The sequence below is a fragment of the Paraburkholderia gardini genome (genome assembly GCF_907164575.1).
In the GTDB taxonomy this organism is placed as follows: Bacteria; Pseudomonadota; Gammaproteobacteria; order Burkholderiales; family Burkholderiaceae; genus Paraburkholderia; species Paraburkholderia gardini.
Map to the genome: position 1 here is coordinate 1 of NZ_CAJQYY010000005.1, position 57671 is coordinate 57671.

40 protein-coding genes and 1 tRNA gene (1 of these 41 running past the window's edge) are annotated in these 57671 nt (G+C 63.2%); 17 read left to right on the forward strand and 24 right to left on the reverse strand.

What is annotated here, in order from left to right:
* Window positions 1-101 precede the first annotated feature (101 nt).
* From lpdA to aceE, 3 genes are all read right to left on the reverse strand, one after another.
* Entirely contained in the window at window positions 102-1895 is a 1794-nt protein-coding gene (gene lpdA, locus LPA34_RS05415; protein WP_228975729.1) for a dihydrolipoyl dehydrogenase, read from the reverse strand.
* Window positions 1896-2089: 194 nt separating this feature from the next.
* The gene (gene aceF / locus LPA34_RS05420; protein ID WP_228975732.1) at window positions 2090-3736 is read right to left on the reverse strand and encodes a dihydrolipoyllysine-residue acetyltransferase; all 1647 of its coding nucleotides are present in this window, start codon (window positions 3734-3736) and stop codon (window positions 2090-2092) included.
* A gap of 79 nt (window positions 3737-3815) precedes the next feature.
* Window positions 3816-6512, reverse strand: a complete 2697-nt coding sequence (gene aceE, locus LPA34_RS05425; RefSeq protein WP_228975734.1) for a pyruvate dehydrogenase (acetyl-transferring), homodimeric type — start codon at window positions 6510-6512, stop codon at window positions 3816-3818.
* Between the two features lie 275 nt (window positions 6513-6787).
* Between aceE and fixL the strand changes: the two genes are divergently transcribed.
* The 6 genes from fixL (at window position 6788) to LPA34_RS05455 (ending at window position 15961) form a co-directional block, all read left to right on the forward strand.
* Window positions 6788-9301, forward strand: coding sequence for an oxygen sensor histidine kinase FixL (gene fixL, locus LPA34_RS05430; protein WP_228975735.1), 2514 nt, complete (start codon window positions 6788-6790; stop codon window positions 9299-9301).
* Entirely contained in the window at window positions 9298-9942 is a 645-nt protein-coding gene (fixJ, locus tag LPA34_RS05435) for an oxygen response regulator transcription factor FixJ (protein WP_228975737.1), read from the forward strand. The genes fixL and fixJ overlap by 4 nt, the downstream gene beginning before the upstream one ends.
* Before the next feature lie 316 nt (window positions 9943-10258).
* Window positions 10259-11617: a DUF3300 domain-containing protein gene (locus tag LPA34_RS05440; RefSeq protein WP_228975739.1), complete on the forward strand. Its 1359-nt coding sequence runs from the start codon at window positions 10259-10261 to the stop codon at window positions 11615-11617.
* Between the two features lie 20 nt (window positions 11618-11637).
* On the forward strand, window positions 11638-12579 hold the full coding sequence (locus tag LPA34_RS05445) for a DUF2950 domain-containing protein (protein WP_228975742.1): 942 nt from the start codon (window positions 11638-11640) through the stop codon (window positions 12577-12579).
* A gap of 186 nt (window positions 12580-12765) precedes the next feature.
* Window positions 12766-13629 carry a bifunctional methylenetetrahydrofolate dehydrogenase/methenyltetrahydrofolate cyclohydrolase FolD gene (folD, locus tag LPA34_RS05450; RefSeq protein ID WP_228975744.1) on the forward strand — a complete coding sequence of 288 codons (864 nt, stop codon included), beginning with the start codon at window positions 12766-12768 and terminating at the stop codon, window positions 13627-13629.
* Window positions 13630-13846: 217 nt separating this feature from the next.
* Entirely contained in the window at window positions 13847-15961 is a 2115-nt protein-coding gene (locus tag LPA34_RS05455; protein ID WP_228975747.1) for a M3 family metallopeptidase, read from the forward strand.
* Between the two features lie 198 nt (window positions 15962-16159).
* Here LPA34_RS05455 and LPA34_RS05460 read toward each other — a convergent pair whose 3' ends face one another.
* The 3 genes from LPA34_RS05460 to LPA34_RS05470 form a co-directional block, all read right to left on the reverse strand.
* Window positions 16160-17446: an amidohydrolase family protein gene (locus LPA34_RS05460; protein WP_228975749.1), complete on the reverse strand. Its 1287-nt coding sequence runs from the start codon at window positions 17444-17446 to the stop codon at window positions 16160-16162.
* Window positions 17447-17866: 420 nt separating this feature from the next.
* Window positions 17867-17943: transfer RNA gene (locus LPA34_RS05465), tRNA-Met, on the reverse strand.
* 68 nt (window positions 17944-18011) lie between these two features.
* Window positions 18012-18299 carry a hypothetical protein gene (locus LPA34_RS05470; protein ID WP_228975751.1) on the reverse strand — a complete coding sequence of 96 codons (288 nt, stop codon included), beginning with the start codon at window positions 18297-18299 and terminating at the stop codon, window positions 18012-18014.
* 195 nt (window positions 18300-18494) lie between these two features.
* Here LPA34_RS05470 and xth point away from each other — a divergent pair, with 195 nt between their 5' ends.
* Window positions 18495-19271, forward strand: a complete 777-nt coding sequence (gene xth, locus LPA34_RS05475; RefSeq protein WP_228975755.1) for an exodeoxyribonuclease III — start codon at window positions 18495-18497, stop codon at window positions 19269-19271.
* A gap of 81 nt (window positions 19272-19352) precedes the next feature.
* On the opposite strand, the gene LPA34_RS05480 is transcribed toward xth, so the two are convergent.
* From LPA34_RS05480 to glnA, 4 genes are all read right to left on the reverse strand, one after another.
* On the reverse strand, window positions 19353-21431 hold the full coding sequence (locus LPA34_RS05480) for a prolyl oligopeptidase family serine peptidase (RefSeq protein ID WP_228975757.1): 2079 nt from the start codon (window positions 21429-21431) through the stop codon (window positions 19353-19355).
* 184 nt (window positions 21432-21615) lie between these two features.
* Window positions 21616-23127 (reverse strand): nitrogen regulation protein NR(I), encoded by a 1512-nt coding sequence (gene ntrC / locus LPA34_RS05485; protein ID WP_228975759.1) that lies wholly within the window; start codon window positions 23125-23127, stop codon window positions 21616-21618.
* A gap of 81 nt (window positions 23128-23208) precedes the next feature.
* Window positions 23209-24348 (reverse strand): nitrogen regulation protein NR(II), encoded by a 1140-nt coding sequence (gene glnL / locus LPA34_RS05490; protein ID WP_228975761.1) that lies wholly within the window; start codon window positions 24346-24348, stop codon window positions 23209-23211.
* A 197-nt stretch (window positions 24349-24545) separates the two neighbouring features.
* Entirely contained in the window at window positions 24546-25961 is a 1416-nt protein-coding gene (glnA, locus tag LPA34_RS05495; protein WP_228975763.1) for a type I glutamate--ammonia ligase, read from the reverse strand.
* A 441-nt stretch (window positions 25962-26402) separates the two neighbouring features.
* Here glnA and LPA34_RS05500 point away from each other — a divergent pair, with 441 nt between their 5' ends.
* Complete coding sequence (locus tag LPA34_RS05500; protein ID WP_228975764.1) at window positions 26403-26867, forward strand: rhodanese-like domain-containing protein; 465 nt, start codon at window positions 26403-26405, stop codon at window positions 26865-26867.
* A 184-nt stretch (window positions 26868-27051) separates the two neighbouring features.
* On the opposite strand, the gene LPA34_RS05505 is transcribed toward LPA34_RS05500, so the two are convergent.
* The 4 genes from LPA34_RS05505 to LPA34_RS05520 all read right to left on the reverse strand — a co-directional run bounded on the left by LPA34_RS05505 (window position 27052) and on the right by LPA34_RS05520 (window position 31118).
* Window positions 27052-27882 carry a competence/damage-inducible protein A gene (locus tag LPA34_RS05505; protein ID WP_228975766.1) on the reverse strand — a complete coding sequence of 277 codons (831 nt, stop codon included), beginning with the start codon at window positions 27880-27882 and terminating at the stop codon, window positions 27052-27054.
* Between the two features lie 25 nt (window positions 27883-27907).
* Window positions 27908-28738 carry an EI24 domain-containing protein gene (locus LPA34_RS05510; RefSeq protein WP_228975768.1) on the reverse strand — a complete coding sequence of 277 codons (831 nt, stop codon included), beginning with the start codon at window positions 28736-28738 and terminating at the stop codon, window positions 27908-27910.
* Window positions 28739-29018: 280 nt separating this feature from the next.
* The gene (locus LPA34_RS05515; RefSeq protein ID WP_228975770.1) at window positions 29019-30017 is read right to left on the reverse strand and encodes a sterol desaturase family protein; all 999 of its coding nucleotides are present in this window, start codon (window positions 30015-30017) and stop codon (window positions 29019-29021) included.
* Window positions 30018-30104: 87 nt separating this feature from the next.
* A complete protein-coding gene (locus LPA34_RS05520; RefSeq protein ID WP_228975772.1) occupies window positions 30105-31118 on the reverse strand; it encodes a YVTN family beta-propeller repeat protein in 1014 nt (337 codons plus the stop codon).
* A 909-nt stretch (window positions 31119-32027) separates the two neighbouring features.
* Between LPA34_RS05520 and LPA34_RS05525 the strand changes: the two genes are divergently transcribed.
* Window positions 32028-33659: a YadA family autotransporter adhesin gene (locus LPA34_RS05525; RefSeq protein WP_228975775.1), complete on the forward strand. Its 1632-nt coding sequence runs from the start codon at window positions 32028-32030 to the stop codon at window positions 33657-33659.
* Between the two features lie 66 nt (window positions 33660-33725).
* Here the strand turns inward: LPA34_RS05525 and hrpA are convergent, their stop codons facing one another.
* The gene (gene hrpA / locus LPA34_RS05530; RefSeq protein WP_228975783.1) at window positions 33726-37907 is read right to left on the reverse strand and encodes an ATP-dependent RNA helicase HrpA; all 4182 of its coding nucleotides are present in this window, start codon (window positions 37905-37907) and stop codon (window positions 33726-33728) included.
* 563 nt (window positions 37908-38470) lie between these two features.
* Here hrpA and argA point away from each other — a divergent pair.
* The 3 genes from argA to proP all read left to right on the forward strand — a co-directional run bounded on the left by argA (window position 38471) and on the right by proP (window position 42345).
* Window positions 38471-39850 (forward strand): amino-acid N-acetyltransferase, encoded by a 1380-nt coding sequence (argA, locus tag LPA34_RS05535; RefSeq protein ID WP_228975786.1) that lies wholly within the window; start codon window positions 38471-38473, stop codon window positions 39848-39850.
* A gap of 52 nt (window positions 39851-39902) precedes the next feature.
* The gene (locus LPA34_RS05540; RefSeq protein ID WP_228975788.1) at window positions 39903-40178 is read left to right on the forward strand and encodes an oxidative damage protection protein; all 276 of its coding nucleotides are present in this window, start codon (window positions 39903-39905) and stop codon (window positions 40176-40178) included.
* 697 nt (window positions 40179-40875) lie between these two features.
* Window positions 40876-42345 (forward strand): glycine betaine/L-proline transporter ProP, encoded by a 1470-nt coding sequence (gene proP, locus LPA34_RS05545; RefSeq protein WP_228975790.1) that lies wholly within the window; start codon window positions 40876-40878, stop codon window positions 42343-42345.
* Between the two features lie 94 nt (window positions 42346-42439).
* On the opposite strand, the gene LPA34_RS05550 is transcribed toward proP, so the two are convergent.
* The 4 genes from LPA34_RS05550 to LPA34_RS05565 all read right to left on the reverse strand — a co-directional run bounded on the left by LPA34_RS05550 (window position 42440) and on the right by LPA34_RS05565 (window position 46162).
* Window positions 42440-42916, reverse strand: coding sequence for a metallophosphoesterase family protein (locus tag LPA34_RS05550; protein ID WP_228975792.1), 477 nt, complete (start codon window positions 42914-42916; stop codon window positions 42440-42442).
* A 6-nt stretch (window positions 42917-42922) separates the two neighbouring features.
* Window positions 42923-43831, reverse strand: coding sequence for a hypothetical protein (locus LPA34_RS05555; protein ID WP_228975795.1), 909 nt, complete (start codon window positions 43829-43831; stop codon window positions 42923-42925).
* 270 nt (window positions 43832-44101) lie between these two features.
* Window positions 44102-45043: a hypothetical protein gene (locus tag LPA34_RS05560; protein WP_407672462.1), complete on the reverse strand. Its 942-nt coding sequence runs from the start codon at window positions 45041-45043 to the stop codon at window positions 44102-44104.
* A gap of 426 nt (window positions 45044-45469) precedes the next feature.
* A complete protein-coding gene (locus LPA34_RS05565; protein WP_228975798.1) occupies window positions 45470-46162 on the reverse strand; it encodes a hypothetical protein in 693 nt (230 codons plus the stop codon).
* Between LPA34_RS05565 and LPA34_RS05570 the strand changes: the two genes are divergently transcribed.
* Both LPA34_RS05570 and LPA34_RS05575 read left to right on the forward strand, forming a co-directional pair.
* Window positions 46161-46820, forward strand: a complete 660-nt coding sequence (locus LPA34_RS05570; RefSeq protein ID WP_228975800.1) for a response regulator — start codon at window positions 46161-46163, stop codon at window positions 46818-46820. The genes LPA34_RS05565 and LPA34_RS05570 overlap by 2 nt on opposite strands.
* Complete coding sequence (locus LPA34_RS05575) at window positions 46817-48220, forward strand: ATP-binding protein (RefSeq protein ID WP_228975802.1); 1404 nt, start codon at window positions 46817-46819, stop codon at window positions 48218-48220. Before LPA34_RS05570 ends, LPA34_RS05575 begins: the two co-directional genes overlap by 4 nt.
* Here the strand turns inward: LPA34_RS05575 and LPA34_RS05580 are convergent.
* The 5 genes from LPA34_RS05580 to LPA34_RS05600 all read right to left on the reverse strand — a co-directional run bounded on the left by LPA34_RS05580 (window position 48202) and on the right by LPA34_RS05600 (window position 54124).
* Window positions 48202-49233, reverse strand: a complete 1032-nt coding sequence (locus LPA34_RS05580; RefSeq protein WP_228976091.1) for a lysylphosphatidylglycerol synthase domain-containing protein — start codon at window positions 49231-49233, stop codon at window positions 48202-48204. The two genes, LPA34_RS05575 and LPA34_RS05580, sit on opposite strands and share 19 nt — an antisense overlap.
* Window positions 49234-49267: 34 nt before the next feature.
* Entirely contained in the window at window positions 49268-50449 is a 1182-nt protein-coding gene (gene hpnI / locus LPA34_RS05585; RefSeq protein WP_228976094.1) for a bacteriohopanetetrol glucosamine biosynthesis glycosyltransferase HpnI, read from the reverse strand.
* 5 nt (window positions 50450-50454) lie between these two features.
* A complete protein-coding gene (hpnJ, locus tag LPA34_RS05590; RefSeq protein WP_228975805.1) occupies window positions 50455-51876 on the reverse strand; it encodes a hopanoid biosynthesis associated radical SAM protein HpnJ in 1422 nt (473 codons plus the stop codon).
* A gap of 254 nt (window positions 51877-52130) precedes the next feature.
* A complete protein-coding gene (locus LPA34_RS05595) occupies window positions 52131-53465 on the reverse strand; it encodes an ATP-binding protein (RefSeq protein ID WP_228975806.1) in 1335 nt (444 codons plus the stop codon).
* On the reverse strand, window positions 53462-54124 hold the full coding sequence (locus tag LPA34_RS05600) for a response regulator (protein ID WP_228975810.1): 663 nt from the start codon (window positions 54122-54124) through the stop codon (window positions 53462-53464). The genes LPA34_RS05595 and LPA34_RS05600 overlap by 4 nt, the downstream gene beginning before the upstream one ends.
* A 249-nt stretch (window positions 54125-54373) precedes the next feature.
* Here LPA34_RS05600 and LPA34_RS05605 point away from each other — a divergent pair, with 249 nt between their 5' ends.
* The 3 genes in view from LPA34_RS05605 to LPA34_RS05615 are tightly spaced (each overlapping or abutting the next) and all read left to right on the forward strand, a layout consistent with a single transcriptional unit that may run on beyond the window.
* The gene (locus LPA34_RS05605) at window positions 54374-55735 is read left to right on the forward strand and encodes a TolC family protein (RefSeq protein WP_228975812.1); all 1362 of its coding nucleotides are present in this window, start codon (window positions 54374-54376) and stop codon (window positions 55733-55735) included.
* Window positions 55725-56825, forward strand: coding sequence for an efflux RND transporter periplasmic adaptor subunit (locus LPA34_RS05610; protein WP_228975815.1), 1101 nt, complete (start codon window positions 55725-55727; stop codon window positions 56823-56825). Before LPA34_RS05605 ends, LPA34_RS05610 begins: the two co-directional genes overlap by 11 nt.
* Window positions 56822-57671, forward strand: the beginning of a protein-coding gene (locus tag LPA34_RS05615; protein WP_228975819.1) for an efflux RND transporter permease subunit. 2228 nt of this gene lie beyond the right edge of the window; the window shows 850 of its 3078 coding nt (coding positions 1-850); its start codon is at window positions 56822-56824; its stop codon lies off the right edge, out of view. Before LPA34_RS05610 ends, LPA34_RS05615 begins: the two co-directional genes overlap by 4 nt.

Genomic DNA, 57671 nt, shown 5'->3' on the forward strand with positions numbered 1-57671 from the left:
CAACTTCCCGAACCGCCCGGTGCGGACCCGCATGCCGGGTGGTGTGGCAGGGGTACGGCCTCATGGCCGTCCCCTATGCCGATTCGCCCGACCGGCGAGCGTTACTTCTTTTTCTGCGGCGGCAGATCAGTACAGACACCTTCATACAATTCAGCCGCCATGCCGATCGACTCGCCGAGCGTCGGGTGCGGATGGATTGTCTTGCCGATATCCGTCGCGTCCGCGCCCATCTCGACGGCGAGGCACACTTCGCTGATCAGGTCGCCGGCATTCAGCCCGACGATCCCGCCGCCGATCACGCGATGCGTTTCTTCGTCGAAGAGCAGCTTCGTGAAGCCTTCATCGCGGCCGTTGGCAATCGCCCGGCCTGATGCGGCCCACGGGAAGACTGCCTTGCCGTACTTGATACCTTCGGCCTTGAGCTGGTCTTCCGTCTTGCCCGCCCACGCCACTTCAGGATCGGTATAGGCCACCGACGGAATCTGCAACGCGTCGAAGTACGCCTTCTCGCCATGCGCCACTTCAGCGGCGACGTGCGCTTCGTGTACAGCCTTGTGCGCGAGCATCGGCTGACCGACGATATCGCCGATCGCGAAGATGTGCGGCACATTCGTGCGCATCTGTTTGTCGACGTCGATGAAGCCGCGATCGGTCACCGCAACGCCCGCCTTGTCCGCGCCGATCTTCTTGCCGTTGGGCGAACGGCCCACGGCGACCAGCACGAGGTCGTAGCGCTGCGCTTCGGCCGGCGCCTTCTCGCCTTCGAACGAAACGTAAATGCCGTCGTCCTTCGCTTCGGCCTTCGTCGTTTTCGTCTTCAGCATGACGTTCGCGAAACGCTTGCTGTTGTACTTCTCCCAGACCTTGACGAGATCGCGGTCGGCGCCTGCCATCAGGCCGTCGAGCATTTCGACGACGTCGATCTGCGCGCCGAGCGTGGCATACACCGTCGCCATTTCGAGACCGATGATGCCGCCGCCGACCACGAGCATGCGCTGCGGAATCTGGCGCAACTCCAGCGCGCCGGTCGAATCGACGACACGCGGATCTTCGGGAATGAACGGCAGCTTCACCGCTTCCGAGCCCGCGGCGATGATCGCCTGTTTGAACTTGACGACCTTCTTGCCACCTTCGGTCTGCACTTCCATGTGATTCGGCCCGACGAACGCGCCGGTGCCGGTCACGACCTCGACCTTGCGCATCTTCGCCATGCCGGCGAGACCGCCCGTCAGCTTCTTGACGACGCCCGACTTGAAGTCGCGCAGCTTGTCGAGATCGATCTGCGGCTTGCCGAACGTGATGCCGTGCGAGCCGAGCGCTTCGGCTTCGTCGATGACGAGCGCGGTGTGCAGCAGCGCCTTCGACGGAATACAGCCGACGTTCAGACATACGCCGCCGAGCGTCGCATAGCGCTCGACGAGCACGGTCTTCATGCCGAGATCGGCCGAACGGAACGCGGCCGAATAACCGCCGGGGCCCGAACCGAGCACGAGCATGTCGCATTCGATATCGGCGCTACCTGAGAAGCTGCCGGCCTGCGGCGCGGCGGCAGCAGGCTGTTTTGCCGCCTCCGCGGGCGCGGCGGCCCCGGGAGCCGGCGCGCCCGTTTTCTCAGGTTCTTTCGTGACCGCCTTAGGTGCATCGGCCGTGCCGGCGCCTGCCGATTCGACTATCGCGATGACCGTGCCCTGCGAGACCTTGTCACCGGCCTTGACCTTGACTTCCTTGACCGTGCCGGCGGCATCGCTCGGCACTTCGATGGACGCCTTGTCCGATTCGAGCGTCATGAGTGCCTGCTCGACCTCGATGGTGTCGCCTGGCTTGATATTGACTTCGATGACATCGACGTCCTTGAAATCGCCGATGTCCGGCACCTTCACTTCGACGAGACTCATTAGTGTCCCCTTCTCTTATTGACCGTGTGATGCGGGAAAGCGAAATCCGTCGAACGAACTGCGTGGAAGGTGTGAAAGCAAAGGTGACACACCCTTTGCTGCCCGCCAGGTGGCAATGCGGACAGACCGACGCGAAAGCCGGTTCGACGGAAGACGTGGATCACCTGTATCAGATGACCCACGCCCCGCGAATATCAAAGAATCACACGCCGGAAATCGGCAAGCACCGCAGCGAGATAAGCATTGAACCGTGCAGCTTCCGCGCCATCGATCACCCGATGGTCATACGACAGCGACAGCGGCAACGTCAGGCGGGGAACAAACTGCTTTCCATCCCACACCGGCTTCATCGCACCACGCGACAAGCCGAGAATCGCGACTTCAGGCGCATTGATGATCGGCGTGAAATGCGTGCCGCCAATGCCGCCCAGCGACGAGATCGAGAAGCAGCCACCCTGCATCTGGTCCGGCTTCAGCTTGCCTTCACGCGCGGCCTTCGACATATCGGCCATTTCCTTCGCGATTTCGACGAGACCCTTCCTGTCCGCATCGCGGATGACCGGCACGACGAGACCATTCGGCGTATCGGCGGCGAAACCCACGTTGTAATACTGCTTGAAGACGAGGTTATCGCCATCGAGGCTCGCATTGAACGTCGGGAATTTCTTCAGCGCGTAGACGACTGCCTTGATCACGAACGCGAGCATCGTGAACTTCACGCCCGCCTTTTCGTGTTCCTTGTTCAGCTGGACGCGCAACGCTTCCAGCTCAGTGATATCCGCTTCGTCGTTGTTCGTGACGTGCGGAATCATGACCCAGTTGCGATGCAGGTTCGCGCCCGAAATCTTCTTGATGCGCGACAACGGCTTCGGATCGATTGGACCAAACTTCGCGAAGTCGACCTTCGGCCACGGCAGCAGGTTCAGCTCGCCACCGCCCGCGGCGGCCGGCGCACCTGCTGGCGCAGCGCGCTGACCGCTCATGACGCCCTTCACGAACGCCGTGATGTCGTCCTGCGTAATACGGCCTTTCGGTCCCGTACCCGGCACGCGCGACACATCGACGCCGAGTTCGCGCGCGAACTTGCGTACCGACGGCGACGCATGGCTGGGGCGGACACCGCCTACACCCGCCGGAATCAGCGGGGCCTGGGCAAGCGCGGACGGCGAAGCCGGTGCCGGCGCGGGCGCCTGCGGCGCATCGGACGGGGTTTCGACTTCATGCTTCGGCGCCGCTGCAGCCGGAGCCGCCGCGGGAGCCGCGCCGCCTTCCGTCTCGAGCAGCACGATAACCGAGCCTTCCGACACGTTATCGCCGACCTTGACCTTCACTTCCTTGACGACACCGGCGGCCGGGCTCGGCACATCCATCGTCGCCTTGTCGGATTCGAGCGTGACGAGCGACTGTTCCTTCTCGACGCGATCGCCCACCTTGACCGCGACTTCGATCACAGGGATGTCCTTGTAATCGCCAATGTCCGGAACCTTCACGTCCTGCACGCCGCCGCCTGCGGCAACCGGGGCAGGCGCGGCAGCGGGGGCTGCTGCCGGTGCCGCTTCCTTCGCCGGCGCGGGGGTACCGGCGGCTTTCGCACCGCCGGCCTCGCCTTCCAGCACGACGATCAGCGAGCCTTCCGACACGTTGTCGCCGACCTTGACCTTCACTTCCTTGACGACACCGGCTGCCGAACTCGGCACGTCCATGGTCGCCTTGTCTGATTCGAGCGTCACGAGCGACTGCTCTTTCTCGACGGTGTCACCCGCCTTCACCAGCACCTCGATCACAGGAATGTCCTTGTAATCGCCGATGTCCGGCACCTTGACTTCGATCGCTTGACTCATTGTTAGTGTCTCCTGGGCCGCGCGCGCCTTCCCGTCCTTTCGGACCGGAAAGCACGCGATGGCGCTCGGGGGCGATGCCTTAGACGGTCATCGGGTTGGGTTTAGCGGGATCAAGGTTGTATTTCTTGAGCGCATCGGCCACAACCTTGCGCTCAATCGTACCCTCATCAGCCAGCGCATTCAGCGCAGCGACGGTGACCCAGTAACGGTCGACTTCGAAGAAGTGACGCAGCTTCTCACGCGTATCCGAGCGGCCGAACCCATCGGTGCCGAGCACGACGAAACGTTGCGGCACGAACGCACGGATCTGCTCGGTCAACGCGCGGATGTAGTCGGTCGAAGCAATGACCGGGCCCGGCGCACCTTTCAGCAGCTTCTCGACGTGCGAGATCTTCTTTTCTTCAGTCGGATGCAGCAGGTTCCAGCGCTGCACTTCGTGACCTTCGCGTGCCAGTTCGGTAAAGCTCGGCACGCTCCACAGGTCGGCCGCGACGCCCCAGTCGTTCTTCAGCAAGTCGGCAGCGGCAATGACTTCGTTGAAGATCGTGCCCGCGCCCATCAGCTGGACGCGCGGCGCCTTCTTGTCGGCTTCCGCTTTACGGAACGCGTACATGCCCTTGATGATGTCGGCCGCCACAGCTTCACCCTGCGGAATCGCAGGATGCTCGTAGTTTTCATTCATCACGGTGACGTAGTAGTACACGTCTTCCTGCTCCTGCACCATGCGGCGCAGGCCGTCCTGCATGATGACGGCGAGTTCGTAGCCGAACGTCGGGTCATAGCTCACGCAGTTCGGCACCGAAGCCGCCCACATCAGCGAGTGGCCGTCCTCGTGCTGCAGACCCTCGCCGTTCAGCGTCGTGCGGCCAGCCGTGCCGCCCAGCAGGAAACCGCGTGCGCGCATATCGCCCGCCGCCCATGCCAGATCGCCGATACGCTGGAAGCCGAACATCGAATAGAAGATGTAGAACGGGATCATGATCTCGCCGTGCGTCGAGTACGACGTCGCGGCTGCGATCCAGTCGCACATGCCGCCGGCTTCGTTGATCCCTTCCTGCAGGATCTGGCCGGTTTCCGATTCACGGTAGAACATCAGCTGGTCGGAATCTTCCGGCACGTACTTCTGGCCGTCCTGATTCCAGATGCCGATCTGACGGAAGAGACCTTCCATGCCGAATGTACGCGATTCATCCGGCACGATTGGCACGATACGTTTGCCAAGCGCCTTGTCCTTCAGCAGGATGTTCAGGATCCGCACGAACGCCATCGTCGTGGAGATCTCGCGGCCTTCGCCCGTACCCTTCAGGAGCGGCTCGAACACGCCCAGTTCCGGCACCGGCAGCGATTCGGCCTTCTGGCGACGCGCCGGCAGGTAGCCGCCCAGCTCCTGGCGGCGGCTGCGCATGTACTCGAGTTCCTTCGAGCCTTCTTCGAACTTCAGGTACGGCACGTTGACGAGCTGGTCGTCAGGAATCGGCAGACGGAACTGGTCGCGGAATTTCTTCAGCTGGTCCACCTGCATTTTCTTCTGCTGGTGGGTGATGTTCATCGCCTGGCCGGCTTCGCCCATCCCGTAGCCCTTGATCGTCTTCGCGAGGATCACGGTCGGATGGCCCTTCGAATTCGATGCCTGGTGGAATGCCGCGTAGATCTTGTGCGGATCGTGGCCACCACGATTCAGATTCCAGATGTCTTCATCGGACCAGTCGGCGACCAGTGCCTTCAGTTCCGGCGTATTGAAGAAATGCTCGCGAACGAACGCGCCCGACTCCGACTTGTACGTCTGGTACTCGCCGTCGACGACGTCCATCATCCGCCGCATCAGCGCGCCCGACTTGTCGCGCTGGAACAGCGCATCCCATCGGCTGCCCCAGACGACCTTGATGACATTCCAGCCAGCACCGCGGAATTCGCTTTCGAGTTCCTGGATGATCTTGCCGTTACCGCGCACCGGGCCGTCGAGACGCTGCAGGTTGCAGTTGATCACGAACACGAGGTTGTCGAGGCGTTCGCGGCCGGCCATGCCGATCGCGCCAAGCGATTCCGGTTCATCGGTTTCGCCGTCGCCGAGGAACGCCCACACCTTGCGGCCGTCGGTCTTCGCCACGCCGCGCGCCTGCAGGTACTTCATGAAACGCGCCTGATAGATCGCCATGATCGGGCCGAGACCCATCGAGACGGTCGGAAACTGCCAGAAGTCCGGCATCAGCCACGGGTGCGGATAGGACGAAATGCCCTCGCCGCCCACTTCCTGACGGAAGTTGTCGAGCTGGTTTTCGCTCAGGCGGCCGAGCAGGAACGCGCGCGAGTACACACCCGGCGACGAGTGGCCCTGCACGAACACGAGATCGCCGCCGTGCTTGTCCGACGGTGCGTGCCAGAAATGGTTGTAACCGACGTCATACAGCGTGGCCGCCGAGGCGAACGACGCGATGTGGCCGCCGACGTTGGTGTCCTTGCCCGCGCGCAGCACCATGGCGATGGCGTTCCAGCGCGTGTACGAACGGATGCGGTGTTCGAGATCCTGGTCGCCAGGAATCTGCACCTGGTTCGCGACGGGAATCGTGTTGATGTACGGAGTGTTCGCGGAGAACGCCAGATGCTCGCCGTGCACACGGGCGAATTCAATCTGCTTTTCGATCAGATAGTGAGCGCGATCCGGGCCGACCGCAGAAATCACGCCATCCAGCGCTTCCAGCCATTCGCCGGTTTCCTGGGGATCGTCGTCGTTTTCGGCGGCGACATATTTCATCACTTCGTCGGGTACAGCGGACATACTCGTCTCCTGGATATAAGGAACGCTCTTTGAACAGACGACGCGGGCGAGGTCCAACCGCGGCAGCTTTCCGGAGATTGTAATGAGGCGCCAGACCTCTTCGCAACTAAAATTTCAAATTGCGAGATCATTTCTCATAATACGGAAAATTGTTGCGGCGCACACCGAATTCACTGAGGAGTCGCGAATACGTCGGCTAGTTTGCGCCGATCAGAGCCACTTTCGAGCGTTTTTTGCGTTAATTTGCCGGGACCCGCTGCGCTACAATGCCACGCATGTTGACCGAACGCCTTTTCGCACGCTCGGCGCGACCGTCCGGCTCGCCGGCGGATACGGCGCCGTCCCGCTGGCACCATGGACCATGGTGGTCGAATTCCTATTTGCTCACGCCGCTCCTGTCGATTCTCGTGTTCCTGGTCGTCATGAGCCTGATTCTCTGGAGCCTGAACCGGCGCGAGCAGCAGACCCAGGAAGACACGCTCTACCGTAACGTCGCGTGGGCGCAGCAGCAGATCCGCCTCTCGATGACTGGTGCGCAGGAACAGGTGCAGGCGCTGTCGCGCGATCTCGTCGCGGGCCACGGCGACCCGCATTCGTTCCAGGTGTCCACCACGGACATCATGCAGGGGCATCCCGAAATCCTCTACATGAACTGGTACACGAGCCTGCAGCAGCCGCGCTGGCCCAATACCGCGCTGCCCGTGTTCGGCCAGCGTCTTGCCCGGCCAAGCGACAACCAGATGGACGAGGCCGTGAAAGCCGCGTTCGCCGAAGCGCGCGACACACGCCGCCAGGTGTATTCGCCGCTGATATACGACGACGTCGGCAACGGCTACATCACGCTGCAGACGCCCGTGTATCGCGACCGCGAGTTTCTCGGCACGATTGCGGCGGTGTTTTCGGTCGAGGGGATACTCAAGCACGACATCCCGCCCGAGCTTTCGGCGAAGTACAAAATTTCGATCATCGACGTGAACAACCGCGAGCTGGCCACGACGTCGACGCGTCCGCGCCTGCCGCGCGACGCGTTCTACGACCTGCCGCTCGATCCGCCCGGCCAGGGCGTGTCGGTGCGCGTGTACGCGTATCCGCAGATGACGAACTTCACGAACAACACGCTCGTCTGGCTCGTCGCCGGGCTGTCGTGTTTCGTGCTGTGGAGTTTGTGGAGCCTGTGGAAGCACACGCGCCAGCGCTTCGAGGCGCAGCAGGCGCTGTACGCCGAAGCGTTCTTTCGCCGCGCGATGGAAAACTCGGTGCTGATCGGCATGCGCGTGCTCGACATGCACGGCCGTATCACGCACGTGAACCCGGCGTTCTGCCGCATGACCGGCTGGGACGAAAGCGACCTGAACGGCAAGACCGCGCCCTTCCCTTACTGGCCACGCGACGCCTACCCGGAAATGCAGCGTCAGCTCGACATGACGCTGCGCGGCAAGGCGCCTTCGTCCGGCTTCGAGCTGCGCGTGCGCCGCAAGGACGGCTCGCTCTTCCATGCACGTCTTTATGTATCGCCGCTGATCGACAGCTCGGGACGCCAGACCGGCTGGATGTCGTCGATGACGGACATCACCGAGCCGAAGCGCGCCCGCGAGGAACTCGCCGCCGCGCACGAGCGCTTCACGACCGTGCTCGAAAGCCTCGACGCCGCCGTGTCCGTGCTCGCCGCCGACGAAGCCGAACTGCTGTTCGCGAACCGTTATTACCGGCACCTGTTCGGCATTCGCCCGGACGGCCATCTGGAGCTGGCCGGCGCGGGCTTCGACAGTGCGCAGGCTTCGTCCGATTCAATCGACATGGTCGACGCGTACGCCGGGCTGCCTGCCGCCGCGCTGACGGAAAGCGCCGCCGACGCCCAGGAAGTCTATGTGCAAGGCATCCAGAAATGGTTCGAGGTACGGCGCCAGTACATCCAGTGGGTGGACGGCCATCTGGCGCAGATGCAGATCGCGACCGACATCACGACACGCAAGCAGGCACAGGAACTCGCGCGCCAGCAGGACGAAAAACTGCAGTTCACGAGCCGCCTGATGACGATGGGCGAAATGGCCTCCTCGCTTGCGCATGAGCTGAACCAGCCGCTCGCCGCGATCAATAACTATTGCTCAGGAACGGTTGCACTGGTTAAATCTGGCCGGACGACTCCGGACAACCTGTTACCCGTTCTCGAAAAGACCGCGCAACAGGCGGTGCGGGCCGGCATGATCATCAAGCGGATTCGCGAATTCGTGAAGCGCAGCGAGCCGAAGCGGCAGGCCACGCGCGTATCCGATATCGTCGCGGATGCCGTGGGGCTGGCCGAAATCGAGGCTCGCAAGCGCCGTATCCGCATCATTACCGACGTGCGTTCGCGTCTGCCGGTGATCTACGTCGATCCGGTGCTGATCGAACAGGTGCTCGTGAACCTGCTGAAGAACGCCGCCGAAGCAATGCACGATGCGCGGCCGAATGCGGTCGATCCGGTGATCCGCGTGGTTGTGCGAACGGAGAACGGCTTTGTCAGCATCAACGTCGTCGACCAGGGGCCGGGCGTCGACGAAGGCACGGCCGAGCGACTCTTTGAACCGTTTTACAGTACGAAGTCCGATGGCATGGGAATGGGGCTCAACATTTGCCGTTCCATTATCGAATCCCATCGCGGCCGCCTGTGGGTGGTGAACAACGTCGAATCTGACGGCCACATCACAGGCGCCACGTTCCATTGCAGTCTGCCTATTGGAGAGCCCGACGGCCCGAGCAACGGCGGGTCAGAGGCGCCGACACCACAAACCGTTACGGGAGAGACATGAACACCCCAGTCACCACACAGGAAACCGTCTTTGTCGTCGACGATGACGAGGCCGTGCGAGATTCACTGCGCTGGCTGCTGGAGGCGAATGGTTATCGCGTGCAGTGCTTCTCCAGCGCGGAGCAGTTCATCGATGCCTACCAGCCCGCCCAGCACGCAGGCCAGATCGCGTGCCTGATTCTCGACGTGCGGATGCAGGGCATGAGCGGCCTCGAATTGCAGGAACGCCTGATCGCCGACAACGCGTCGCTGCCGATCATCTTCGTGACGGGTCATGGCGACGTGCCGATGGCCGTGTCGACGATGAAAAAAGGCGCGATGGATTTCATCGAAAAGCCGTTCGACGAAGCCGAACTGCGCAAACTGGTCGAGCGTATGCTCGACAAGGCGCGCAGCGAAAGCAGCAGCGTGCAGCAGCAACGCGCGGCGGCCGAGCGTCTCGGCAAGCTGACGGCGCGCGAACATCAGGTGCTCGAGCGGATCATCGCAGGGCGTCTGAACAAGCAGATCGCCGACGATCTCGGTATCAGCATCAAGACCGTCGAGGCGCACCGCGCCAACATCATGGAAAAGCTCAACGTCAACACCGTCGCCGATCTGCTGCGACTGGCGCTGTCGAACAAGCCGCAACAACCGCAGTAAGTCCACCATTGGCACGTGCCGGAGAACCCTTCGACGGGATATCCGGCACGCATGCCCGCCCCCTCCGCTTTGCTGCCCTTTGCCTCCCGCCGCGGGCTACGCACGCGTGAGCGTCGGTGACCTTCATTTTGTTAGTTATCCCGTTGATCTGCCATTCAGGGGTGAGTGTTTCGTTCTCGCGAAACGTCACATTTCATCATGGTGATTGACAGTGTCATGCTACCCCCTTAATTTAGTCAGACCTGACGCGCGCCGACGACGCGGCATTCGCCGCTGAAAGCCTATGCGCATGTCATCAAGCCGGGAGGACTCCATCGTGAAACTGTCCGGAGCACATCATCGACGTGTGCTGGTTCTGTGTGCCGCGCTGGCGGGCGCGCCCATGCTGACGGGGCTCGCACCCACCGCGGCGCACGCGCAGACGCAGGCGCCCCCTGCGGCGAAGCTGTCGAGCCAGCAGCTCGACTCGCTGACCGCGCCGATTGCCCTTTACCCGGATGCGCTGCTCGCGCAGGTACTGATGGCGTCCACGTATCCGCAAGACGTGAATGCCGCCGCCGCGTGGTCGAAGGCCAATTCGAAGCTGCAGGGCGATGCGGCCGTGACGGCCGTCGCCTCGCAGCCATGGGACCCGAGCGTTCAGTCGCTGGTCGCGTTTCCACAGGTGCTGGCCACGATGGCGTCCAAACCAGACTGGGTGACGCAGCTTGGCAACGCCTTTCTCGCGCAATCCAGTGACGTGATGGATTCGGTGCAACGGCTTCGCAAGCAGGCGCAGCAGGCCGGCAACCTGAAATCGAGCGAGCAGCAGAAGGTCGTGGTCGAACAGAACACGATCCAGATCCAGCCAGCCAATCCACAGGTCGTCTATGTCCCGACCTACAATCCAACCGTCGTCTATGGCGCATGGCCGTATCCGGCATATCCGCCTGTGTATGTGCCGCCGCCTCCCGGTTATGCGATTGCGACAGGGCTCGCAGCAGGGCTCGCGTTCGGCGCGGGCGTGGCGATCACGAATTCGCTGTGGGGCGGTTTCAACTGGAACAACCACGACGTCAATATCAACGTCAATCGCTACAACAACATCAACGTCAATAACCGCATCAACGCGAATTCCAGCACGGCGAACTGGAACCGCAACAACAACGTCAATCGCAATACGAACAACCTGAACCGGACGCAGAACAATCCCGGCGGCGCAAACCAGGCGCAGCGCGACCAGTTCCGCGGCCGCGACAATTCCCGCGATCAGGCAAGGCAGACCTTGCAGGCGCGCACGGGCCAGAACGTCAGCGGTCCGGCAAGCCAGCGGGTTCAGGATATCCATCAGGGTGGCAACGCAGGCGCCCGCAACGGCGCCAATGCGGGCAGCCGTCCGGGGGCGAACGGCGGCGGCGTAAGCAACAACGACCTGCGCGACCGTGCGCAGAACACGAACCGCGACAGCGCGCTACGCGGCGCGGGCGACGGCAACGGCGCACGTCAGGACGCCCAGCGCGGTCAGGCAAGCCGGGATGCACTGGCGAACCGTTCCGGCGGTGGCGGTCCCGGCGCCAATGGCGGTGGTCAGCAACGCGCCGGCGGCGGTCTCGGTGCCAACGGTGGCGGCCAGCGCGGCGGTGGTGGAATGCGAAGCGGCGGCGGTGGTGGTGGCCATATCGGCCGGCATCGTTGAACGATCAAAAGGAGTTTCTGATGATTCGCTTACCTGCACGCGAAACATGGCGCGCCTATGCAACCGCGTCCGCCCTCGCGCTCGGCACGACGTCCACGATGCTGGTGGCGCCGGCGCTGCTGCTCGGCACGACATCGGCTCATGCACAGGCCATCTACGCGACGCCCGACGCGGCGGCCAATGCCTTCGTCGACGCCCTCGCCCGCAACGATCACACGGAGATGCGACACGTTCTCGGCGACGACTACCCCCGCTTCATCCCGACCGAGTCTATCGGTCAGGATGACATCCTCGCGTTCCTGGGCGCGTGGGCAAAGGAGCATCAAATCGTCACCGAGGCCGCGCCGCAGAACGGCCACACGACGGCCCATCTGGCCGTCGGCACCGACGGCTGGACGCTGCCGATTCCGCTCGAGCAAACATCGAAAGGCTGGCGTTTCGATCCCCCTGCCGCACGGGACGAGATATTGACGCGACGCATCGGCCGCAATGAGCGTTCGGCCATGCTCACGTCGCTCGCCTACATCGATGCGCAGAACGATTACCACAACGTCACGCAGCACTACGCGCAGAAGTTCGTCAGTTCGTCGGGCAAACGCGACGGCCTGTACTGGGTCAGCGCGCCAGGTGAACCGGAAAGCCCGCTCGGACCGCTCGCCGCCACGATGCCCAACGGTATCAACCCCGACGAGGCGTATCACGGGTATCACTACCGGATCCTCACGGCGCAAGGTTCGCACGCGAAAGGCGGCGCAGAGAGCTATGTGGAAGGTGGCGAGTTAAGCAAGGGTTTCGGCCTCGTGGCGTGGCCGGCGGAATACGGCAAGACTGGAGTGATGAGCTTCATCGTCAATCAGGACGGCCAGCTTTATCAGAAGAACCTCGGGCCGCGGACACCGCGCGCCGCGGCGGCCATCAAGTCGTTCGATCCTGATTCTTCCTGGCAGGCAACCCAGCCCTGAGTGTGTCCGGTCCTGCGGGACGCGACGGTATAATGTGAGGCTTCGCAGCGGCGCAGATTCTGCGCCGCGCGCTTTTCTTCACGTCGCATCGCGTGCCGGCGGACGTCACGACGCACCTATGTGCTCATGCGCCTGTCACGCATCCATCGCGCTCCCGTATTCCGAACCGCCCATTCTCGACCGACCATGACAGCCACCCTCATCGACGGCAACGCCCTCTCCCGAACCTTGCGCGCCGACGTCGCCATACGCGCCGCTGTCCTCACCGCCCGCGGTCATCAGCCGGGTCTTGCGGTCGTACTCGTCGGCGACAATCCCGCGAGCGAAGTCTATGTCCGCAACAAGGTGAAGGCGTGCCAGGACAACGGTCTCTATTCTTCGTATGACCGGTTTCCGGCATCGTTGTCGGAAGCCGATCTGCTGGCCCGCATCGACGAACTGAACCACGATCCGAAAATTCACGGCATTCTGGTCCAGCTACCGCTGCCGTCGCATATCGACAGCCACAAGGTCATCGAAGCGATCGCGCCTGAAAAGGACGTCGACGGCTTTCACGTGGCCAACGCCGGTGCACTGATGACCGGCAAGCCGCTGTTTCGTCCGTGCACGCCGTATGGCGTGATGAAGATGTTCGAAGCGTACGGTATCAACCTGAAAGGCGCGGAAGCCGTGGTGATCGGTCGTTCGAATATCGTGGGCAAGCCGATGGCGCTCCTGCTGCTCGAAGCCGGTGCGACCGTCACGATCTGCCACAGCAAGACCCGCGATCTCGCCGCGCACACACGTAACGCCGACGTGGTCGTCGCGGCAACAGGCCTGCGCAACATCCTGACGGCTGACATGGTGAAACCGGGTGCGACGGTCATCGACGTCGGCATGAATCGCGACGACGCCGGCAAGCTGTGCGGCGATGTCGACTTCGCGGGTGTCAGGGAAGTGGCCGGCCACATCACGCCAGTGCCGGGCGGCGTGGGGCCGATGACGATCACGATGCTGCTCGTCAACACGATCGAAGCGGCCGAACGCGCAGTAGCTCTGACTGCCGCGTGAAGTCACCCGGCGCCATTCCGGCACTGGATACCGCTGCATCGTGCCGGATACAGATAACGCGCCGAACCGCACCGGGCAGATCAACTTCTGATAATTTGCTTCCTGACGGTTGGAAACGGCGTCTCCTGCCCCAATAACTTCCATGACGGGCGCGGGACGCGTTGCCACGACCGCTCGCGCGTAGCCCTTTTTTGATCCGCGACAGACAGGAAGCCTTATGTCATCTTCGTCAGCCAGTACCCGCCCGGACGCGGACAATCCGCTCCTCGATTTCACCGATCTGCCGCGATTTGGCGAGATCCGTCCTGAACACGTCACCCCCGCGCTCGATGTGCTGCTCGCCAGCGCGACCGCTGCCGTCGAGCGCGCGAGCGCGCCGGTCACACCGGCTTCGTGGGCCGACGTCGTCGAACCCGTCGAACGCGCGACCGAACCGCTTTCACGCGCCTGGGGCGTGATCGGCCATTTGAACGCGGTGGCCGATACGCCGGAACTGCGCGCGGTCCATGGTGAAAATCTGCCGCGCATGACTGAGTTCTGGTCGAGCGTCGGACAGAATCTCGCGCTCTACGAGAAATACAAGGCACTCAATGCCAGCGCCGATTTCGCGTCGCTGACCGGCGAGCGCAAGAAGATTCTCGGCAACGCGTTGCGCGACTTCCGTCTGTCAGGCGCCGAGTTGCCCGAAGACCAGAAGCCACGCTTCGCGGCATTGCAGGAACGTCAGGCCGGGCTCTCGAAATCGTTCTCCGATCACGTGCTCGACGCAACCAACGCATACGCATACATCGCGACGACCGCGACGGAGCTCGCTGGACTGCCGGAAGACGTCATCGAAGGCGCGCGTGAAGCGGCCCAGCGTGACGGCAAGGAAGGCTGGAAATTCACGCTGCATTTCCCGTCGTATTTTCCGGTGATGCAGTATTCGGAAAACCGCGCGATGCGCGAGACGATGTACCGCGCCTATTCGACGCGCGCCTCGGAACTGGGCGCCGCGTACGGCAACGGCAAGGCCGAGTGGGACAACACGGCCGTCCTCGCCGAAGAACTGAAAGTGCGCGACGAAGAAGCGAAGATGCTGGGCTTCAGGAATTTCGCGGAAGTATCGCTGGCGCCCAAGATGGCAGAGTCGCCCGAACAGGTGATGGCGTTCCTCGAGGACCTCGCGACACGCGCGCGCCCGCACGCGGAAGAGGACTGGAAGGCGTTGCGCGAGTTCGCTGCCAGCGAGCTTGGCCTGACCGGTATGCAACCGTGGGACATGACGTTCGCCGCTGAACGGCTGCGTCAGAAGCGCTACTCGTTCTCCGAGAACGAGGTCAAACAGTACTTCCCGGAAGACGCGGTGCTGAAGGGCCTGTTCAAGGTGACGGAAACGCTGTTCGGCGTGCGCATCCGCCGTGACGAAGCGACGACGTGGCACCCGGACGTGCGTTTTTTCCGCGTCGAGAATCAGGATGGCGGGCTTGTCGCGCAGTTCTATCTCGATCTGTACGCACGCGAAGGCAAACGTGGCGGTGCCTGGATGGACGACGCGCGCACGCGTCGCAGGCGCGCAGAAGGCGATGTGCAGACACCTGTGGCATATCTCACGTGTAATTTCTCGGCGCCGGTCGGCGGCAAGCCGGCGTGCTTCACGCACGACGAAGTGATCACGCTGTTCCACGAGTTCGGTCACGGCCTGCATCACATGCTGACGCGCGTCGATGAACTGGGCGTGTCGGGCATCAACGGCGTCGAATGGGATGCCGTCGAACTGCCGTCGCAGTTCATGGAGAATTTCTGCTGGGAGTGGGACGTACTGAGCGACATGACCTCGCACGTCGAGAGCGCGGCCCCGCTGCCGCGTCCGCTGTACGACAAGATGCTCGCCGCGAAGAATTTCCAGAGCGGCCTTGGCACGCTGCGGCAGATCGTCTTCTCGATGTTCGACATGTCGTTACACGTTGACTTCGACCCGTCCGGCGGGAAGAGCGCGAACGACCTTGCGCGCGAAATCAACGAGCGCTTCCACGTGATTCCGCAAGCTTCGTTCTCGCGCTGGCCGAACACGTTCAGTCATATCTTCGCCGGTGGTTACGCGGCGGGTTACTACAGCTACAAGTGGGCGGAAGTGCTGTCCGCCGACGCGTACGCAGCGTTTGAGGAAGCCGCGCAGGCGAAGAACGGCAGTGTGCTCGACGTGGCCACCGGCACGCGATATCGCAAGGAAATCCTCGAGGTTGGCGGCAGCCGGCCGGCAATGGAATCGTTCAAGGCGTTCCGCGGCCGCGAGCCGAATATCGACGCGTTGCTGCGTCATAACGGCATGACGCCAGGCGCTGCGCATTAGCCGGTGACGTGACGCTACCGGCGGCATCGGGCGTGGGGTTGCCCTGATGCCGTGCGGAGGTGCGGCATACCGGTGTGCGGCAGCAGGCATGGACGCGTCCTGCATTGCTTCTCATGTGCAGAGCGGCACGTCATGCGCTTTATGGAAAGCCTGCGATTGCTCACGCAATCACAGGCTTTTTCTCTATCCGCGGGCGCATCAACGATGCAACCTGAAATCGACCGACGACGGCCGGTTTTCGAGCGTAAGCGTCGCTGTCGAGGCCGGCATACGACTGACCACCTTGCCACGCCGGATCACCGCGAGGCGCGCCGCACGCAGACGGATTGCCTCAGCGGGGTCGCGCGCATCGAGGACGACCAGATTTGCCTCGCAGCCAGGCTCGATGCCGTAGCCTTCCAGCCCGAGAATACGTGCTGCGTTGACCGTCACCGCATCGAAGCACGCGCGGATACCGTCCTGACTGGTCATCTGCGCGACGTGCAGGCCCATGTGCGCAACTTCGAGCATGTCGCCAGAACCGAGGCCATACCAGGGATCCATCACGCAATCGTGACCAAACGCGACGTTGATGCCGGCCGCAAGCATCTCCGGCACGCGCGTCATGCCACGCCGCTTCGGATACGTGTCGCTGCGACCCTGCAACGTGATGTTGATCAACGGATTGGCGATCGCGGCAACGCCCGCTTCACGCATCAACGGCAGCAGTTTGCTGACGTAGTAGTTGTCCATCGAATGCATCGACGTCAGATGCGAGCCCGTGACGCGTCCATGCAAACCGAGACGATGCGACTGCGCAGCGAGCGTTTCGATGTGACGCGACATGGGGTCGTCGGATTCATCACAATGCATGTCTACGCGCAATCCCTGCTCCGCCGCGTATTCACACAAAATACGCACCGACTCCGCGCCATCGGCCATGGTCCGTTCGAAATGCGGAATACCACCGACTACATCGACGCCCATCGATACCGCGCGCCTGAGGTTGTCAAATGCGCCCGCGCTGCGCAGCACGCCGTCCTGTGGGAACGCGACCAGCTGCATGTCCAGATACGGCGCGACACGGCGCTTCACTTCGAGTAGCGCTTCCACGGCAAGGAGACGTGGATCGCAGATGTCCACGTGTGTGCGAATGGCCAGCAGCCCGCGCGCGACCGCCCAGTCGCAATACTGCAGCGCACGCTCGATCAGCGCCTCCTGGGTGAGCTGCGGCTTGAGCTCGCCCCAGAGCGCGATGCCTTCCAGCAATGTGCCCGAAGCATTCACGCGCGGCAGGCCATACGACAGCGTCGCATCCATATGGAAATGCGGATCGACGAAAGGTGGCGTGACGAGCGCGCCCGCGGCGTCGATTTCTTCCGGTGCGATGGCGGCAAGGCGCGGCTCAACGGTATGAATGCGACCCGCCTCGATGCCGATATCGACAGGTTCATTGCGACCCGGGAGATGCCCCGGCAGGACAGCACGACGAATGATCAGGTCCATCAGCGGCTCCTTTGATTGCCTCGATTCTAACGACGTCAGAAGGCGCATGGAACCCGTTTACCCATCTGGACAAGGTCACGGCGTGCTTCGGAACGTGGACCGGTGAAACAGCGATCGCAGGTCCTGTGCACGCGTGTGTCGATCGACCACTCCGTGGAAAGCTGGCCTGGCACTATTCCTGTTTTAGAAATGCGCGATTTAGCTGGAGCAAGGAAATGAGCGAGCTACTGAATGGCTCACTGACATGGCATTCCGCTTCTACCGTATCAAGCGGGTATCGATAAACTGAACGTATGGAAGAGATCGCGCCAACATATCTGCTGGACGCACAAAACAAAAACCCGCCGAAGCGGGTTTTGCTGACGACAGGGTCGCCGGATTGATGCATTGCCTTGACGGTGAAAACGACAAGACGATATTTGGTTGCGGGGACAGGATTTGAACCTGTGACCTTCGGGTTATGAGCCCGACGAGCTGCCAGACTGCTCCACCCCGCGTCAGAGGAAGCGAATTGTACTGGCGCACCCACGGAACGTCAAACAGTCATGTAAATTATTTCGCATGCTCACAGATCGGCTACGGTCGCGCCTTCGATTTTTCCGTCGATGATGTCTTCGCCATACCGGCTTGCGCTGCGTTTGGCCACGCCGAAATCGGAAAACGTCAGTTGACGCGAGAGCCGAAATACGCGGCTTGCCTTCGAGCCGCTGATCGCGCCCGGACGGCAGACGCGCACTGCGACGTCATAACCTTCCGCGTGTTTCTTGTGGCCGTCGAACTTGTTGAATTCCCGCGAGAAAACAAGCGGATGCACTTCGAAGTCCTTGTAAATGGCAGGATAGAGCTCGGCCATGATGTGCCCCTGAAACGTGAGTGTCACCCCACTATACGCTGCGCGATGCCAGGCCCCGACAATTATTTACCCTGATGACGACGCGTCCTTGCCGGGTCTGTGCGACGTTCGTCTTGATGCACACCGGAAGGAATCCAGCCACGCGCCACCTTCATGTAAACTCCTGCTCATCGCGCCCGCACTCTTCGACATCGAATGAAAATCGCCACCTGGAATGTGAACTCGCTGAAGGTTCGCCTGCAGCATGTAACCGACTGGCTCGAAACGAGCCAGGCCGACGTTCTGTGTCTGCAGGAACTCAAGCTTCCCGACGAAAAATTTCCGCGTGCGGAACTCGAGGCCAAAGGTTATCGAAGCTGGTTCGCCGGTCAGAAAACCTACAACGGCGTCGGCATCCTCGTGCGCGATGGACTTGCCGTCGACGAGACCTCGATCGTGCGCAACATCCCTGGTTTCGAGGACCCGCAGCAACGTGTGATCGCCGCGACCATCGAAGGCGTGCGCATTATTTCGGCGTATTTTCCGAACGGCCAGGCGCCAGGCACCGACAAATTCGCCTACAAACTGCGCTGGCTCGACGCGCTTCACGACTGGGTCTCGGGTGAACTCACGCAGCACCCGAAGCTCGCCCTGCTCGGCGACTACAACATCGCTCCTGAAGATCGCGACGTGCACGATCCGAAGGCGTGGGAAGGACAGAATCTTGTTTCGCCGGAAGAGCGCGCGCAGTTCGTACGGCTCGTCGAACTGGGTCTGGTGGATGCCTTCCGGAAATTCGAACACCCGGAGAAGACCTTCACGTGGTGGGACTACCGGATGCTCGCATTCCGTCGCAACGCGGGCGTTCGCATCGACCATATCCTGCTCTCGAACGTGCTCGCCGGTTCGTGCACGTCATGCGATGTCGATCGCGTTCCGCGCAAATGGGATCAGCCGTCCGACCATGCGCCGGTTGTCGCGCAGATCGGCTGAACACGCACGCACACCCGCACGCGCACGCGTGCTGCGCTCAACGCTTCGCGGCGCGCGTCAGCTGGGAACGAACGCTGAGCGTTACGACGTCAGCCGCGACGACAGAAACCCGAACACCATTGCATCGTAAGCGGCACGCTCCAGCGCATCGGAACCCGAACCGTGTCCGCCGTCGGTGTTCTCCCAGTACCAGACGTCCGCGTGACCCCACGCCTGCATGCGCGCCACCATCTTGCGTGCGTGCCCAGGATGCACACGATCGTCGCTCGTCGATGTCGTGAACAGCACGGCCGGATACTTCACGTTCGCCGACACACGGTGATACGGCGAGTACGCCGCAAGCGCACGCGCTTCGTGCGGATCGTCGGGGTCGCCATATTCGTCCATCCACGACGCACCCGCGTGCAACAGGTGATATCGCTGCATGTCGAGCAGCGGCACCTCGCACACGACAGCACCGAAGAGTTCCGGACGTTGCGTCATGCACGCGGCGACAAGCAGGCCGCCGTTACTGCCACCCTGAATGCCGAGCTGCGCCGCGGTTGTCACGCCGTCGGAAATCAACGCTTCAGCGACGGCGATAAAGTCGTCGAACGCGCGTTGCCGATGTTCGCGCTGCGCGGCCAGATGCCATTGCGTCCCGTACTCGCCACCGCCACGGATATGTGCAACCACATAGATGCCGCCCTGCTCCAGCCAGCCGATACCCGGACTCACGAGATAGTCCGGCGTCAGCGGGACAGCAAAGCCGCCATAGCCTGTCAGCAGACACGGACTCGCAACCGAAGTCGGCGTATCCAGGATGCGCCGCGCGCCGACGACGGTATACGGCACCCGCGTGCCGTCTTTCGACTGCGCGTATTCGCGTTTCACCGTGAGCGGCGCGGCGTCGAACTGCGTGGGCCAGCGATCCAGCACGGTCCATGCAGTCAGCTCTTCCTGTGCGAGATCGGCGAGACAGTATTCGGGAGGTTGCAGATAATCGTCGACGTCGACGTAAACTTCATCGTTGAGCGTGGCCTCGATCGGCGAGACATCCACCTGCGATGTTTCGCGCGACGGAAACGTGCGCGATTCCCAACGCCACTCGCTGTCGACCGATTGCAGCGGTTGCCAGAGCAGCGTACGGCTTTCGACATCGTCGAGGTACGACACGATCAGCATGTTGAGCGAATGCGTCCACTCACAGGCGGACGTGAGCGGTGTCGGCGTGAAAAGCGGCACGAATTGCCGGTTCCCCGCGAGAAATGCAGTCTCACGGATCGCGAGCAACGCGCCACCTGCATGAACGACGCCATCACACTTCCAGTCGAGACGCGGTTCGAGCAGCAGCCAGCCGTGCCAGCCGCCCACCGAAACGTGCGACGGCACGTCGTAGCGCTGCCACACGCCCTTCGCGTCGGGCCAGTACGTGTGCGAATCGAAGAAATCGACATCACGCACCGCGGAATGACGCTGCTCGACGGGGTCGTAATGCGCCTCCACGCCGATGTCGTCGAATTCACCGGCGAAGACAACCGGTGCATTGTCGAGCGCGGTGCCTCGCACCCAGCGGCGGACCTCACGCGGATAACCCGAGCGCGTGAGCGTTGTGTCGCCATTGTCCCAGCCGACATACAACGTATCCCGATCGATCCACGATGCCGTGTGCTTGCCCGCCACCGCAATCGTGAAGCCGTCTGACACGAAGCGCTGATTGTCGATGTCGAACTCGCGCACGATCGTCGCGTCGGATCCGCCCGGCGACAGGGCGATCAGCGCGCGGTCACCGTCCGGATACAGGATGTCGATATCGGCGCAGACCCACGGCGTGGCTTCGGCGTCGCCCAGCGCGTCGAAGTCGAGCAGGTTTTGCCATTGCGGCGAACCATTGCGCCAGCTTGCCCAGGACGTACGTCGCCAGAGACCCTTTGGATTGCGATCGTCCTGCCAGAAGTCATATGCCCAGTCTTTCCAGCGGCTCGGAATAACCGGCCGCTCGCGCGGCAGATACGCGCTTGCGAGGCGCTGCGTCAGCGCGTCGAAACGCTCGCCGTTGCGCCATGCGGCACTCGTGCGTGCATTCTGTTCGCCGACCCACGCCATGGACGCGGAATCGTGAAGCGCTTCGAGATGGATGAACGGATCAGTACTGCGAGGCCAGGAACGCGCTGCGGGCATGGTGAGCTGTCAAAAGAGGAACAGCACCGATTATGCCCTGCCGCCGGATCGCGCCGCGACCTGGCCGTTCGGCATATCAAACCGGCAACGCCCCCGGAAACGTCACCACCAGAAACAGAAAGGCCGTTCCATGCGCGACAACGCGCGTGGAACGGCCCTTGATGCGGTTGACCCCGCCGAACGGCTATTCGAGGTTTAACTCCTGGATCTTGCGCGTAATCGTATTGCGTCCGATACCGAGACGCTCCGCTGCTTCGACTTTACGTCCACGCGTGAAATCGAGCGCTTCGCGAATCACCGCGGCCTCGAAACGGCGCGACAGCTCGTCCATCACATCGGCCGAATTTTCGCGCAGCATACGGGCCACTTCAGTTCGCAATCCACTCTCCCACAGACTCACCGGCGGGGTTGCCGGCACGCCAGGCGTCGCGGAGAGCGGTGACGGCGACGACGCTCCGTTCGTTCCAGCCGCGGCCATTGCATTGCCGGCGGCGTCGGCGGCGAGCCCCCCGCCCGCGACAATATCCGCGTTACCCGCTGCCGGGGGCACGAGATCCGGCGGCAGATCCTTGATCTCGATCGTCTGCGCCGGCGCCATGACCGTCAGCCAGTTAGCCAGGTTCTCAAGCTGCCGCACGTTGCCGGCAAACGTGAGCGACGCCAGATACGCGAGCGTTTCGTCGGACACGCGCTTCGGCTCGACGCCCAGATCGCGTGCGCTCTTCTGCAGAAAATGACGCGTGAGCAGCGGAATATCCTCGCTGCGTTCGCGCAACGCCGGCAGTCGCAGACGGATCACGTTCAGACGGTGATACAGATCCTCGCGGAACAAACCCTGGCGCACGCGCGACTCGAGATTCTGGTGAGTCGCCGCGATGACCCGCACGTTGGCACGCAACGGATTGTGCCCGCCGACACGATAAAACTGGCCATCCGACAGCACGCGCAACAGACGCGTCTGCAGATCGAATGGCATATCGCCGATCTCGTCGAGGAAGAGCGTGCCGTTCTCGGCCTGCTCGAAGCGACCTTGCCGCATCGCCTGTGCGCCGGTGAACGCGCCGCGTTCGTGACCGAACAGTTCGGATTCCAGCAGATCCTTCGGGATCGCCGCCGTGTTGAGCGCGATGAACGGACCGTTCGCGCGCGGGCTATGACGGTGCAGCGCGCGTGCAACAAGCTCTTTACCGGTGCCTGATTCGCCGGTGATGAGCACGGTTGCCGCGGAATGAGACAGCCGCCCGATCGCGCGAAACATGTCCTGCATCGCCGGCGCCTGGCCGAGCATTTCCGGTGCATCCGCGACGCGATCGTCCCACGTCTGTTCGCCGCGCATGCTTTCGTCGACCGCGCGGCGAATCAGTTCGACCGCCTTGTCGACGTCGAACGGCTTGGCGAGATACTCGAACGCGCCGCCCTGGAACGCCGCAACGGCACTATCCAGATCGGAGAAGGCCGTCATGATGATGACGGGCAGACCCGGCACGCGGTCGCGGACGGTCTGCAACAGATCGAGGCCGGAGCCGCCTGGCATCCGGATGTCGGACACCAGCACCTGTGGGCTGTCGTGATCCAGCGCGCCCGCCGCCTCGCGCACGTTCGCGAAACTGCGTGTCGCGAAATTTTCCCGTGCGAGGGCTTTTTCGAGCACCCAGCGGATCGATTGATCGTCGTCTACTATCCAGATCGGCTTCATATGGTCGTTCGGAAGTCTTGAGGTGCGTCAGCGAGTGTGCTGCACCCTTGAATGCCTGTCTGTCATGAACGGAACGGGCGATTACTCAAGGGGCAGCAGGATCTGAAATTCGGTGTGACCCGGCCGGCTTTCCACTTCGATCAGACCGTCGTGCTGTTGTACGAATGTCTGCGCGAGCGTCAGGCCAAGACCGCTTCCATCCTCACGCCCCGAAACGAGCGGATAGAAGATGCGGTCCCGGATATCCTCGGGAATACCGGGACCGTTGTCGATGATATGCAAGTCCAATGCCAGCTTACAAAGGCGTTTCGCAATCGTGACCTTGCGCGCGACGCGCGTGCGCAATTCAATACGCGCATCGCCTTGCAGAATACGTTCACGTAATGCTTCGGCCGCATTGCGCACGATGTTCAGGAGCGCCTGGATCAGCTGCTCCTTGTCGCCACGCAAGTCGGGCACGCTCACATCGTAGTCGCGCTCGATTGTGAGACCGCGCGGAAACTCCGCGAGAATCACCGCGCGCACGCGCTCGCACACCTCGTGAATGTTCACGTCGCCCACGATATGCGGATGACGGTGCGGCTCAAGCAGCCGGTCGACGAGCGTCTGCAGCCGGTCGGATTCCTTGATGACGACCTGCGTGTACTCGCGCAGCTCGTCGCGTTCACGCGCACTCAATTCGAATTCAAGCAGTTGCGCGGCGCCCCGGATGCCGCCAAGCGGGTTCTTGATTTCGTGCGCCAGATTGCGGATCAACTGCTTGTTCACTGCGGTCAGATCCTGGATACGCTCTTCGCGATCGGTGCGCAGATGTCGTTCGTTCTCGAAGAGTTCGAGTAGCACGTAGTCAGGCGCGCTCTCGAGAAAACCGACGATCGCATGCACATGCAGCGGTTCGTGGCCGGGCCGCTCGAGAACCGCATCGAGATGGGTCGCATGGAAACGGTGTTCGGCGATCGAGGCGATTGTGAGCAGCAACTCGTCCGCGCTCGAGAAAATATCCGGCCACATCATCTGCGTAAGTTGCCGGCGCGACAGATCAAGCATCGATTCGGCGGAAGGATTCGCGAACGCGACGCGCAACGTGCGCTTTTCCAGCACCAGCACAACCGTCGGCAACGCTTCGAATCCAGGCAGCAGACCGGATTCGAGGAGCTGGGCGTCGCTCGACAGCGGTTCGGCGTGCCCTTTCCTGGCCTTGATCAGATTCTTCAGATCCATCTTGTATCAATCTGGTCGGTATGAAACGGTGATGAGGCGAACACGGCTAATTCGAGGTACGGCAACAGCATTGAAAACGGTCCAGCAACGCTGCGCGAGCGCTCAACAAAAAAGGGACGGCGCCGCCGTCCCTTCGTGACCAGTCGCGAACGTTCGGACGCGCGCTTCGCCTTCCTCCGGCGAAGCGCCATCGCCACTTACAGCGAGTAGTACAGTTCGAACTCGACCGGGTGCGTGGTCATACGCACACGTTGAAGTTCCGCTTCCTTCAGCTCCAGGTAAGCGTCGATCATCGAATCCGTGAACACGCCGCCGCGCGTGAGGAACTCGCGGTCGTTGTGCAATGCGTCCAGCGCCTGGTCGAGGCCGGCACACACGGTCGGGATCTTTGCATCCTCTTCCGGCGGCAGGTCGTACAGGTTCTTGTCCGCTGCTTCGCCCGGATGGATCTTGTTCTGCACGCCGTCGAGACCCGCCATCATCAGCGCCGAGAAGCACAGGTACGGATTGGCCATCGGATCCGGGAAGCGCGTTTCGATACGGCGACCCTTCGGGTTCGACACGTGCGGAATGCGGATCGATGCCGAGCGGTTGCGTGCCGAGTAGGCCAGCTTCACCGGTGCTTCGAAGTGCGGCACGAGACGCTTGTACGAGTTCGTCGTCGGGTTCGTGATCGCGTTCAGGGCACGGGCGTGCTTGATGATGCCGCCGATGTAGAACAGCGCGAATTCCGACAGGCCCGCATAGCCGTTACCTGCGAACAGGTTCTGGCCGTCCTTCCAGATCGACTGGTGAACGTGCATGCCCGAACCGTTGTCGCCCACGACCGGCTTCGGCATGAACGTAGCCGTCTTGCCGTACGTATGCGCGACGTTGTGGACGATGTACTTCAGTTGCTGCGTCCAGTCCGCGCGCTGCACGAGCGTCGAGAATCTGGTGCCGATTTCGTTCTGGCCTTGACCTGCCACTTCGTGGTGGTGCACTTCGACCGGAATGCCGATCTGTTCGAGCAGCAGGCACATTTCCGAGCGGATGTCCTGGAACTGGTCGACCGGCGCGACCGGGAAGTAGCCGCCCTTCGTGCCCGGACGGTGACCCGTGTTGCCGCCTTCGAATTCCTTGCCCGACGACCACGGTGCTTCTTCCGAGCCGATCTTCACGAAGCAGCCCGACATGTCCGTGTTCCAGCGGACCGAGTCGAAAATGAAGAATTCGGGTTCCGGGCCGAAGAAAGCCGTGTCGCCAAGGCCCGTGCTCTTCAGGTACGCTTCAGCGCGCTTTGCCAGCGAACGCGGGTCGCGTTCGTAGCCCTTGCCGTCCGCCGGTTCGACGACGTCACAGGTCATGACGAGGGTCGACTCTTCGTAGAACGGGTCGATGAACGCCGTGTCGGCGTCCGGAACGAGCAGCATGTCCGAAGCTTCAATGCCCTTCCAGCCGGCAATCGAAGAACCGTCGAACGCATGGCCGCTTTCGAATTTGTCTTCGTCGAAGTGCGACACCGGCACCGAAACATGTTGCTCCTTGCCGCGCGTGTCGGTGAAACGAAAGTCGACAAACTTGACGTCCTCGTCCTTGACGAGTTGCATGACGTCGGCCACGGATTTACTCATAACCTATTCTCCTGATTAACGAATTCGGCGGATTCTGCCGCCGCCCAAATCTAGCTGACCCGCCACCGCACGTCTATCCGATCTGGCAGATCGGGCTAAAAAAACGGCGATTGAATCGATCGGGTCGTATAAAGCAGCTTCCATGCCAACATGTTCCAGACTGGCGCGAAAGCCTTCCACTACGCGCACTTACAGGGAATTCCGATACGCAAAACCGCGCATTGACCACGACGGCCCACATGAATACGCACCATAACAGTGCTCACAGTTAGCGAGACCAATCCATCCATCCCGTTTTGGTGCACAAAGTCATGTTTGCACCTCGAAGGAGCATAACAGGCGTCCGGTGGATTTTGCACCGGCCGAACGGCCAGGTACGCGTGACGTAGCCTGCGCGCTAGAATGACCTTTTGGTTTCCAGCACGAAGGAGATTTGCCGTCATGAGCACGCTCGAACAGTTGTACGCGCAGGCCGAAAAACGGCGTGTCGAGAACCAGTTGCCGTACGCAGGCGCGCTTTCGCCCGCGGAGGCATTCGAGCTTTTTCAACTTGATCCGCGCACACGCCTTGTTGACGTTCGCACCCGCGCCGAGCTCGACTGGGTAGGCCGGCCGGTCATCGGTGATGGGCAATACGCCCACGTCGAGTGGACACGTTATCCGGGTGGCGTACCGAACCCGGAGTTTCTCGACCAGTTGGGCAAGGTTGCCGCGCAGGACACACCTGTACTGTTTCTGTGCCGCAGCGCAGCCCGCTCGAAGCTCGCTGCTATCGCTGCAACCCAGGTGGGCTTTACGCAGGCGTTTGACCTGCTGGAAGGCTTCGAAGGCGACAAGGACGGCCAGGGTCATCGGAAAACGGTCTCGGGCTGGTGTTTCCGCGGTCTGCCGTGGATCGGCGCGTGACGGGTGCCCGCGTTTTCTGTTCCTGGCTGATCGACGGAAAACGCCGGGCCAGCCGAAGCCACGCCGCTCACGGCAACCAGGCCGTCCATCCTGAGCGCGGGATGTGACACAACGATGATCTCGCGAGGCCTGCGGCCTCGCCGATAGCAACGCGGCTGGCAGCGAGAAAAACCGCCGGACCTGTTCAACCTCGCGGTTTCGCCTGCGCCGCGTCGAGTTCGACGATATCGCCACCGAGCAGATGCACGCCCGCGCGCAGCTTCACAAACGCCGCGGCAACCGCTTCGGGCTCACCTTTCACCCCCAGGTCGATGTGGCGACGGGCGTAGATACCGCCCCGCTCCGCATCGCCGACGCTCGGCAAGCTGAATACGCGCACACCTGGAAAGTCGTGCTCGATCTTTTCCATGAGCGGCGTGAGCGTCGATTCAGGCAACTCGAATACAAGAAGTGACTTTTCCGCGTGCGGCATCGCGTGGTGCAGATGCGCGTACTTCGTATCCAGCACCCATTCGATCATCGGCCACGCCATCACGGGGAAGCCCGGCACAAAGTGATGGTCGCCGACCGAGAAGCCGGGAATCTTGTTGTAACCATTCGGAATGATCGACGCGCCGCGCGGGAACGTGCCCATGTTCAGACGATGGCGGTTCTCCGGCGAATCGAGATCCGGCGGTGCACCGGAAGCATCCGCATGCATGTCGCTGATCCGCTCCTGGATCAGCCGGGCGGCCTCGGCATGCAGTTCGAGCGGGACACCGAGCGCAGCCGCGGCGCATTGACGGGTGTGATCGTCCGGCGTCGCGCCGATACCGCCCGTCGAAAACACGATGTCGCCCGAAGCGAACGAGCGGCGCAACGTCGTCGTGATGCGTTCCGGGTCGTCGCCGATGTATTCTGCCCAGCCTAACGCGAGGCCACGCTCCGTCAAAAGCTGGATGACTTTCGGCAGATGCTTGTCGGTTCGTCTGCCCGACAGGATTTCGTCGCCGATGATGATGACGCCAAATGCCATTGCCGCCTCTTCCTGAAAAATGGTTTCAGTACGGAACCGTCACTGCGGTGCGCGTCCCGTGTTCTTCCGCACGCATGCGCTGCAACGCGCGCAGGCAGTAATAACCGAACCACAGCGCCGAAAAGACCAGGATAAACGCATAGATCCAGATGGTCGCGGCCGTCACAACCGGAAACAGCACGATCAGCCAGACCGACGACGCCCAGAGCAGCGTCGGCAGCGAACCCAGCAGACCGCTCGCGACGCCGATCAGCAACAACGGCAACCGGTGCCGGCGCACCAGCGCGCGACGCTCCTCGCTGGTGGCATGTAACGCGAGCGCATCGTATGTCATGACGCGATACGTCAGCCAGCCCCACAACAGCGGCGGAATCAGCGCGAAGAATGGCGGCACGAGCCACAGCGGCAGCGTCACCACGAGCAGCACGAGACAGATGAGCGTCGTCCACAGCGCGTGAATCAGACTACCGTACCACGTTCCGCCGCGACGCATCTCCAGGCTGGCAAACTGCCTCGCGGCCAGGTGACGGATGACGGCCGGCATCGAAAGTGTCGCGATCAGCAGCAGCACGGTCACGACGATCAGCGGGATCGCGAGCGCAATCACGATGAACGGCGCGATCACCGCATGCAGCGACGAAAACCCGAGCCAGTCGAACATGCCATAGAGCGACGTGGTGAACGCCCAGCTCTCGAGCCACGCTCGCGTGGCATCGGTCCACGTCTGCCAGGAAAACCAGAGGATGACGCCCCATACGATCGCCGCCGCCGCGAACGGCATGAACGTCAGCCAGAGCATGCGCGGATGGAGCGCGCTGGAAAGTGCGCGCCCAAACGAGCGCAACAGGTCATTCATGCGAGCCAGATACCGGTGAATGAAGCGATGGATGGACGAGAAACAGGGCGACGGACGGAACGGTTGGCGAACAGGAGGTCAACGACGAACAACGTCGGACACACACGCCCGCTCAACCGTGATCATCGCCGGTCGAACTGTGGACAGGATAAACCAGGGACCGCGCCACCGGGAAAACCCGCTGCGGCAGCGCATATGAACAGAAGCGTTAGCGACGATGCGGTCGCTGATTGCAGGCGAAGCAAAACCAGACGAAGCGGAAGAAACGGGCGCAGTTCGCTCAGACGGGCGCGGCGTCGCTACCCTGCCCACGGCGCCCCGGTGCGACCCGCCGGGCAATGCGCACAAGCGCAAGCCAGTGCTGCGCCCAGAAACCGTCGCCGTACTGACGGCCCTCGAGCTGATCCCGAATACCGGTCGGCTCCATCTCGCGAACCCACGAAGCCGTCCGGAACAACTGATCCCACCACGGAAACAGCACGCCGAAATTGCATCCGTAGGTCGTGCCCTCATGGCCGTAACCCATTGCGTGATGCCGGCGATGGAACGTCGGGCTGACGAGCAGCCGCTCGCCCAGCCAGCCGAAATACATCCGGATATTGGCGTGCTGAACGCTCTGCGCGAGATTCGTAATGGCCACGAGTACGACGAACTGCGACGGCGGCACGCCAATCACCAGCGCGATCGCGGCGAAAAAGCACGCCTGCAGCACGTCGTCGAGCAGATGATTGCGGTCGTCGGACCACAGCGACATCTGACGCTGGCTGTGATGCACTGCATGCAGTTCCCACCAGAGCCCGAAGCGATGTTCGCCACGGTGATACCAGTACCCTGCGAAATCGAGCACGACCAGATACATCAGGAACGTGACGAGCGGTTGCGTGGTGACGCCGGGCCACAGGTTGTCGAACTCGATGTTCGCGATGTTATGCAGCCGCAGCCAGCCCTGTATGCCGTCGAAAAACGGTTGCAGCACGAAGAAGAAAAACAGGTTCAGGATGCCGAGCTTCGCGATCCACGTGTAGAGCACGTCGACACGCACCGCGTTGCGGTTCTCCCACCGCTCGACAGGGCACAACGCCTCCAGCGGTCGCAGCACGGCATACATGGCCAGTACCTCGAACACACCGACGATCACCCAGTAGAGGCTGTCGTAGGTGTCCTCGTCGTAGTCCATCAGGTCGAGACGAAACAGCAGCGGCTGCACGACGTCGACGTACAGCAGCGTCTGCACTGCGGAGACGAAACTATCGAGAGTCGAAAAAATCGTGTGGAACATGGTGCCTGCCGTGCTTTAACCCGATACGTCAATGCGTTACTTCAACCCGCTACTTCTGCATCATGCGTCGCCAGTGCGGGTGGCGACCTATGCGCCGTTCGGCGCCGTAACCGGCGCGCGATCGAAGAAATAGATGCCATGCGGCGAGCGTCCAACTGCGATCGTCTGGATCAGTTTACGCGTGGACAGATCGATGATGCCGATGTGCTTCGCAAACCGGAACGTCACCCACAGATAGCGCCTGTCGGCCGAAAGCTCCATATCGTCCGGCCCCGGCATCAGGCCCGTGATGTCGCCTACGTTCGTGAGCGTGTCTTCGTCGATGATGCTGATGGTACTCGCGACACGATTCGACACCGCGACGTGCCTGCCGTCAACCAGCGAGCGGAAGTTGTGCGCGCCCTTGCCCGTCGGAATCGTTTTCACGATCTTCTGGTTCTTCCAGTCGACCACCGCGACATAATCCGCCCCCGTCATGCCGACCAGCAGATATTTCTCGCCCGGCGTCATCCAGAGGCCAGCCGGCACCTTGCCGACCTTCATCTTCCACTTGACCTGCTGCGTGTTGAGATCGATCGCGGCGAGTTCGCCCGACACCTGCAACGTGACGAACACCGTTTTGCTGTCGGTCGTGAACGCCATGTGACTCGGCATCACGCCGAGCGGCAGACGGCTCGCAAGCGCCAGGTTGTGGCCGTCGTAGTGATAGATATCGAGCCGGTCGAGCCGCAGGCCCGTGGTGACCATCCACTTGTGATCCGGCGAAAAGCCGATCTGGTAGGGATCTTCGATGCCTTCGACCCAGCGCTGCACCTTGCCCGTTTTCGGATCGACGAACATCAGGTTGTTCGAGACCGAGTTGGCGACGATCAGCGACGAATTGTCCGGCGTCACCATCAGATGATGCGGTTCCTTGCCGGTTGGAATGGTGCCGACGACCTGGCGGGTCGCCTCATCGACCAGACTGAGCGTTGCCTCGCCGGAATTGAGGACGATCACGTTGTTCGCTTGCGCTACTGGAGAAAAAAAGCCCGCTGCGACAACCAGGGCAGCGCCCGCTGCCAGCGTACTGGTCAGGCGGGAAAGAAAAAAATTGCGCATGAAAACTCACGTCGGAGAATAGCCATCATTGTAGAACGTTTGCCCGCGCGCGCGGTTGACGCAGGTCGGCCTCACGCAGGAAGAAACGCGCGCCACCGGGACTGCGCTTACGGACCGCGCTCTGAGCCACTGCCGCCGACGATGGCCCGCAGTCGCAGGCAAACTCAGCTGCAATCCTCCGCGAACGGCTCTTGATCTCAATGTGCTCTGATTTTCACTCGTAAAAATAAGAATCCGATTAATCAATCAGCCTCGCATTTAATTTTCCCATAAAAATATCAGACTCCGATTAATTTTATCTGAATATATTTATATTCGTCTTAAGCCAAATAGCCATTGTGGATTTAAGAGTTAACTCATACCTGCTAAATCTGCCATACGGGAAAATCAGATCAAATCATTTTCCCCGCAACAAATCCCTGATCATTTCAGTGAGAAAACACTGTGCGACCCGTTTCGCACAGGACTTTCCACATCTATCTCATCCGCACTGTAATAGCCAGTAGCGGCCTGAGCTGGATTCTTATCGGTCGAAGAAAGCCTGCACAGGTCAATCGATCCGAAAGCAGACTCACTGATGAGTTCACGGTCTTAACATGGCAGAGTATTTCAGGAATGCATCGACCCTACGACCCATCCATCAACGTCAAACCTGACTTCCGTAACGCGCATCCTGTCTCGACCCTGCGCTCAATGCATGGGCGGATTTTAATCCGGTTCGCGACGGCGACCCTGCTGGCGACGGCTGGGGCCACATCGGCATATGCCTCGGCGTCAGCCCCTGCCGCCAGCGCTCCCCAACTGGAACAGGCGGCGGCGCCGATAACCTCCGCCGTAACCGTTTCGGCCGTCAGCGGCACCGATCCGTATTTCAAGGCAGATGGCGCCAACGACGATTCCGACAACGCCGTGGCTGCTGCCGGCTCCGGAAGCGTCGCGGCGGGCGCCAATGCACGTGCTACCGGCACGGCGGCTGTCGCAGCCGGTAACGGCGCGAGCGCCACCGGTGCGGATGCGGTTGCCGTCGGCGACGGCGCGGCCGCGACAAGCACCGGCGCCATCGCGATCGGCGGCAACGCGCGCGCCAGCGGGCTCGGTGCGATGGCGACCGGCAAGGACGCGAGCGCCACCGGCAACGGCGCGTTTGCGGCCGGTTATCAGTCGAAAGCCGTCGATCTCGCCACGGCAACCGGCATCTTCGCCACCGCGACGGGTTCGCGCAGCACGGCTGTCGGCGCGGCGGCGAATGCCAGCGGACTGTCGTCCGTCGCGATCGGCAACGGCGCCCAGGCCACGCGCGCGAACAGCGTTGCGCTTGGCGCCGACTCCACGACGTACGCGAATCTAGCCACACTCGCGTTCACGCCAGTCGGCGCGACGCTCATGATCGCGGGCGCCACGGCCGCCGGCGAAGTCTCCGTGGGTGCCGCCAGTGCGGAGCGGCGCGTCACGAACGTCGCCGCAGGTGCGGCCGATACCGATGCGGTCAATCTGAGCCAGTTGAAAGCGCTCGACAGCAAGGTCGAAGGCGCCGCGTTCTATGACCGCTACGCGGACGGCTCCTTCAACCGCAACAGTTTCACTCTCGGCGGCGATCCGGCAAGAGGCGGCACGGTGATTCACAACGTCGCGGATGGCGTCGATGCGCACGATGCAGTCAACGTCGCGCAGCTGAACGCCGTGAGCGCAAAGGCGGATCAGGCGGCAACCCGGGCCGAAAGCGCCGTCACCTACGACACGAACCCCGACGCCACCGTCAACCACAACAGCATCACGCTTGCCGGCAGCGCGACTGGCGGCGGGACGATCATCCATAACGTCGCGAACGGGATCGACGCATTCGACGCGGTCAACGTCGGCCAGTTAAACGCCGCGGTGGGCGACGCGATCGGGCACATCGCGGTCAATGCCGCCAATCCACTCTTCAGCGCCGATGGCGATCGCGATACCGAAGCCGCACAGTCGAGCGGCGCGCACTCCGTCGCGGCTGGCGCGAACGCCCGGGCAACCGGAACCGGCGCCGTCGCACTTGGTGCGAACACGGTCGCGAGCGCTGCGAACGCAACCGCACTTGGGGCGGGCGCCAGCGTCAGCGCGGACAACGCCGTGGCGCTTGGCGCGGGATCCATTGCGGATCGGGCGAATACGGTTTCAGTCGGCGCGGCGGGCGCGGAGCGGCAGATTGGAAACGTTGCGGCCGGCGTGCAGGGCACGGATGCGGTCAACGTGAACCAGTTGAACCAGGGCATGAGCGGCGCGGTCGGCCAGGCGAACCGTTATGCCGACGACCAGGTGCGGTCCGCCCGCCGCGATGCTTACGGCGGCACGGCTTCCGCGCTGGCGGTTGCCGGACTGCCGCAGGCAGTGTTGCCCGGTCACGGCATGGTGGCGGCCGCGGCCGGCACCTATGGCGGCCAGTCCGCCGTGGCGCTCGGCGTGTCGCAACTCTCGGGAACAGGAAAATGGGCCTACAAGGTCCAGGGCACCGCCAGTTCGCGCGGCGAATTCGGCGCATCGGCTGGAGCAGGCATGCACTGGTAACGCATCACGCGTGTGAGCGCAGCGGGCCACCGCACATGCGCCACACGCGAGCTCGCCTGGCGCCGCTCAGCGTTGCATCGATTCCCATACCTTGTGCAAACGCTTGACGGAGACCGGCATCGGCGTTCGCAGCTCCTGCGCGAAGAGCGAAATCCGCAGTTCCTCTAGCAGCCAGCGGAATTCCGTGAGCCGCGAATCCATCACGCCGCCGCGCTGCGCGATCGCACGCTGATAGTGCTGCAGCAGCGGCTGGAATTCCGCGAACTGGCGCGCATCGCGGGCCGGGTCGGCTTTCAGCTTGTCGATACGCAACGCGATCCCCTTCAGGTAGCGCGGGAAATGTGCCAGTTGCACATAAGGCGTATCGACGACAAAGCGTTTGCCGATCAGCGCATCCAGCTGGTTCTGCATGTCCGCATGCGCTGACGTGAACGATTTCGCCTGCACGAGCTTTTTGGTCACCGCGGCGTATTCGGCCAGTATCTGCCCGGCAAGGCGTGCGATTTCCTGGGCAAGCAGCGTCAGACGGCCGCGGCCTTCGTCGCGTCGTGTGTGGAACGTGAGGTCGTCATCGGGGAGCGGATCCTGCAGGCAGGCGCGATCGAGCGCCATGTCGACCAGCTGGTCGCGCAATTCTTCCTGCGTGCCGCGCGGCATGAACTGCATCGACATTTCGCGTATGCCCGGCAGGTTCTTCTCGAGATATTTGATCGGCTCGCGTAGCTGCAGCGCAAAGAGACGTCGCAGACCGGCGCGATGAATCCGTGCCGCTTCTTCGGGCGAGTCGAACACTTCGACGTCGCAGTGTGCCGTGCGATCCACGAGCGCCGGGTAGCCGAACAGGGTCTGCCCGCCACGGCGAATTTCAAGCAACTCGGGAAGCTTGCCGAAATTCCACGTCGTGAGGTTTTCGTATAGCGCGGTCACGGTATTGCTGCCCGCTGCCGCCGTCTGTGCCGTACTTCCACCCTGCCCGCCACGCGTGCCGGCTTTCGTGGAAGGCGACACCGATGCCGCATCGCGCGGCACCGCATCGCCGGAAACGTGTCCCGACAGGCCCGGTGCGCCGCCAGGCGCGGCGCCTGCCGCGATCTTCTGGAAATGTTGCTGCGCCTGGCCGCCGAGTTCAGCACGCAGTTGCGCAAGATTGCGGCCCATCGCAAGTTGCCGGCCGTGCTCGTCGATGACCTTGAAGTTCATGAACAGATGCGCCGGCAGCGTCTCGAGCTTGAAGTCCGACTGCTTCATCGCGATCTGCGTCTGTTCGCGCACATCGGCGATCAGCGCTTCGAGCAGACCGCCCGCGCCGAAACGCGGGCCACCGGTGCGCTGGACAAAACCCGCGGCGTACTCCGGCAACGGCACGCAGTGGCGGCGCAGCTTTTGCGGCAGCGACTTCAGGAGCAGTTGCACCTTCTCCTTCAGCATGCCGGGCACGAGCCATTCGCAGCGGCGCGCGTCGACCTGGTTCAACGCATAGAGCGGAACGGCCGCCGTCACGCCATCACGCGGCGAACCCGGCTCGAAGTGATACGTGAGCGCCATTTCGACGCCTGACATCGTCATGCGCTTCGGAAACAGATCGGTCGTGACGCCAGCGGCTTCGTGCCGCATCAGATCGTCACGCGACAGATACAGCAGACGCAGCTTGTCCCCGGTCTGCCCGCTCTTTTTAACTTCGTCCTTGTACCAGCGCTCGAACGACGCGCCTGTATAAATGCCCTCGGGAATCGCCTGGTCGTAAAAGCCGAAGATCAGCTCGTCGTCGACCAGCACATCCTGGCGGCGCGACTTGTGTTCCAGCTGCTCGATGTCGGCGAGCAGCTTGCGGTTATGCGCGAAAAACGCGAGCTTCGTATCGAACTCGCCCTCGACCAGCGCGCCACGGATAAACAGCTCACGCGCACGCGTCGGGTCCTGCCTGCCGAAACTCACACGCCGCCGGTGATACACCGGCAGACCGTACAGCACCGCGCGCTCGAACGCCGACACCTGTGCCGCGCGCTTTTCCCAATGCGGCTCGGACAGCGACTTTTTCAGCAGATGCGCACCGATCTGCTCGATCCACTCCGGCTCGACTTTCGCGATACAGCGGGCGTACAAACGGCTCGTCTCGACCAGTTCCGCGGCGATGACCCAGCGGCCCGCCTTCTTCACGAGCGCCGAGCCCGGCCACAGGTAAAACTTGATGCTGCGCGCGCCGAGATAGTACGGCTCGTCATCCGCCTTCAGGCCGATGTTGCCGAGCAGGCCCGTCAGAAGTGCCAGATGGATCTGCTCGAACGTCGCTTCGCTTTCGTTGAGCCGCCAGCCGTGCTCGCGCACCACCGTCAGCAACTGCGAATGCACGTCGCGCCATTCCCGCAGCCGCAGGTGCGACAGGAAATTCGCGCGGCACGCGTCGACCAGTTGCCTGTTCGATTTCTTGTGCGCGACGGCTTCCTCGAACCACGTCCAGATCTTCAGCCACTGGAGGAATTCCGAACGGTCGTCGGCGAAGCGGCGATGCGCCTGATCGGCCTGCTCCTGCGCTTCGACCGGCCGGTCGCGTGGGTCCTGCACGGACAGCGCGCTCGCGATGATCAGCACTTCGCGCAGCGCCTGCTGGTCGCGCGCGGCGAGAATCATCCGGCCGACGCGCGGATCGAGCGGCAGGCGCGCGAGCTCGCGGCCGAGCGGCGTCAGCGCGTTATCGTCGTCGACGGCGCCCAGCTCGTTCAGCAACTGGTAGCCGTCGGCGATCGCCCGGCCTGGCGGCGGCTCGATAAACGGAAACGTTTCGATTTCAGTCAGGTGCAGCGACTTCATCCGCAAGATCACGGACGCGAGCGACGAGCGCAGGATTTCCGGATCGGTGAACCGCACGCGGCCCTGGTAGTCGCTTTCCTCGTACAGACGGATGCAGATGCCATCGGCGACACGGCCGCATCGTCCGGCGCGCTGGTTCGCCGCCGCCTGCGAAATCGACTCGATCTGCAATTGTTCGACCTTGTTGCGATACGAGTAACGCTTCACGCGCGCGAGACCCGAGTCGACCACATAGCGAATGCCCGGCACGGTCAGCGACGTTTCGGCGACGTTCGTCGCGAGCACGATCCGGCGCGCGTTCGACGCCTTGAACACGCGCTCCTGCTCGGCCGCCGAAAGGCGCGCGAACAGCGGCAGGATTTCGGTATGCGGCGGATGATGCTTGCGCAGCGCCTCGGCGGCATCGCGAATTTCGCGCTCGCCCGGCAGGAACACGAGTACGTCGCCCGGGCCTTCACGGCAGAGTTCATCGACGGCATCGACGATCGCTTCCATCAGGTCGCGATCGGCATCGCGCTGCGATTTCTGGCGCTCCGGACGATCCGCGCGCTCGCGCCCGGACGACGTGCCCTCCGCCGATTTCACGGCGGGGCTGTCCTCGACGACGGGCCGGTAACGCACTTCGACCGGATACAGACGCCCGCTGACCTCGATCACCGGCGCGGGTTTTTCGTCGCTGCCGAAATGGCGCGCGAAGCGGCCGGCATCGATCGTCGCCGACGTCACGATCACTTTCAGATCGGGACGCTTCGGCAGGATCTCGCGCAGGTAGCCGAGCAGGAAATCGATGTTCAGGCTGCGCTCGTGCGCCTCGTCGATGATGATCGTGTCGTAGGCCTTGAGGAGCGGATCGGTCTGCGTTTCGGCGAGCAGGATCCCGTCCGTCATCAGCTTCACCGATGCGCCAGGCGACAGGTTGTCCGTGAAGCGCACCTTGTAGCCGACCACTTCGCCGAACGGCGTGCCGAGTTCCTCGGCGATGCGCCGGCCCGTCGCCGACGCCGCGATCCGGCGCGGCTGCGTGTGGCCGATCAGACCTGAGCCGCCCGCGCCGGGACCGCGTCCGAGCGCCAGACAGATTTTCGGCAGCTGTGTGGTCTTGCCGGAGCCGGTTTCGCCGCTCACGATCACCACCTGATTCTCCGAGATCGCGCGGGCGATCTCGTCGCGCCGGCCCGACACGGGCAACGCTTCGGGAAACGTAATGGGCGGAACGGGGTTCGGCTCCACGACGCGCGCGGCACGCGGCGGTTTCTTTTCGCGCGGGGCGGCGGGGTCGTTTTGGGACGGCTGTTCTTCATGGCGCCGCTGACCGGACCTGGGCGGCCCGCCGTCGTTGCGCCGCTGCGCCGGGTTTCGCGGTTGGGCTTCGTTGCGCGAACGCTGCGCGCCGTGCGGTTGCACGGCACCCGGCGACGCCCCTTCCTTGCGCGGCGGCATCGCACTGTCCGCGCGTCCAGCTTCGCGCGGCGTTCCGTCACGGCGCTGCTGCCGCGGGTTTCGCCGTGCGTCTGGCGACGGTTGCGAAGTTCGCGGGGAAACCGGCGCCTGCGCCCGTTGCGCACGCGCATCACCCGGCTCGCCGGACGAAGGTTTTTTCGGGAACTGGGCCGCGTCTGGCTGCTCCGCTCCAGAAGAGCGTGATGGCGCGCTAACCGGGGGCTCCGGCGGCTTCGACTGCTTCTTTTGTGGCGGCCCGGGCGGCGGCTTTTGCTGCAAAAGCGCCTGGCGCAACAATGCCAGTGCATCCGTCCCGCGAGCCTGTTCTTTCTGTGCCGCCGGCTTCTGGCTACTGGCGCGATCGTCTCGCGCGGCTTTGGCGGCGTCCGTTTGTGACGCCTCCCGCGTATCGTCCACGGGGTTGCGCGGCGTGTGCCCCACGCCCGCGCGATCCTCGCGCGTGTGCGCCGGCTCGCCTCGCCCGCCCTCGGGCTTGTGATTCGCATTCACCGCAGTGGGACTTTTGGGTACGTTCGACATGGGGGCGCATTATAATCCCGGGCATGAATTCCCAAACCGACCTCGTCCCCACGCCCGCGAGCGTTCCGGCTTCGTCCGGCACCGCGGAAGACATCGCCCACCACGCGCAGTTCGTCGACTGGATGCGCTCGGTCGCGCCGTACATTCACGCGTTCCGCAACAAGACGTTCGTCGTCGGGTTCGGCGGCGAGGTGGTGCATCAGGGTCTTCTGAACGCGCTCGTGTCCGATATCGCGCTGCTGCAGGCGATGGGCATCCAGATCGTGCTCGTCCATGGTTCGCGACCGCAGGTCGAGGAGCAGATGAGCCTGCATGGCGTCGAGTCGGAGTTTTCGCACGGCATGCGCATCACCGATGCCCGCGCGCTCGAATCCGCGAAGGAAGCCGCCGGCGAAGTGCGTCTCGATATCGAGGCGGCGATCAGCCAGGGCCTGCCGAACACGCCGATGGCGCATGCGCACATCAGCGTCGTGTCGGGCAACTTCGTGACGGCGCGGCCAGTCGGCATTCTGGACGGCGTCGATTTCGCGCACACGGGCGTGGTGCGCAAGATCGACGCGGATTCGATCCGTCATTCGCTCGCGAGCCGCAAGCTCGTGCTGCTCTCGCCGCTTGGCTTCTCGCCCACCGGCGAGGCGTTCAACCTGAACATGGAAGACGTGGCTTCGGCGGCGGCGATCGCGCTGCGCGCCGACAAGATCGTGTTCCTGACCGAAACGGCCGGCCTGATGGATGAAGAAGGCGCGCTCATCCGCGAACTCTCGCTCGACGACGCCTACAAGCTGCACGAAAGCGGCGAGCTGCAGGGCGACGAGGCGTTCTACCTGAAACATTCGATCCGCGCGTGCCGCGGCGGCGTCGCGCGGGCGCACATCGTGCCCTACGCGCTCGACGGCAGCCTGCTGCTCGAACTGTTCCTGCACGACGGCGTAGGCACGATGATCTCGTACGAGAACCTCGAAAGCCTGCGCGAAGCGACGCCGGACGACGTCGGCGGCATTCTGACGCTGATCGAGCCGCTCGAGTCAGACGGCACGCTGGTGCGGCGCGGCCGCCACCAGATCGAACGCGATATCGATCATTTCTCGGTCATCGAGCACGATGGCGTGCTGTTCGGCTGCGCGGCGCTGTACCCGTATCCGCAGGAGCGCATCGGCGAAATGGCGTGCCTGACGGTGTCGCCGGAAGCGCAAGGCTCGGGCGACGGCGAACGGCTCCTCAAGCGCATCGAGCAGCGCGCACGCGCACGCGGCCTGACGCGCATTTTCGTGCTGACCACCCGCACCGAACACTGGTTCCTGAAGCGCGGCTTCGTGAAGGTCACGGTCGACGACCTGCCTGAAGACCGTCGCCGGCTCTATAACTGGCAGCGCAAGTCGCTCGTGCTGATGAAACAGCTCTGAACGGCCCAGACAAGGCGACTGCCGCCCCACACTGATACAGGAGAAACACAGCATGGCTCGTATGGTTCAATGCGCGAAGCTCGGCAAGGAAGCCGAAGGCCTCGATTTTCCGCCGCTGCCGGGCGAACTCGGCAAGCGCATCTATGAAGGTATTTCGAAGGAAGCGTGGCAGGCGTGGCTCAAGCACCAGACCATGCTGATCAACGAAAACCGCCTGAATATGGCCGATCCGCGCGCCCGCCAGTACCTGATGAAGCAGACGGAGAAGTTTTTCTTCGGCGAAGGCGCCGATCAGGCCGCTGGCTACGTGCCGCCGCCGCAAGGCTGATTTCCGCCATCCTCGAGAAAAATCCGCGCGCTGCGCGGATTTTTTTTTGCCCGATAGCGATACTTTTCGCCGGGTTTTCACTCTGTCGGCGAGCAGGAATTCACCCGCTTACGCTGCTCATCGCCCCCGCTTTCAGGCCGCTTTTTCATTCCCGCACAATCCGCCCGATCGCCCGCCAGGCGTGGGATCGAGCAAGGTCAGGCAGCCCCCGGCCGGCCGCCGCGTTTGCGTGATCCGCCGTCATCATGCTACTATGTGCCTCGTTTCAACAGCAATCCACCATCATTCGCGTTCAATTCACAACCGGTCAACCTGTGTCGAACAGGAGTCAGCCGGTCGGGGTTGAATAGTTTTTATACAAGAAGGCTTGTCGGTCGCATCGCACTTCCCTTACGGAGTCGCGATAAATCACCGGCCTTTTTCGTTTCAAGCCTTTCAGTGGCGCGGGCGGGCAACCTGTCCTGTTCAGCGTCCTCATGCATCTGCCCCCCTTCAACGGCCACGCAGGTGCAACAGTCAGCAGCAACTCGAACGAGTGCAATTTCGCGACCACCCTCGCGAGGCACGGGCGTTTCTTTTTCCGCCCGTGTGCGGTCTGTGGACCCACGGCGAGAAAACGTTTTCGCGAAACTGCACTTTTCCGGCAACCGTGGCGGATCGCTCATGCGTTTCAGCCGCAGTCATTGGAGTATCAACCTTGACCGCTTCCAGCAACGGCTTCTGGCGACATCACAAAAAAGAAGACAGCCTGACCCTCGACGACATCACGATCGTCGACAAATCCCTTCTCAAGCGTGCCGTCGGCGCCATGGCGCTCGGCAACGCGATGGAATGGTTCGACTTCGGCGTGTACAGCTACATCGCCGTCACGCTCGGCAAGGTGTTCTTCCCGTCGAGCAGCCCCTCCGCCCAGTTGATCGCCACGTTCGGCACGTTCGCGGCCGCGTTCCTCGTGCGCCCGATCGGCGGCATGGTGTTCGGCCCACTGGGTGACCGCATCGGCCGTCAACGTGTGCTCGCGATGACGATGATCATGATGGCGCTCGGCACGTTCGCCATCGGCCTGATTCCCAGCTACACGTCGATCGGCATCTTCGCGCCGGTGCTGCTGCTCGTCGCGCGTCTCGTGCAGGGTTTCTCGACCGGCGGCGAATACGGTGGCGCGGCGACCTTCATCGCGGAGTTCTCGACCGATCGCAGACGCGGCTTCATGGGCAGCTTCCTCGAATTCGGCACGCTGATCGGCTATGTGCTCGGCGCGGGCACGGTGGCCGTGCTGAGCGCGACGCTCTCGCAGGACGCGCTGCTTTCGTGGGGCTGGCGTGTGCCGTTCCTGATCGCGGGGCCGCTGGGTCTGGTGGGTCTGTACATCCGGATGAAGCTCGAAGAAACGCCTGCATTCAAAAAGCAGGCCGAGCAGCGTGAAGCCGAGGACAAGGCCGCGCCGAAGCAGTCGCTGCGCGATCTGCTCGCGCAGCACTGGAAACCGCTCCTGCTGTGCGTCGGCCTCGTGCTGATTTTCAACGTGACCGACTACATGGCGCTGTCGTATCTGCCGAGCTATCTGTCCGCGACGCTCAACTTCAACGAAACACACGGTCTCTTTCTCGTGCTGGTCGTGATGGTGCTGATGATGCCGATGACGCTGTATGCCGGCCGTCTGTCGGACCGTGTCGGCCGCAAGCCGGTGATGCTGGCGGGCTGCGTGGGCCTGTTGCTGCTGTCGATCCCGTCGCTGCTGCTGATCCGTACCGGCGCGATGCTGCCGGTGTTCCTCGGCCTGCTGATTCTGGGTACGCTGCTGTCGTGCTTCACGGGCGTGATGCCGTCGGCGCTGCCGGCGCTCTTCCCGACGAAGATCCGCTATGGCGCGCTCGCCATCGGCTTCAACATTTCGGTGTCGCTCTTCGGCGGCACGACGCCGCTCGTCACGGCGTGGCTCGTGAACTCGACCGGCAACCTGATGATGCCGGCGTACTACCTGATGGGCGCATCGCTGATCGGGATCGTGTCGGTGCTGGCGCTGCGCGAGACCGCACGCAAGCCGCTCCTCGGCTCGGGTCCGTGCGTGGCGACACGCGCCGAAGCGCACGCGGTGCTGCGCGGCGAACGCGAAGCCGCCGAAATGGACGAAGCCTATGCATCGGCCGCAACGGCACGCGCTTGATGTAGTCAGGTGCCTGGGTGCGGCGTTCGGGTAACGTCAGCACCTGTGCGTTCTTTATCGCTTCACGGGAAAAGCCAGCTTCGTGCTGGCTTTTTCATTCGATCAGCCGATGCAGCGAAGCCTCCGCATGCGCGCCGTCGATCAGCAGGATCGCTGCCGTGACGGGCAATCTGAACCGTCGCGGACCGGCGCTGCCGGGATTGAGGTACAGCACGCCATCGCGGGTATCGATCAGCGGCTTGTGGGAATGACCGGTGATCACAACGCCGATCCCGTCCTCGCGCGGATCGCTTTTTATGTCCGCGATATCGTGCACGACGAGGATCTTCGTTTGCTGCACGGTCACGATCTCGCGCGTGCGCAGCGACGCCGCCCAGCCACCGGTATCGTTGTTGCCGCGCACCGCGCTGACAGGCGCGATCCGCGCAAGCGCATCCAGCACCGGTTGTCCGCAGATGTCGCCCGCGTGGATGATCACCTCGCAGCCGGCCAGATGCGCGAGCGCTTCAGGACGCACCAGATTGTGCGTGTCGGAAATCACGCCAATGCGCGATGGTGTTTGCATTTTCATTGCGAGCTATCGTGCGGAAGCATTGGGCCACGTCAGCGTGAAATGCACGCCGCCGCGTGAAGGCACATAAAGCTCGCGGGCACGCGTCATGCCGTCGACCGTGGCCAGCACCCGATAGTGCCCTGACGGCAGCCGCGCGAAAAGATATGGGCCTTCCGTGTGCGTCGAAAGCATGACCGTACCATCGGCACGCGACACCTGCACCGCGACGCCGGACAGATACTCGCCGTTTCGAAGCGTGAACGTCGCGCGCATGTTGTAGCTCGACGCGAGCTGGCGCAGCGCGGCGGCCTCGTCCTCGCCCACTCCGCCTGTCACGAAGTCGATTCCGTGATCGCGCCCAGCGGGCAATCCGCCGTGCGCCGCGTCCGGAATCGCTGCAACGGCAGCAGCAGATGCGTTCGCCGTCGTGGGCACGGGCGCTTCGGGCCGCGATCGCGGCTGTGCAGGTTCATCGCGAACCGGGGCGGGTGCCATGGACGCTACGGGCGTTGATCGCGAGGTACTCCCGACAGCAACCTCACGCGATGGCGCCGCCGGCGTCTGGGTCGCCGCGGGTGCGGAATGCGACGCGGCGCCGGGTGCGCATCCGAGGCCTGGAATGCTGTCTTTCGAACGCCCCGACGCGCGGGGCTCACGCCCGTCCAGCAGCCACGAGGGCAACGCGACCGCCTGCACGCTGGCGCGCGGCGTCAGCGTATCGCGCAGACGCGCGAAAACGGCCAGCCGTGCGGCCGGCGTCGTCGCGCGCTGCATCTGCGCACAAAAATCGACGCGTTCGTCGTCGCTCAGAAGCTGGGAGGGAACCGCATCGGGCGTCCGCTGCGCGCGCGCCGCGAACACCGCCGTCGTCGCGACGCACAGCGCGACAAGCACGACGGTCCCCGACAGACGCAAACGCAATATGCTGGACATGAGGAACCTCCGGGTCGATCCCGGCCACGCAACGGCGACCGGTTCCGGGCGCCTCTGTTCATACGAAATCCTGATCTGGACGGGCAACGGCAGTGGCGTCGTTCTTGCGCGGGAACCGGCAGGCAGGGATACCCATTCAGTGTAGCAAGCCAGTAACGAGCACCCGCCGCAGCCGGAAATAACGATAACCCCACGCACCTGACGAGGCCAGCGCGGCCGGAATCGCTCATCAAGGGCGTCATGCGCGTGAGCCACACCCTTGCCGCGCCGCTACTGCGCCGTCTGCTGGCGCTGGTATTCGTTGTTCTTCATCTGAAGATAGTCGTCGCGATCCACTTCGTGAAGCTGCCGCGGATATTGTTCGGTGGCATCGAACCACGTCGTGAGACGCTGCTGCAGACGCGCGCCCGCAGGCGCCTGCAACGCGCCGAGATACGCGTCGATCGCGAGGTAGTAGCGCATCGTGTTGCGCTCGAGCAGGCCGCGCACGCCGCCGATATATTCCGGTTGCCCCGATGACGCATCGTTCACCGTCGTGAAGCCGACCTTGTCGCTGCCGATGGTCGACAGATACGTCTTCATCGCAAGGCGTCCCGCGACGCCATAGCCATAGGCGTAAGTCAGATGCAGGAACGTACGGTTACCGCTGAGCGGAATCGCCTCCAGCACGATCCGGTAATTCTTCGTGCTGAGCGGGCCTGTATCCGCATTCAGTTCGACACGGAAATAATCGGCGCTGGTCACCGCGGAGCGGTAGTTGAACTGCACGCGGTAAGTCGACGACAGCTTCTCTTCCACCTTCTTGCCGAGGTTCACGCTGAGCTGCGCGGTGCCATTGTGTGTCGCGGCATGACAGTACTTCACGTTCAGATGCAGGATCAGCACGTCGCACCAGTTGGCCGGACCATTCGCCGGGTCGTTCAGCGCGCCGTTCACGGTCGCGAACGGATAGTCGACGACAGCGTAAATGTCGCCCTTGAGGTTCGTCGGCGATTCCGACGAATCCATATAAAGCTGCCGGTGAAACGGATTGTGTTCGAGTTGCTGCGTCAGGCTCTGAAACCTGTTGCGAAGCGTCGCGGCGTTGTCGGTACCCTGGGCAAACAACGTGTGACCGGGCATTCCCGCCAGCAGACAAACCACGAGGATTGCCAGCGATAGCCACCCTGCACGCGCGCGGCAAGCGGTCCGGCTTTGAGTCAGCACGTGCATGTTTCGTCTCCAGTCGTTTGTGTTTTCTTTAGCGGACGCAGTGTCGCGCCTGAACTGTCCGGTCATTCAGCCGGGCCGCCTTGCAAACCGTATGGATCATGTGCAGGCCGGTCGGGCTGACCATTTTGCCTGACAGCACTCGCAGACGCGAATGCCTGCCATTTATAGACTTACATAGACTGACGATATGCCGCGACTTCGCCCAACGTGGCCGTCGTTCCGCATTATCCGGAACGCGTCGATTTTCTGTCGGGGAAGAGGGATTCGCGCCGCGTCGCTCGACACCGCGATGGACCGGCATCGCAAGTGGCGCTACATGGACGGGCTGATGGAGGGATGCAGCACGGCGTCAGCTTTGCGCACCTGGCCGGTGTGGCTGCTACACCAGTTCGAAAGTCAGACGTATCGAAAAACCACGGATCCGGTTCAGCGGCGAAACGCGCTACCGCCCGCCTTCGCGTGGCACGGCTGGCGTTGTACCACCTCGAACGGCCTGCCGCTCATGCGCAGATGCAGGATCACCAGCCTGCGCAGCGGGCAGTTCGACGCCACCGACACCACACCGCCCAGCGCGCTCGCCGTGCGATACGTCGCGTGATGGCTGTGCAGCGCACGGCTGAACGACATCGAGGCAACCTGCCGAGTGAGCAGCACACTCGTGACGACACACCCCAGCGCGAGCACCCTGAACGGCACGGATTCGAGCGACGCCTCGGAGACGTCGAAGAAGAGCGACGCCAGCGCGATGACCTGAAAGCACATCGCGGCGAGCGATGCGGTCAGCAGATGGGCACGCAGCATGTCGACGACGGCTGGCTTCATGACGGGACCGGGTGATTTATCCAGAACGACATCGGTGGGAAAATCAGCAACAAAACGCGTGCCTTGACGCTGGCGCATTTCACCTGCTGCCGATAGTACCGATCCAACCTGAAGGAAACCTGAAGCAGCGATTGCAAGGAAAACGCGTGCAAGGCAGCGTAATATGCCTTCGGCAAAGCTGTCGTCGCGATACTGCGCGACATTGCGATTCACATCCGGCAATCGTGAATTCGCAATCCGCGAAACGACAGGCATGCGCCGCACCATCGCGACACCTGAAACGGATATTTTTCTCATGCGTGTGCTCCTTGTTGAAGACGACGACCTGATCGGCTGCGGTGTCGAAGCAGGCCTTCGTCAGGCGGGTTTCACCGTCGACTGGGCGCGGGACGGACACAAGGCCGATCTCGCCCTTTCCACCACCGATTACGCACTCGTCATTCTCGACCTCGGCCTGCCGCGAATTTCCGGCACGGAAGTGCTGCGGCGCCTGCGCACAGCCGGCAAGGACGTGCCCGTGCTCGTGCTGACCGCGAAAGGCACGGTCGCCGATCGCGTGGACGGCCTCGACGCCGGTGCCGACGACTATCTCGGCAAGCCCTTCGATCTCGCTGAACTCATCGCGCGCTGCCGTGCGCTGCTGCGGCGCGCGCAGGGCCGCAGCGTCGAGTTGATCCGTCACGGCGACCTCACCGTCGACCCGGCCGCGCGCACTGCCGCGCTCGATGGAACCCGTGTACCGCTGACGTCGCGCGAATGGGCGATCCTGCATCAGCTGGTCACGAATCCCGGCGTGCCGCAATCGCGCTCGCGGCTCGAAGAAAGCCTCTATGGCTGGCAGGAAGAAGTCGAGAGCAACGCGATCGAAGTGCACATCTCGAACCTGCGCAAGAAGCTCGGCGCGACGCTGATCACGACCGTGCGCGGGATCGGTTACGTCGTGGAGAAACCATGATCCTGGGGTCGATCCGCCGTCGCCTGATGCTGCTCGTGCTGACCAGCATCGCGCTCGTCTGGAGCATCGCGCTCGTGTCGAGCTACCAGCAGGCCAGCGACGAAGTCAGCGACTGGGAAAACGCCCGCCTCGCCGAACTCGCGCAGATTCTCGCGTTGCTCGACCAGCAGAACCTGGTCACGCTCGCCAACGCGCGTATCGATGTGCGTGAAGAAGAAAAAGGCGGCGACCCTGGCGCGAGCGACGACGATGACGACGACACGCTGCCGCGCGACGCGCTCTTCCAGGTGCGCGACGCCGACAACCGCGTGCTGGCCGCGAGCCCGCAACTCGTCGCGCTGCACGCCGCCGATCTGCCCGTGCCGCCCACGAGCGGCGCCCGCACGATGGTGCTCGGCGGCCAGTCGTGGCACACGTTCACGCTGCGCAACACCACGCTCGGTCACAGCGTGCGCGTATTCGAGCCGGCCAATACACGCAGCGATCTCGTAAGCGGTGTCGCGCGGCGCATCGCGCGACCGATCGTCATCGCACTGCCGGTGCTCGCGCTCTTCGTCTGGTTCAGCATCGGCTTTAGCATGGCACCGCTCAAGATATTGTCGAAAGCGATCCGCGCGCGCGATATCCACAAGCTCGAGCCGATCGACATGGGCCGCGCGCCGACCGAGGTGCGCCCGCTCGTCGACGCGATCAATCATGTGCTCTCGCGCCTGCGGCATTCGATCGAACGCGAGCGCGCCTTCACCGCCGACGCCGCCCACGAACTCAAGACACCGCTCGCCGCCATCAAGGTTCAGGCGCAGGTCGCGCTGGGCGAATCCGACCCGGCGCTGCAACGGCTGGCGATGCAGCGCGTCGTGCAGGGCGTCGATCGCAGCGCGCGGCTCGCGGAGCAGTTGCTGCTGCTCGCGCGGCTCGACGAACACGAAAAGTTGAGCACGTCGCCGCTGCAGGCGGGCGTCGTCGCGCGCGATGCGGTACTTGCGAACGAACAGAACGCACTGCAAAAGAACATGACCGTCGCGCTGACCGGTGACCTGCAGGCGGAGATCACCGCGGAACCCGTGCTGATCGGCATTCTGCTCGACAACCTGATCGACAACTCGATCAAGTACGGTCGCGCAGGCGGTGCAATCGAAGTGGCCGTGCGCCGCGAATCGCGACGCGTGTTGCTGACCGTGCGCGATGACGGACCCGGCGTCGCGCACGGCGATCTTGCGAATCTGACGAACCGTTTTTTCAGGGCGAAAGGAAACGAGGCGAACGGCAGCGGACTCGGGTTGTCGATCGTTGCGCGGATCGTCGAGCACTTCGATGCACGGCTGACGTTCGGCACCGGTATCGGCAATCGCGGGCTGGCGACAGAGATTTCGTTTCCCGCTTACGAACCGGTAGCCTGACGGTCCGGGGCGTTGCGTCGCGATGCCGGCGGCCATGCCGTCGCGCGCGCTTCACGCGTCGATTCGGCGAACTGCCACGCAACGAGCCCGGGAATGAAAATCAGCAGATCGCGGAGGCGGCGCGCGCCCGCGAGCGCGAGGCACGTTGCCGGATCGAGGCCGAGTGCGCCGCCGATCAGGATAAAGCCGCCCTCCTGCACGCCGAGACCGCCCGGCACGAAGAACGCTGCGCTGCTCACGGCCTGGATCAGCGATTCGATCACGACTGCTTCGGTGAAACTCACCGGCGCGTGCAGAAAATACAGCGCGATCCAGATTTCCAGCGAAGTCGCGATGCACTGCAGCGGCTGCCAGAAGAAGAGATAACGCAGCACGGTCGCTCGCCTGCGCCAGATGTGTTTGATCGTACGGTCGATCCGCGCGGATTCGCCCGTCAGCGCGGCGAGCTTGCCGCTCGTCACGCGATTGAGCACGCGCGTGATCCGCTCGAACGGGCTCGCGTGCTGCACCATCGCGAACAACACGAGTAACGGCGCGAGCACGACGACGCCCCATGCCAGATCACCTGCCAGCCGCAACGTGCCCGACTGCGCATGCGCGAACAGAAAACCGATGCCGACCATCGTGAACATCAACTGGCTGATGACGGTGAGCTGCATGTCGACGACAAGGCTCGCCACCGCGACCGGCGATTTCACGCCCCAGCGCCGCAGCATCCGGAACGACACGATTTCGCCGCCCACGCGCGCAACCGGCAACATGCTGTTCACCGATTCGCGTACCCAGACGAGACGCAGCATGTGCGTGAAACGCGGACGCCGCGTGCCGCGAATCAGCGTCTGCCAGTCACGCGCATTGGCGAGCATCGGCAGCACGTGAGCGAGCGCGGCGAGCACGAGACCGGCACCCGCCTCGCGCATCAATCCGAGAACCGCGGCAGGATGTTCCCGATACACGAGCGCAAGCGAGATCACGAGACCGATGAGCGCCGTAATCCGGCCCAGATGCTTCATCAGCGACGCGCGTTTTACAGTCGACAGAGTGTCGTCATTCATCCTGAACCGGCGACAGCATTCCATCGCCGTCCACATTGAAGCTGAAACCACGCCAGATCACGCGTGAGGAAAAAAAGCTCGCCACGAAGATCGCGAATGCCACCACGTCCCACGCCGGCAGCAACCACAGGTCACGCGAGCGCTGTTCGAGCGCGTGATCGACCAACAACTGAAGCGCCATGCGTGCCACCACGGATGCCGCCACGCCAGCCCACGCCCACGTCGCGCCACCCGAAAACGCCACGCCCAGCAGCGCGAACGCGAGCGGATGCATGAGCGCTGAGCCGAGATGGCCGAGCGGCTCGACACGACGTATCGTACGACTCCAGCGCAGTTCGTGTGCAACGAGTTTTGCCGCGCTGGTCTCGACGCACGCGTGCGAGACAGTGAACGGCGGAACCGCCACCCGCTCGCCGAGCATGCGCACCGCTTCGCCGATCGCGTGATCTTCCGCGAGATGATGGACGAACGGCGCGAAGCCACCGATTTTTTCGAGCGTATCGCGGCGCATCGCGATGGTCTGCCCGAAGCACGGCCGCGCGAGACCGAGCGCGAGACCGGTGACGACGCCAGGCAGAAACTGGTAATTGGTGGCTCTCGCGGACAGACGCGGCCAGAAGCCGGGATCGGGCGCGCCGCGATAGGCGCACGTGACAAGACCCACGCCCGGCTTCTGCAACTCGCCGATCACCTGACGCAGATACGTCGGCTCGACGCCGACATCGCTATCGGCGAACACAAGCACATCATGCCGCGCATGCGGCAGCATGTTGAGGATGTTGCTCATCTTGCGGTTCGGGCCGTGCAGGCGCGCATCCGCGATCACACCGATATCCGCCCCGGGATGCGCGCGACGCAACGTGTCGAGCACGCTCAACGCGGGGTCGGCGGGATCGTGCACGCCAAACAGGAACTGCACCTCGCCCGGATAATCCTGCACGCAAAAGCTCGCGAGATTGCCGGACAACGCCCATTCATTGCCATGCAGCGGCTTGACGATCGTCACCGGCGGAAAGCTGGCCGGCTCCGCGCCCGGGCGTCTGAAGAAACGACCGCTCAGCATCGCCGCCAGCAGCGTGTAGCCGATACCGAACAGCGCGCACGCACCGCACGCGAAGGCCAGCGCAACGAGCAGCAGATGCAGCGCGTGCGCCGGACCGTCGGGCCCGAGCAGCGCGCTCACGCTTCGTGTGCGCGCAGGAACCGGAAGAATTCGACGCCTTCGCGCAACCGGCGCTTCATCATCTCCCAGCTCATCAGCATTTCGCGGACGATTTCCCAGATCTTCGAGGGACGGAAATAGAAGCGCTTGTAGAAGCGTTCCAGTTGGTGATAGATCTCGTCGCGCGACAGATGCGGATAGCCGATCGCGGCCACCTGCACGCCTTCCTTGCTGACGAGATTGATCACCTTGTTCTCTTCGAGCCAGCCGTTTTCGACGGCCTGGTTGTAGAGCGTCGTACCCGGATAAGGCGCGGCGAGCGACACCTGGATCGTGTGCGGATTGATTTCCTTCGCGTACTCGATTGTTTTTTCGATCGTCTCCTGGGTCTCGCCAGGCAGACCGAGAATGAACGTACCGTGAATCTTGATGCCGAGCTTGCGGCAATCGTCGCTAAAGCGACGTGCGATGTCCGTGCGCAGACCTTTCTTGATGTTGAGCAGGATCTGGTCGTCGCCGGATTCATAGCCCACGAGCAGCAGACGCAGCCCGTTTTCCTTCATGATCTTCAGCGTCGTGTACGGCACGTTGGCCTTTGCGTTGCACGACCACGTCACGCCCAGCTTGCCGAGCCCGCGTGCGATTTCCTCGACGCGCGGCTTGAAGTCCGTGAACGTGTCGTCGTCGAACATGATCTCCTTGACCTCGGGCATGTTGTCGCGAATCCACTTCACTTCTTCCAGCACGTTCTCGACGGAACGCGTGCGGTAGCGGTGGCCGCCCACCGTCTGCGGCCACAGGCAGAACGTACACTTCGAACGGCAGCCGCGGCCCGTGTAGATCGACACGTACGGATGCTTCAGATAGCCGATGAAATAGTTTTCGATCCTGAGATCGCGTTTATATACCGGCGCGACAAACGGCAACTCGTCCATGTTTTCCAGAATCGGACGCGGCGCGTTGTGCTCGATCGAGCCGTCGCTGGCACGATAGCTAAGCCCGGAAATCTCCGCAAACGGCTTGCCTTCAGCGACTTCCTGACACGTGAAGTCGAATTCCTCGCGACAGACGAAGTCGATCGCTTCCGTCGCGGTCAGCGAATTGTGCGGATCGACCGCCACCTTCGCGCCCACCATGCCGATCAATACAGCTGGCTTGCGCTTCTTCAGGTCTTCGGCGAACAGCGCGTCGGTCGGGAACGACGGCGTGCTGGTGTGAATGATGACGAGGTCGTATTGCTGCGCGATATCGAGCGTTGCGTCGACCGACAGCCCGTCGGCGGGTGCGTCGAGCACGCGGCTGTCGGCGATCAGCGCGGCAGGCTGTGCAAGCCACGTCGGATACCAGAACGAGCGGATCTCCCGTCTGGCCTGATAGCGCGAACCCGCGCCTCCGTCGAAACCGTCGTAGGACGGCGCCTGCAAGAACAGCGTCTTCATGGATACTCCGGCAAGCGCGCGTGACCGTGCGCGCCGCCAGTCCGTTGGCCGGGCGCGTGCGGTCCGTGCGTTCATTGATCTCAGGACGACCACGGCAGGTGTGCCGGGCGCGTTTCCCGGCCCGTCGGGCCGGGTGTATACGAGGACGAGGGAAATACTACCGGCGATACCTGAAGGAAATCTTAAGGACCGGCCTGCGCGCGCCCGCGATCGCCATCAAATCAGGCGAATCACGCGACGGATTACAAAAGCCTTTAGCGCGACTGCAAACCCGTTACCGACACCGAGAGGCCCGGTGCGTCGACATTGTTGCGGACGGTGAGCGTCGCGCGATGCCGCCCCGCGATGCGCGACGCGATCGCCAGGCCAAGACCGCTGCCCTGCCCCTCGGCGTCCGCGACGCGATAAAACCGGTCGAGTACGCGCACCAGCTCGCTGTCCGGAATGCCAGGGCCGTTGTCGACGACGACAAAACCGACGGCATCCGCATCGCGCTTCAGGATCACGTCGATCTTGCCGCCCGCCGGCGTATAGCGGATCGCGTTGTCGACGAGATTGTCCAGCAGCACGCCAAGCCCATGCTGCTCCGCGAGCACCATATAGGCGTCGTCGGGCGTGCGCGGCGCGAACAGTTCCAGGCCGAGGTCGATGCCCTTTGCTTCGGCGAGCAGCGAAAAGTCGCCGACCGACTGCTCGCCCACCCGTCTCAGGCTCATGGGCGTCATCGACGTGGCCGGCTGCGCGTCCTCGCGCGCGAGCGTCAGCAACTGCTGCACCAGATGAATCAGGCGATTGAGCCGGCCTTCGATGCGATCGAGCGTCTGGTCTCGCGCCACCAGCGAGCCGTCGCGCACGGCGGCCTGCAACTGCAGCTTCAGCGCGGCCAGCGGGGAACGCAGTTCGTGCGCCGCGTCCGCGACGAACATGCGCTGCGCCTGCGACGCCACGTTCAGACGCTGCAGCAGGTCGTTCAGCGCTTCGACAAGCGGCCGGATTTCGTCCGGCATGCGCCCCTCCAGGTGCACCGGGTCGAGCGAATCGATCGAGCGCGAGGCAAGCGCCCGCGAAAGACCGCCGATTGGCGCGAGCCCGCGCGCGACCACGAACAGGACCAGCACGATCGTCACCGGAATCAGCAGCCAGAGCGGCCACAGCGTGCGTAGCGCGAGCCGCAACGCAAGATCCTCGCGCACCGACACCGGCTGCGCGACCTGGACGAAACGCCCGGCCTGCTGCAGCCCGAACACGCGCCAGTGACGCTCGCCGCGTTCGATCGTGCGGATGCCGGCGGGAAAACGCGTCAGTTCAGGCGCGCTCAGCGATTGATAAACCAGTATGCCGTCCTTGTCCCAGATCGCGATGACGATGCGGTCGTCGGAGATTCCTTCAAAATCGGGACGCGTGTGCTGCACGCTTTCGGTATTTTCCAGACTGGAAGGCAGCGAGAGCGCCACGGCGCGCAACTCGTAGTCGAACAGTTCGCTCGCTTCCTCGCGCGCGGTGTAGAAGATGCCATAACCGGCCACGAGCGAAGCGGCCGCAAGACCGAAGATGAGCCAGCCCAGCAGCCAGCGCCGGATCGACGTCATTCAGCCCTCTTCAGCCGGTAGCCGACGCCCCGGACCGTCACGATCTGCCCGGCGCCGATCTTGCGGCGCAGGCTGTGTACGTGGACTTCAATCGTGTTGCTGCCCACCTCTTCTCCCCATCCGTACAGTTTTTCCTCGAGTTCCGCTTTCGTGAACACGCGCGAGGGCTCTTCGATCAACGCCTGCAGCAACGCAAACTCACGCGGCAGGAGCGGCACGATTTCGCCGTTCTTCGTCGTTTCGTGCGCGGCGGGATCGAGCATCAGCTCGCCGTGCGCATAGACCGGCTGCTTCTGTCCGGTGCGGCGGCGCAGCAGCGCGCGTACGCGCGCGGCGAGTTCGTCGAGATCGAACGGCTTGATCAGGTAGTCGTCCGCGCCCGCGTCGAGGCCACGAATGCGCTCGTCCACCGCGTCGCGCGCGGTCAGGATGATGACAGGCGCGGCGCCGCCCGCCTTGCGCCAGGTGTTCAGCACGGCAATGCCGTCTTTTTTCGGCAGACCGAGATCGAGCAGCACGAGGTCGTAGACCCCGTTGCCGAGCGACAGGTCGGCAGCGCGCCCATCCTTCGCCCAGTCGATCGCATAGCCCACGCGGCGCATCGATTCGAGCACGGTTTCCGCAATCATTTCGTCGTCTTCGATCAGTAGCAGACGCATCGGGTCACTCCGCTGTCTTTTGTACAGGTCCGCATTGTCACTGTCCGAAGCTTAACGCGCGCTTAAGCGTTACTTAAGCTGCAAATCGTGAAAATCGCTCCTCATCCGGACGCGCCACCGCTTGAACACACGCGTCCGCCTCTTTTCCGCGAGGAGCAGGACTTGCCTATTCCCCAGTTTCACTCACGACTCCGTGTGCCTGCATCCGGGTCGTTACGGCTTCGGTTACGGCTTCCACTACGTGCCCTCGTGCCCGTTTGCGCCGCGCTGCTCGCCGGTTGCACGTGGTATCACCGCGAGCCTCTCGCGCCACACGACACGTCGACGTCCGTCGCCACGCTCGAGCGCATCCAGATCGATCCCGCGACCATGCCGCTGCCCGAGCTGGCGGCTCACCGCTTCGATCCGTCCGACGGACTCGACATAGAGGAAGTCGCGATGCTGGCTGTCGCGAACAACCCCGATCTGAAGCTGACCCGCGACGATCTCGGCATTGCCCACGCGCAGGCGTTTTCCGCCGGCTTGCTGCCCGATCCGCAGTTGAGCATCTCCAGCGACTATCCAGGCGCCGAGGGCCTCACGCGCGCGTTCAATTATGGCTTGAGCATGGACGTCATGGCGATCGTGACGCGCGGCGCCAACAAGGCCTCGGCGGATGCGACCTATGTGAAGACCGACCTCGGTCTGCTATGGCAGGAATGGCAGATCGTCGCGCAGGCGAAGCAGCTGTTCCTGAAGGCGCGCTTCCAGGACGAAACGCTTCCGCTGCTCGAGCAGCAACGCGAACTGTCCCGCACGCGATACGAACGCATGGCCCAGGCGCAGCGCGAAGGCAATCTCACCGAGGACACCCTCACCGCCGCGCTCACGTCGTACAGCGACGCGCGCAAGCAGTTCACCGATGCCGAACGCGCCGCCGAACAGACCCATCACGATCTGAATGCGCTCCTCGGCCTCGCGCCCGACGTGCAGCTCACGCTGACCAGCGACAACGACAGCGCCCCCGTCGACGACGCCACCATCGACGCCGCGCTCACGACGCTGCCGAAGCGCCGCCCCGACCTGCTCGCGCTGCAGGCGGGTTATGAAGCACAGGAGCAGAAATACCGCGCCGCCGTGCTGTCGCAGTTTCCGGGCCTGTCGGTGGGCTTCGTGCGTGCGCGCGACACCTCGAACATCTATACGAGCGGCTTCCAGATCAACCTGAGCCTGCCGGTTTTCAACCGCAACCAGGGCAATGTCGCGATCGAAAAGGCCACGCGCCAGCGCCTGCGCGACGAGTATCAGGACCGGCTCAACCAGGCATACGCCGACGTCGCGCACATGCGCGCGGACACCGCGATCCTGACGCGTCAGCTCCAGCAGACAGAAGCCGCGTTACCCGATGCCGATCGCGCCGCTCACCACGCGCGGCAGGCGTACGGGGACCACAACTTCACGCTCGGCGCCTACGTCGATGCGCAAAGCGCGGCACTCACCAGACGCGTCGACGTCGCCACGCTGCGCGAATCGCTCGCTGAAGAGCGGATCGCGCTGCAGGCGCTGCTCGGCGCCGCGATTCCCGACGCTTTTTCTTCCGACCAGACTTTCACCGAAAACCATGCGAACTAATCGCCTCACGACGCGGGCACAGCGCGCTGCCGTCTGCGTCGCCCTTGCGTCCCTCTTCGGGATGCCGTCCGCTCACGCCGACGGCGACCCCGTCGTCAGCGTGCAGACCGCTCAGGTACATCGCGACACGATCGCGCAGCCCGTGCGCGCGTACGGTATCGTGGCCGCTTCGGCCTCCAGCGTGACGACCCTCAATCTGCCCTACGTCGCGCGCGTCACGCAGATGCGTGTGCAGGCCGGCCAGCGCGTCACACGCGGCATGCCGCTGGCCGTCGTGCAGGCCGATCCGGCAGCGGTGCTCGCCGCGACGCAGGCGAAGAGCGCGCTCACGCTCGCGCAGGGCGAAGTCGCGCGCACGCAATCGCTCTTCGACAAGGGTCTCGCGACACAGTCGCAACTGGCGACGGCGAGGAAAGCCGCGCAGGACGCGCAGCAGGCGCTCGCCGCGCAGGACCAGATGGGCGTCGGTCCCGGCGCACGCACGGTGAACTCGCCGGTGGACGGCGTCGTGCTGCAGGTGTCGGTTGCGCAGGGCGACCAGGTGCAGCCGGGCGCCGCGATCATGCAGCTCGCGGCCGGCGACAGCGGCAAGGACGCGCGCGCCAACGTCACGCTTGGCGTCGAGCCTTCGGATGCGGCCTCGATCCACGCGGGCGATGCGGTGACGTTGCATGGCCTGTCCGTTGCACTCGCGAAATCGGCGGTACCCGGCCGCGTCGTGATGGTAGGCGCCTCGGTCGATCCGCAAAGCCAGCTCGTGAATATCGGCGCGAACGTGCCGCTCGGGCAAACCGCTTTCATTCCCGGCACGCGTGTGAGCGCGGACATCGCGACGAACACGGGCACGCACTGGATCGTGCCGCGCAACGCCGTGCTGAAGGACAGCCATGGCGACTACGTGTTCCAGATCACGCCCGCGAAAACGGCGCATCGGGTCAACGTCGTCACGCGTGTGGAAGACAACGGCCGCTATGGCGTCGACGGCATGATCGACGGCACACTCCCGCTCGTCGTCTCCGGCAACTATGAGCTCACCGACGGCATGGCCGTAAAGACTGACGGCAAGGCAGACGGGAGCGCCGCGCGATGAATTTCGGTCAATGGATGCAACGGCATCGACGTTCGCTGCTGTTCGTGATCGCGCTGCTCGCGATCGCTGGCGCGCTCACTGCGTTTCGCCTGCCGATCTCGCTGTTTCCGAACGTCGCGTTTCCGCGCGCGGTGGTTTCGCTCGATGCCGGCGACCGCCCCGCCGAACAGATGACGACGCTCGTCACGATGCCCGTTGAAGAAGCGCTGCGCCGCGTGCCGGGCGTGCGTGACGTCGAATCGAAAACAAGCCGCGGCACGGCCGAAATCTCGATCAATTTCGACTGGGGCACGGACATGGCGCAGGCCACGTTGCAGGCGCAGTCGGCGATCAGCGAGATTCTGGCGACGCTGCCGCCGGGCACGTCGATGCAGGTTCGCCGGATGGACCCGACGGTGTTCCCGGTGCTGGCCTACAGCCTCACCTCGAACCAGCAGTCGCCGTCGGCACTTCACGATCTCGCGCAGTTCCAGATGCGTCCGCTGCTGTCGTCGGTCGAAGGCGTGGCGCGCGTCGATATCACCGGCGGCGCGCAGGACGAATTCGAAGTCGCGATCGACCCTGCCCGGCTCGCCGCGTACAAACTCTCGCTCGCCGACGTGTCGAAGGCGATCGGCGCGAGCAATGTACTGATGGCGACCGGCCGTATCGAAGACCACGACAAGCTGTATCTCGTGATCGCCAACACGACCGTCACGCAGATCGCCGAACTGAAGAACGTGGTCGTCTCGGCGAACGGCGCATCACAGGTTCGTCTTGGCGACGTCGCCAGCGTGCAGCAGGGCGTCGTGCCGCAATGGATGCGCGTCACCGCCGACGGCCAGGACGCCGTTCTCGTCAACATCT

Coding starts and splice junctions, on each gene's coding strand:
- lpdA (WP_228975729.1), bottom strand. CDS start 1,895: ATGAGTCTCGTCGAAGTGAAGGTGCCGGACATCGGCGATTTCAAGGAC.
- aceF (WP_228975732.1), bottom strand. CDS start 3,736: ATGAGTCAAGCGATCGAAGTCAAGGTGCCGGACATCGGCGATTACAAG.
- aceE (WP_228975734.1), bottom strand. CDS start 6,512: ATGTCCGCTGTACCCGACGAAGTGATGAAATATGTCGCCGCCGAAAAC.
- fixL (WP_228975735.1), top strand. CDS start 6,788: ATGTTGACCGAACGCCTTTTCGCACGCTCGGCGCGACCGTCCGGCTCG.
- fixJ (WP_228975737.1), top strand. CDS start 9,298: ATGAACACCCCAGTCACCACACAGGAAACCGTCTTTGTCGTCGACGAT.
- LPA34_RS05445 (WP_228975742.1), top strand. CDS start 11,638: ATGATTCGCTTACCTGCACGCGAAACATGGCGCGCCTATGCAACCGCG.
- folD (WP_228975744.1), top strand. CDS start 12,766: ATGACAGCCACCCTCATCGACGGCAACGCCCTCTCCCGAACCTTGCGC.
- LPA34_RS05455 (WP_228975747.1), top strand. CDS start 13,847: ATGTCATCTTCGTCAGCCAGTACCCGCCCGGACGCGGACAATCCGCTC.
- LPA34_RS05460 (WP_228975749.1), bottom strand. CDS start 17,446: ATGGACCTGATCATTCGTCGTGCTGTCCTGCCGGGGCATCTCCCGGGT.
- LPA34_RS05470 (WP_228975751.1), bottom strand. CDS start 18,299: ATGGCCGAGCTCTATCCTGCCATTTACAAGGACTTCGAAGTGCATCCG.
- xth (WP_228975755.1), top strand. CDS start 18,495: ATGAAAATCGCCACCTGGAATGTGAACTCGCTGAAGGTTCGCCTGCAG.
- LPA34_RS05480 (WP_228975757.1), bottom strand. CDS start 21,431: ATGCCCGCAGCGCGTTCCTGGCCTCGCAGTACTGATCCGTTCATCCAT.
- ntrC (WP_228975759.1), bottom strand. CDS start 23,127: ATGAAGCCGATCTGGATAGTAGACGACGATCAATCGATCCGCTGGGTG.
- glnL (WP_228975761.1), bottom strand. CDS start 24,348: ATGGATCTGAAGAATCTGATCAAGGCCAGGAAAGGGCACGCCGAACCG.
- glnA (WP_228975763.1), bottom strand. CDS start 25,961: ATGAGTAAATCCGTGGCCGACGTCATGCAACTCGTCAAGGACGAGGAC.
- LPA34_RS05500 (WP_228975764.1), top strand. CDS start 26,403: ATGAGCACGCTCGAACAGTTGTACGCGCAGGCCGAAAAACGGCGTGTC.
- LPA34_RS05505 (WP_228975766.1), bottom strand. CDS start 27,882: ATGGCATTTGGCGTCATCATCATCGGCGACGAAATCCTGTCGGGCAGA.
- LPA34_RS05510 (WP_228975768.1), bottom strand. CDS start 28,738: ATGAATGACCTGTTGCGCTCGTTTGGGCGCGCACTTTCCAGCGCGCTC.
- LPA34_RS05515 (WP_228975770.1), bottom strand. CDS start 30,017: ATGTTCCACACGATTTTTTCGACTCTCGATAGTTTCGTCTCCGCAGTG.
- LPA34_RS05520 (WP_228975772.1), bottom strand. CDS start 31,118: ATGCGCAATTTTTTTCTTTCCCGCCTGACCAGTACGCTGGCAGCGGGC.
- hrpA (WP_228975783.1), bottom strand. CDS start 37,907: ATGCCGCCGCGCAAGGAAGGGGCGTCGCCGGGTGCCGTGCAACCGCAC.
- argA (WP_228975786.1), top strand. CDS start 38,471: ATGAATTCCCAAACCGACCTCGTCCCCACGCCCGCGAGCGTTCCGGCT.
- LPA34_RS05540 (WP_228975788.1), top strand. CDS start 39,903: ATGGCTCGTATGGTTCAATGCGCGAAGCTCGGCAAGGAAGCCGAAGGC.
- LPA34_RS05550 (WP_228975792.1), bottom strand. CDS start 42,916: ATGAAAATGCAAACACCATCGCGCATTGGCGTGATTTCCGACACGCAC.
- LPA34_RS05555 (WP_228975795.1), bottom strand. CDS start 43,831: ATGTCCAGCATATTGCGTTTGCGTCTGTCGGGGACCGTCGTGCTTGTC.
- LPA34_RS05560 (WP_407672462.1), bottom strand. CDS start 45,043: ATGCACGTGCTGACTCAAAGCCGGACCGCTTGCCGCGCGCGTGCAGGG.
- LPA34_RS05570 (WP_228975800.1), top strand. CDS start 46,161: ATGCGTGTGCTCCTTGTTGAAGACGACGACCTGATCGGCTGCGGTGTC.
- LPA34_RS05565 (WP_228975798.1), bottom strand. CDS start 46,162: ATGAGAAAAATATCCGTTTCAGGTGTCGCGATGGTGCGGCGCATGCCT.
- LPA34_RS05575 (WP_228975802.1), top strand. CDS start 46,817: ATGATCCTGGGGTCGATCCGCCGTCGCCTGATGCTGCTCGTGCTGACC.
- LPA34_RS05580 (WP_228976091.1), bottom strand. CDS start 49,233: ATGAAGCATCTGGGCCGGATTACGGCGCTCATCGGTCTCGTGATCTCG.
- hpnJ (WP_228975805.1), bottom strand. CDS start 51,876: ATGAAGACGCTGTTCTTGCAGGCGCCGTCCTACGACGGTTTCGACGGA.
- LPA34_RS05595 (WP_228975806.1), bottom strand. CDS start 53,465: ATGACGTCGATCCGGCGCTGGCTGCTGGGCTGGCTCATCTTCGGTCTT.
- LPA34_RS05600 (WP_228975810.1), bottom strand. CDS start 54,124: ATGCGTCTGCTACTGATCGAAGACGACGAAATGATTGCGGAAACCGTG.
- LPA34_RS05610 (WP_228975815.1), top strand. CDS start 55,725: ATGCGAACTAATCGCCTCACGACGCGGGCACAGCGCGCTGCCGTCTGC.